This window comes from Streptomyces sp. TAA040, assembly GCF_000424845.1.
On sequence record NZ_AUKR01000026.1, the window covers coordinates 1 to 51,154 of the forward strand.

53 protein-coding genes, 1 rRNA gene and 1 pseudogene are annotated in these 51,154 nt (G+C 71.8%); 32 read left to right on the forward strand and 23 right to left on the reverse strand.

Annotated features, from left to right (window positions below):
- Positions 1-567: 567 nt before the first annotated feature.
- The 4 genes from proC to H300_RS0119060 all read right to left on the reverse strand — a co-directional run bounded on the left by proC (position 568) and on the right by H300_RS0119060 (position 3,930).
- The gene (proC, locus tag H300_RS0119045; protein WP_028428690.1) at positions 568-1,377 is read right to left on the reverse strand and encodes a pyrroline-5-carboxylate reductase; all 810 of its coding nucleotides are present in this window, start codon (positions 1,375-1,377) and stop codon (positions 568-570) included.
- Between the two features lie 122 nt (positions 1,378-1,499).
- Positions 1,500-2,249: an ABC transporter permease gene (locus H300_RS0119050; protein WP_028428691.1), complete on the reverse strand. Its 750-nt coding sequence runs from the start codon at positions 2,247-2,249 to the stop codon at positions 1,500-1,502.
- On the reverse strand, positions 2,246-3,046 hold the full coding sequence (locus H300_RS27880) for an ABC transporter ATP-binding protein (RefSeq protein WP_051270211.1): 801 nt from the start codon (positions 3,044-3,046) through the stop codon (positions 2,246-2,248). The genes H300_RS0119050 and H300_RS27880 overlap by 4 nt, the downstream gene beginning before the upstream one ends.
- A 359-nt stretch (positions 3,047-3,405) precedes the next feature.
- Entirely contained in the window at positions 3,406-3,930 is a 525-nt protein-coding gene (locus tag H300_RS0119060) for a hypothetical protein (protein ID WP_037981042.1), read from the reverse strand.
- Between the two features lie 127 nt (positions 3,931-4,057).
- Here H300_RS0119060 and H300_RS27885 point away from each other — a divergent pair, with 127 nt between their 5' ends.
- From H300_RS27885 to ygfZ, 6 genes are all read left to right on the forward strand, one after another.
- Positions 4,058-4,465: a response regulator gene (locus tag H300_RS27885; protein WP_051270212.1), complete on the forward strand. Its 408-nt coding sequence runs from the start codon at positions 4,058-4,060 to the stop codon at positions 4,463-4,465.
- A gap of 458 nt (positions 4,466-4,923) precedes the next feature.
- Positions 4,924-5,955 (forward strand): iron ABC transporter permease, encoded by a 1,032-nt coding sequence (locus tag H300_RS0119070; protein WP_028428693.1) that lies wholly within the window; start codon positions 4,924-4,926, stop codon positions 5,953-5,955.
- Positions 5,955-6,728 (forward strand): ABC transporter ATP-binding protein, encoded by a 774-nt coding sequence (locus H300_RS0119075; protein ID WP_028428694.1) that lies wholly within the window; start codon positions 5,955-5,957, stop codon positions 6,726-6,728. The genes H300_RS0119070 and H300_RS0119075 overlap by 1 nt, the downstream gene beginning before the upstream one ends.
- A 274-nt stretch (positions 6,729-7,002) precedes the next feature.
- Positions 7,003-7,989, forward strand: coding sequence for an ABC transporter substrate-binding protein (locus tag H300_RS27890; protein WP_037981055.1), 987 nt, complete (start codon positions 7,003-7,005; stop codon positions 7,987-7,989).
- 104 nt (positions 7,990-8,093) lie between these two features.
- Positions 8,094-8,531, forward strand: a complete 438-nt coding sequence (locus H300_RS0119085) for a Fur family transcriptional regulator (protein WP_028428695.1) — start codon at positions 8,094-8,096, stop codon at positions 8,529-8,531.
- Between the two features lie 10 nt (positions 8,532-8,541).
- Complete coding sequence (gene ygfZ / locus H300_RS0119090; RefSeq protein ID WP_028428696.1) at positions 8,542-9,513, forward strand: CAF17-like 4Fe-4S cluster assembly/insertion protein YgfZ; 972 nt, start codon at positions 8,542-8,544, stop codon at positions 9,511-9,513.
- Positions 9,514-9,606: 93 nt separating this feature from the next.
- Here the strand turns inward: ygfZ and H300_RS29470 are convergent, their stop codons facing one another.
- The 3 genes from H300_RS29470 to dtd form a co-directional block, all read right to left on the reverse strand.
- On the reverse strand, positions 9,607-9,789 hold the full coding sequence (locus tag H300_RS29470) for a hypothetical protein (protein ID WP_028428697.1): 183 nt from the start codon (positions 9,787-9,789) through the stop codon (positions 9,607-9,609).
- 498 nt (positions 9,790-10,287) lie between these two features.
- Positions 10,288-11,112 (reverse strand): ABC transporter permease, encoded by an 825-nt coding sequence (locus H300_RS29475; protein WP_028428698.1) that lies wholly within the window; start codon positions 11,110-11,112, stop codon positions 10,288-10,290.
- 253 nt (positions 11,113-11,365) lie between these two features.
- On the reverse strand, positions 11,366-11,791 hold the full coding sequence (dtd, locus tag H300_RS0119105; RefSeq protein ID WP_028428699.1) for a D-aminoacyl-tRNA deacylase: 426 nt from the start codon (positions 11,789-11,791) through the stop codon (positions 11,366-11,368).
- Positions 11,792-12,065: 274 nt separating this feature from the next.
- On the opposite strand from dtd, the gene H300_RS0119110 reads away from it, so the two are divergent.
- From H300_RS0119110 to H300_RS0119135, 6 genes are all read left to right on the forward strand, one after another.
- Positions 12,066-12,779, forward strand: coding sequence for an RsiG family protein (locus tag H300_RS0119110; RefSeq protein ID WP_078516137.1), 714 nt, complete (start codon positions 12,066-12,068; stop codon positions 12,777-12,779).
- A gap of 82 nt (positions 12,780-12,861) precedes the next feature.
- Complete coding sequence (locus H300_RS0119115; protein ID WP_028428701.1) at positions 12,862-13,812, forward strand: asparaginase; 951 nt, start codon at positions 12,862-12,864, stop codon at positions 13,810-13,812.
- 136 nt (positions 13,813-13,948) lie between these two features.
- The gene (locus H300_RS0119120) at positions 13,949-15,199 is read left to right on the forward strand and encodes a GNAT family N-acetyltransferase (RefSeq protein WP_028428702.1); all 1,251 of its coding nucleotides are present in this window, start codon (positions 13,949-13,951) and stop codon (positions 15,197-15,199) included.
- Between the two features lie 79 nt (positions 15,200-15,278).
- Positions 15,279-15,809, forward strand: coding sequence for an isochorismatase family protein (locus H300_RS27900; protein WP_486583946.1), 531 nt, complete (start codon positions 15,279-15,281; stop codon positions 15,807-15,809).
- A gap of 175 nt (positions 15,810-15,984) precedes the next feature.
- Entirely contained in the window at positions 15,985-16,665 is a 681-nt protein-coding gene (locus tag H300_RS0119130) for an HAD family hydrolase (protein WP_037981044.1), read from the forward strand.
- A 147-nt stretch (positions 16,666-16,812) separates the two neighbouring features.
- The gene (locus tag H300_RS0119135; RefSeq protein ID WP_028428704.1) at positions 16,813-17,211 is read left to right on the forward strand and encodes an ankyrin repeat domain-containing protein; all 399 of its coding nucleotides are present in this window, start codon (positions 16,813-16,815) and stop codon (positions 17,209-17,211) included.
- A 109-nt stretch (positions 17,212-17,320) separates the two neighbouring features.
- On the opposite strand, the pseudogene H300_RS30540 reads toward H300_RS0119135, so the two are convergent.
- Positions 17,321-17,449: pseudogene (locus H300_RS30540) on the reverse strand (TipAS antibiotic-recognition domain-containing protein); the annotation flags it as partial.
- 97 nt (positions 17,450-17,546) lie between these two features.
- On the opposite strand from H300_RS30540, the gene H300_RS27905 reads away from it, so the two are divergent.
- Complete coding sequence (locus tag H300_RS27905; RefSeq protein WP_158678397.1) at positions 17,547-19,601, forward strand: tetratricopeptide repeat protein; 2,055 nt, start codon at positions 17,547-17,549, stop codon at positions 19,599-19,601.
- Positions 19,602-19,745: 144 nt separating this feature from the next.
- Here the strand turns inward: H300_RS27905 and H300_RS0119150 are convergent, their stop codons facing one another.
- Entirely contained in the window at positions 19,746-20,666 is a 921-nt protein-coding gene (locus H300_RS0119150; protein WP_028428705.1) for a hypothetical protein, read from the reverse strand.
- Positions 20,667-20,823: 157 nt separating this feature from the next.
- Here H300_RS0119150 and H300_RS31600 point away from each other — a divergent pair, with 157 nt between their 5' ends.
- Positions 20,824-20,988: a hypothetical protein gene (locus H300_RS31600; protein ID WP_158678398.1), complete on the forward strand. Its 165-nt coding sequence runs from the start codon at positions 20,824-20,826 to the stop codon at positions 20,986-20,988.
- Between the two features lie 227 nt (positions 20,989-21,215).
- Here the strand turns inward: H300_RS31600 and H300_RS0119160 are convergent, their stop codons facing one another.
- Positions 21,216-21,869, reverse strand: a complete 654-nt coding sequence (locus tag H300_RS0119160) for a hypothetical protein (RefSeq protein WP_028428706.1) — start codon at positions 21,867-21,869, stop codon at positions 21,216-21,218.
- Entirely contained in the window at positions 21,862-22,440 is a 579-nt protein-coding gene (locus H300_RS30545) for a transposase (RefSeq protein WP_078516139.1), read from the reverse strand. Before H300_RS30545 ends, H300_RS0119160 begins: the two co-directional genes overlap by 8 nt.
- Positions 22,441-22,752: 312 nt before the next feature.
- On the opposite strand from H300_RS30545, the gene H300_RS0119170 reads away from it, so the two are divergent.
- Positions 22,753-23,304 carry a hypothetical protein gene (locus H300_RS0119170; protein ID WP_028428707.1) on the forward strand — a complete coding sequence of 184 codons (552 nt, stop codon included), beginning with the start codon at positions 22,753-22,755 and terminating at the stop codon, positions 23,302-23,304.
- Between the two features lie 81 nt (positions 23,305-23,385).
- Here the strand turns inward: H300_RS0119170 and H300_RS27915 are convergent, their stop codons facing one another.
- Positions 23,386-24,051 (reverse strand): IS5 family transposase, encoded by a 666-nt coding sequence (locus tag H300_RS27915; protein WP_486583947.1) that lies wholly within the window; start codon positions 24,049-24,051, stop codon positions 23,386-23,388.
- Positions 24,052-24,639: 588 nt separating this feature from the next.
- On the opposite strand from H300_RS27915, the gene H300_RS27920 reads away from it, so the two are divergent.
- From H300_RS27920 to H300_RS0119190, 3 genes are all read left to right on the forward strand, one after another.
- Positions 24,640-25,035, forward strand: a complete 396-nt coding sequence (locus H300_RS27920) for a helix-turn-helix domain-containing protein (RefSeq protein WP_037981060.1) — start codon at positions 24,640-24,642, stop codon at positions 25,033-25,035.
- Between the two features lie 20 nt (positions 25,036-25,055).
- Entirely contained in the window at positions 25,056-25,682 is a 627-nt protein-coding gene (locus H300_RS29480) for a hypothetical protein (protein ID WP_051270215.1), read from the forward strand.
- Positions 25,683-25,843: 161 nt separating this feature from the next.
- Positions 25,844-26,188: a DUF2516 family protein gene (locus tag H300_RS0119190; RefSeq protein ID WP_028428708.1), complete on the forward strand. Its 345-nt coding sequence runs from the start codon at positions 25,844-25,846 to the stop codon at positions 26,186-26,188.
- Between the two features lie 105 nt (positions 26,189-26,293).
- Here the strand turns inward: H300_RS0119190 and H300_RS0119195 are convergent, their stop codons facing one another.
- The 3 genes from H300_RS0119195 to H300_RS0119205 form a co-directional block, all read right to left on the reverse strand.
- Positions 26,294-27,496, reverse strand: coding sequence for a fused response regulator/phosphatase (locus H300_RS0119195; protein WP_028428709.1), 1,203 nt, complete (start codon positions 27,494-27,496; stop codon positions 26,294-26,296).
- A 314-nt stretch (positions 27,497-27,810) separates the two neighbouring features.
- Positions 27,811-28,671: a C40 family peptidase gene (locus tag H300_RS27930; RefSeq protein ID WP_486583948.1), complete on the reverse strand. Its 861-nt coding sequence runs from the start codon at positions 28,669-28,671 to the stop codon at positions 27,811-27,813.
- 157 nt (positions 28,672-28,828) lie between these two features.
- Positions 28,829-29,059 carry a hypothetical protein gene (locus H300_RS0119205; protein WP_158678399.1) on the reverse strand — a complete coding sequence of 77 codons (231 nt, stop codon included), beginning with the start codon at positions 29,057-29,059 and terminating at the stop codon, positions 28,829-28,831.
- Positions 29,060-29,713: 654 nt separating this feature from the next.
- Here H300_RS0119205 and pstS point away from each other — a divergent pair.
- The 4 genes from pstS to pstB all read left to right on the forward strand — a co-directional run bounded on the left by pstS (position 29,714) and on the right by pstB (position 33,929).
- The gene (gene pstS, locus H300_RS0119210) at positions 29,714-30,841 is read left to right on the forward strand and encodes a phosphate ABC transporter substrate-binding protein PstS (protein WP_028428711.1); all 1,128 of its coding nucleotides are present in this window, start codon (positions 29,714-29,716) and stop codon (positions 30,839-30,841) included.
- A gap of 204 nt (positions 30,842-31,045) precedes the next feature.
- Positions 31,046-32,044: a phosphate ABC transporter permease subunit PstC gene (pstC, locus tag H300_RS0119215; protein WP_028428712.1), complete on the forward strand. Its 999-nt coding sequence runs from the start codon at positions 31,046-31,048 to the stop codon at positions 32,042-32,044.
- Positions 32,041-33,120, forward strand: a complete 1,080-nt coding sequence (gene pstA, locus H300_RS0119220; RefSeq protein WP_028428713.1) for a phosphate ABC transporter permease PstA — start codon at positions 32,041-32,043, stop codon at positions 33,118-33,120. Before pstC ends, pstA begins: the two co-directional genes overlap by 4 nt.
- 32 nt (positions 33,121-33,152) lie before the next feature.
- On the forward strand, positions 33,153-33,929 hold the full coding sequence (gene pstB / locus H300_RS0119225) for a phosphate ABC transporter ATP-binding protein PstB (RefSeq protein ID WP_028428714.1): 777 nt from the start codon (positions 33,153-33,155) through the stop codon (positions 33,927-33,929).
- A gap of 215 nt (positions 33,930-34,144) precedes the next feature.
- Here the strand turns inward: pstB and H300_RS0119230 are convergent, their stop codons facing one another.
- Together H300_RS0119230 and H300_RS0119235 are read right to left on the reverse strand one after the other, a co-directional pair.
- Positions 34,145-35,143, reverse strand: coding sequence for an inorganic phosphate transporter (locus H300_RS0119230; RefSeq protein WP_028428715.1), 999 nt, complete (start codon positions 35,141-35,143; stop codon positions 34,145-34,147).
- Positions 35,144-35,148: 5 nt separating this feature from the next.
- Positions 35,149-35,769, reverse strand: a complete 621-nt coding sequence (locus H300_RS0119235) for a DUF47 family protein (RefSeq protein ID WP_028428716.1) — start codon at positions 35,767-35,769, stop codon at positions 35,149-35,151.
- A gap of 243 nt (positions 35,770-36,012) precedes the next feature.
- Here H300_RS0119235 and H300_RS27935 point away from each other — a divergent pair, with 243 nt between their 5' ends.
- The gene (locus H300_RS27935; RefSeq protein ID WP_051270217.1) at positions 36,013-36,429 is read left to right on the forward strand and encodes a metal-sensing transcriptional repressor; all 417 of its coding nucleotides are present in this window, start codon (positions 36,013-36,015) and stop codon (positions 36,427-36,429) included.
- Between the two features lie 44 nt (positions 36,430-36,473).
- Here the strand turns inward: H300_RS27935 and H300_RS31930 are convergent, their stop codons facing one another.
- The gene (locus H300_RS31930) at positions 36,474-36,632 is read right to left on the reverse strand and encodes a hypothetical protein (protein WP_199779213.1); all 159 of its coding nucleotides are present in this window, start codon (positions 36,630-36,632) and stop codon (positions 36,474-36,476) included.
- Positions 36,633-36,734: 102 nt separating this feature from the next.
- Positions 36,735-37,559: an SCO4651 family lipoprotein gene (locus H300_RS0119250; protein WP_028428717.1), complete on the reverse strand. Its 825-nt coding sequence runs from the start codon at positions 37,557-37,559 to the stop codon at positions 36,735-36,737.
- An 86-nt stretch (positions 37,560-37,645) separates the two neighbouring features.
- Here H300_RS0119250 and H300_RS31605 point away from each other — a divergent pair, with 86 nt between their 5' ends.
- Positions 37,646-37,864 (forward strand): hypothetical protein, encoded by a 219-nt coding sequence (locus tag H300_RS31605; RefSeq protein WP_158678400.1) that lies wholly within the window; start codon positions 37,646-37,648, stop codon positions 37,862-37,864.
- A gap of 168 nt (positions 37,865-38,032) precedes the next feature.
- Here H300_RS31605 and H300_RS0119260 read toward each other — a convergent pair whose 3' ends face one another.
- Positions 38,033-38,722: a phosphatase PAP2 family protein gene (locus H300_RS0119260; RefSeq protein WP_028428718.1), complete on the reverse strand. Its 690-nt coding sequence runs from the start codon at positions 38,720-38,722 to the stop codon at positions 38,033-38,035.
- A 426-nt stretch (positions 38,723-39,148) separates the two neighbouring features.
- Positions 39,149-40,120, reverse strand: a complete 972-nt coding sequence (locus tag H300_RS0119265) for a bifunctional lytic transglycosylase/C40 family peptidase (RefSeq protein WP_028428719.1) — start codon at positions 40,118-40,120, stop codon at positions 39,149-39,151.
- A gap of 89 nt (positions 40,121-40,209) precedes the next feature.
- On the opposite strand from H300_RS0119265, the gene H300_RS0119270 reads away from it, so the two are divergent.
- Genes H300_RS0119270 through H300_RS0119280 form a run of 3 tightly spaced genes read left to right on the forward strand, consistent with a single transcriptional unit; the run spans position 40,210 to position 41,490 of the window.
- Positions 40,210-40,518 (forward strand): hypothetical protein, encoded by a 309-nt coding sequence (locus H300_RS0119270; protein ID WP_028428720.1) that lies wholly within the window; start codon positions 40,210-40,212, stop codon positions 40,516-40,518.
- A 24-nt stretch (positions 40,519-40,542) separates the two neighbouring features.
- Entirely contained in the window at positions 40,543-41,190 is a 648-nt protein-coding gene (locus tag H300_RS0119275; RefSeq protein WP_028428721.1) for a class I SAM-dependent methyltransferase, read from the forward strand.
- Positions 41,191-41,232: 42 nt separating this feature from the next.
- On the forward strand, positions 41,233-41,490 hold the full coding sequence (locus H300_RS0119280; protein ID WP_028428722.1) for a DUF397 domain-containing protein: 258 nt from the start codon (positions 41,233-41,235) through the stop codon (positions 41,488-41,490).
- 157 nt (positions 41,491-41,647) lie between these two features.
- Here H300_RS0119280 and H300_RS0119285 read toward each other — a convergent pair whose 3' ends face one another.
- Positions 41,648-42,028 carry a hypothetical protein gene (locus tag H300_RS0119285; protein ID WP_037981048.1) on the reverse strand — a complete coding sequence of 127 codons (381 nt, stop codon included), beginning with the start codon at positions 42,026-42,028 and terminating at the stop codon, positions 41,648-41,650.
- Positions 42,029-43,740: 1,712 nt separating this feature from the next.
- Here H300_RS0119285 and H300_RS0119295 point away from each other — a divergent pair.
- The 5 genes from H300_RS0119295 to H300_RS0119315 all read left to right on the forward strand — a co-directional run bounded on the left by H300_RS0119295 (position 43,741) and on the right by H300_RS0119315 (position 50,736).
- The gene (locus H300_RS0119295; protein WP_028428724.1) at positions 43,741-44,562 is read left to right on the forward strand and encodes a DUF8175 domain-containg protein; all 822 of its coding nucleotides are present in this window, start codon (positions 43,741-43,743) and stop codon (positions 44,560-44,562) included.
- The gene (locus tag H300_RS0119300; protein ID WP_037981049.1) at positions 44,552-45,841 is read left to right on the forward strand and encodes a hypothetical protein; all 1,290 of its coding nucleotides are present in this window, start codon (positions 44,552-44,554) and stop codon (positions 45,839-45,841) included. Before H300_RS0119295 ends, H300_RS0119300 begins: the two co-directional genes overlap by 11 nt.
- Complete coding sequence (locus H300_RS0119305; RefSeq protein ID WP_028428726.1) at positions 45,841-47,382, forward strand: SCO6880 family protein; 1,542 nt, start codon at positions 45,841-45,843, stop codon at positions 47,380-47,382. The genes H300_RS0119300 and H300_RS0119305 overlap by 1 nt, the downstream gene beginning before the upstream one ends.
- 18 nt (positions 47,383-47,400) lie before the next feature.
- The gene (locus H300_RS0119310; protein ID WP_028428727.1) at positions 47,401-48,918 is read left to right on the forward strand and encodes an ATP-binding protein; all 1,518 of its coding nucleotides are present in this window, start codon (positions 47,401-47,403) and stop codon (positions 48,916-48,918) included.
- Between the two features lie 66 nt (positions 48,919-48,984).
- A complete protein-coding gene (locus H300_RS0119315; RefSeq protein WP_051270219.1) occupies positions 48,985-50,736 on the forward strand; it encodes a hypothetical protein in 1,752 nt (583 codons plus the stop codon).
- Positions 50,737-50,911: 175 nt separating this feature from the next.
- Here the strand turns inward: H300_RS0119315 and rrf are convergent.
- Positions 50,912-51,028 (reverse strand): 5S ribosomal RNA (gene rrf / locus H300_RS0119320).
- Between the last annotated feature and the right edge of the window lie 126 nt (positions 51,029-51,154).

Consider the following 51,154-nt stretch of genomic DNA (forward strand, 5'->3'; position numbering starts at 1 on the left):
CACCCACCCCCGGACGGGGTATCAACATATCTGGCGTTGACTTTTGGCACGCTGTTGAGTTCTCAAAGAACGGACGCTTCCTTCGAAACCCTCCCAGGCTCCTCCGGGCGCTTCCCTTCGGTGTGTCCCCGACTCTATCAGAGTGTTTCCCCCGACCGTTCCCGGCCGAATTTTCCACATCCAACCCTCTGTCGGAGCAGAGGCCGCCCTCGTCACACCACACATTCACCGGCGATTTCGAACCTGTGATCGTGTGGCGCGCCTTCCGGCGTGTCCACCACTTTACCGCCGATTCCCGCCGACTCAAAATCGAGCCATTCGCATATCTTCCGGGCACGCCGAAAAGACCCCGAACGGGAGACAAGCTTCAGAAATGGACGCCACCGCAAGTGGCAGAAGTGGCCGCCGACGCAGCCTCACGGCCACGCGGCAACCCGAAGAACACTACACGACGTCCAGGTGCCCATCAAACCGGCCCCGGTCGACGCCCGGGGCGGGCCGCCCCGGGCCCGGCCGACCCGAGAGTTCGGGGAGGAGCGGGCGCCCGGGCCGGGTGACCCGCTCCCCTCAGCCCTTGCCGGAGGCCAGTTCCCGGCTGCGGTCGCGGGCGGCCTCCAGTGCTGCCAGCAGGGCGGCCCGCACCCCGTGGTTCTCCAGCTCGCGGATGGCGTTGATGGTGGTCCCGGCCGGGGAGGTGACGTTCTCCCGCAGCCGGACGGGGTGCTCCCCGCTGTCCCGGAGCATCACCGCGGCCCCGTACGCCGCCTGCACGATCAGGTCGTGCGCCTTGTCCCGCGGCAGCCCGAGCAGGATACCGGCGTCGGTCATCGCCTCCACCAGGAAGTAGAAGTACGCCGGCCCCGAGCCGGAGAGCGCGGTCGCCGCGTCCTGCTGCGACTCGGGAACCCGCAGGGTCTTGCCCACCCCGTTGAAGATCTCCTCGGCGTGGGCCAGGTGCGGCTCGCCCGCATGCGTGCCCGCCGAGATGACCGACATGGCCTCGTCCACGAGCGCCGGAGTGTTCGTCATGACCCGGATGACCGGGGTTCCCACGGGCAGGCGCTCCTCGAAGAAGGTCGTCGGGACGCCCGCGGCGCCGCTGATGACCAACCGGTCCGCCGCGGTGTGCGGAGTCAGTTCATCGAGCAGGGCACCCATGTCCTGCGGCTTGACGGTGAGGATCAGGGTGTCCGCGCGCTCGGCCGCCTCGGCGTTGCCGACCGCCTCGACACCATGTCGCTCCCGCAGTTCGACGGCACGCTCCGGCCTGCGCGCGGTGACCAGCAGGTCCTCCCGCGACCAGCCACCGCGGATCATGCCGCTCAGGAGTGCCTCGCCGATCTTTCCCGTGCCGAGCACGGCGACTTGTCGCTTCATGGGTCCATGCTGGCAGGCCGCAGCCTGCCCCTTCCGCATGGTCCGCGTCCTGGTACACCCCGGCGCCGTGGTTCCGCACCGGCGGCACTCCGGCGCCGATGCGGGGGCGACGGCCCATCCGGTCAGGGCGTCCGGCGGCGCAGCGTGACCGAACCGAGCACGAGGACGAACGCGGCGACGAGGCCGACGACCGCGGCGTCCCTGACGAAAGTGCCGGTGACGGCTTCGTGCGCCAGCACCTCGTTCATGCCGTCGACCGCGTAGGACATGGGCAGCACGTTCGAGACCGCCTCCAGCACCGGTTGCATGCTGTCCCGGGGGGCGAAGAGTCCGCAGAGCAGCAACTGCGGGAAGATCACCGCGGGCATGAACTGCACCGCCTGGAACTCGGACGAGGCGAAGGCGGAGACGAAGAGGCCGAGAGCCGTCCCGAGCAGCGCGTCGAGCAGGGCGACCAGCAGCAGGAGCCAGGGCGAGCCCGCGAACTCCAGGTCGAGGAACCAGATCGCCACACCGGTGGCGAGGGACGCCTGGAGGACGGCGAGCAGCCCGAAGGCGAGCGCGTAGCCGAGAACGAGGTCGCCCTTGCCGAGTGGCATCGCGAGCAGCCGTTCCAGCGTGCCCGAGGTGCGTTCGCGCAAGGTCGCGATCGAGGTCACCAGGAACATCGTGATCAGCGGGAAGATGCCGAGCAACGAGGCCCCGATGCTGTCGAAGGCCCGCCGGTCGGCGTCGAAGACGTAGTAGAGCAGGGTCAGGAGCAGGACCGGCAGCAGGACGAGCAGGGCGAGGGTGCGCCGGTCGTGGCTGAGCTGGCGCAGGACGCGCCTGGCGGTCGCGGCGGTGCGCGCGGGTGAGAGCGCAGTGCTCATCGGTGGTCCTCCTGCTCGGTGGTGCGGCTGCCGCCGCGGTTCGCGGGGCTCTCGCCGCGGGCACGGTCGGCGTCGACGAGGCGGAGGAACGCGTCCTCGACCGTGTCCGCACCGGTGTCCGCACGCAGGTGCTCCGGAGTGCCGTCGGCGAGCAGCCGTCCGGAGCGCATCAGCAGCAGGCGTTCGCAGCGGTCGGCCTCGTCCATCACGTGCGAGGAGATGAGCAGGGTCGTGCCGTGCCGGGTGGCGAGGCGGTGGAAGAGGTCCCAGAGGTCGCGGCGGAGCACGGGGTCGAGGCCGACCGTGGGTTCGTCCAGGACCAGGAGTTCGGGGTCGCCCAGCAGCGCGACGGCGAGGGAGACCCGGGAGCGCTGGCCACCGGAGAGGTTGCCGGTGAGGTGGTCGGCGTCGCCGCCCAGATCCACGTCGGCGAGCGCCTGCTCCACCCGGGCCGCGCGGCGGCCCCGGGAGAGGCCGAGGACGGCGGCGAAGTAGTCGAGGTTCTGGCGGGCGGTGAGGTCGGCGTAGACGGACGGTGCCTGGGTGACGTAGCCGACGCGGGCGCGCAGCGGCGGGGAGCCGGCGGGCAGGCCCAGGACCCGGAGCGTTCCGGTGACGTGGGCCTGGGTACCGACGAGCGCCCGCATCAGCGTGGACTTGCCGCAGCCGGACGGGCCGAGCAGCCCGGTCACCGCGGCCCGGGGTACACGGAAGTCGAGCCCGTCGAGCACGGTGCGGCCCCCGCGGACGACGGTCAGTCCCCTGGCGAGGACCGCCTCCTCAATGGAATTCATCATGTGATGAATAATGCTCCCGCCGCCCTCACCCGTCAAGCAGCGCGCGCCGGGGCACGGGGCGCGGCAGGGCGGCGCGGGCGTCCCGAGGCGCCGACGAAAACGCCGGAGGCCGCGCACTTGGTGCGCGGCCTCCGGCGGGTGCGGACGGTACGGGAGGGGGTCACCGCCACATGCCGAGGAGGAGTCGGGGTTCCCCCGTAAAGGCCCCGGAGGCCGACACTGCCAGCGGCCGGGGCGGCAGCGGGCTGTACGGCAGGTCCGCGCGCCCCGCGGGACGGCGGACACGGGCGGGCAGGGCGGGGGCGGCGAGCAGCAGCAGGCGGCCGACAGCAACAGGCAGGGCTGCGGCGGCGGGCCGGTCAGCGCTTGCGCTTGGACTTCGGCGTGCGCTTGGCGGCCGGGTTGCCGGTACGGGTGGTCCTCCGGCGCTCGTGGATCCCGACGGCCCGCTCGTACTCGGCCCGATGGAGCTTCTCCCCCGGGGCCTCGACGAAGCTGCGGAAGCCGTAGGCGAGCAGCGCGCCCACAAAGCCGATCATCAGGATGCTGCGCATCGACTTCTCGGCACCGGCGTCCCGCGGGTGCTCGGGCCTGCGCACCCAGCCGCTCCAACTACGGCTGAACGCGAGCGAACTGCAGATGGCGAAGGCGACCACGAGCAGCAGGTTGACGAGTCGCCCGGCATCGGAGACGGCCACGCCCTGGTAGGCGAACCGCAGCACCAGCGCTCCGGCCGCGGCGGCCGAGAAGGCACCCAGGGTCAGACCGATCCGGCGCAGCCGATAGCCGCCGGAGTGATCGACCCACGTGGTGCCGTAGAAGCGGATCGGCTCGGGGCGGGGGGCCCGCGCGTCCTGCGGGTTCACGTCGGTGGGTCCGTCCATGCCGCCGATTATCGCCCCCGGGCCCGGTGGCGCGGCACCCGCCCGTCCCCGTCCGTCGTTCCCCTACCGTCCGGCACCGGGTGGTGGCTCTCAGGGTTCTTTGAGATTCCTCGGGTAGATCTGGGCCGTGACGTGTTTCCCTCCCGGCCTCCTGATCGCCGACGCCGACGCCGATGTCCGCGAAGTGCTCGCCGAGACCTTCCAGCTCGCTGGCTACCGGGTCACGGCCGCGGCCAGCGCCGTCACGGCGCTGAACGCCGCCGCCCGGCAGCCTCCCGACCTGGCCGTTCTCGACGTCGGCCTGCCCGATCTGAACGGCTACGAGGTCGCCCGGCAACTGCGGCAGGCCGACGGACGGGTGCGTGTGCTCTTCCTCAGCGCTCCCGACACGGCACCGGCCAGGGTGGCGGCCCTCACCGCGGGCGGTGACGACTGCGTCGGCAAGCCGTTCAGTCTGGAGGAGGTGGTGCTGCGGGCCTCGGCGATACTGCGGCGTCCGCTCCGGTCCGGCGGCCACGGGCCCCGGCGCGGCTGACGGCGGGTGCCCCGGCCGGGACGGCCGCCGCGCCGTCGCCCGGGAATCGCCTCCGGAGCGCGCCCCCTCACCCGTTCGGCCGTCCCGGGCAGTACGCTGCACGATGTCCCGCGGGGGAAGTCCGGTGAGATTCCGGCGCTGACCCGCAACGGTAGGCGCGCCCTTCGGGGCCGCGCGAGCCCGATCACCCGCGGCGGCACAGCTCCTGTCAACTCGCCGTGGACTGCGAGGGGAAGCCGCACGGTGCAGCGCTCGCGGTGGTTACCGCGGGACGGCGGTCCGGGCAGCTCCTGCCCCGTGCGCCCGCGGCCCGAGGCGAAGGCGGCCCGCCCGTGCCCCTCCCGGTCAAGCGCATATCCGGCACGTCGTCCGGCACCCCCTCCACCCCCGGGACGTCCGTCGAGGCGCCCTCCGCCGCCGGGCCCCGCACGGGCCGCACCGCGCGTCCACCGGGACGGGTGCCGCTGCTGCCGCTGCTGCTCCTCCTCACCGTCGCCCTGCTGCTCTCGCTGCCGGCCGCCGTGGTGCTCGGCCCGTCCGGCGTGCCCTGGTGGCAGGCGCTGGACCATCTGCGGGCGGGACTGACCGGGGGAGCGCTGCCCGCCGCGGAGCTGTCGGCGTACACGATCGTCTGGGAGATCCGCTTCCCCCGGGCGCTGCTCGCCGCGGTCGTCGGCACCGGGCTCGCGGTGGTGGGTGTCGCGGTGCAGGCCATGGTGCGCAACGCGTTGGCCGACCCGTTCGTCCTCGGCATCTCCTCGGGGGCGGCGATCGGTGCGAACGCCGTCCTGATCTTCGGGGCGCTGGGGGCGCTGGGGGTCTGGGCGGTCTCCGGTGCCGCCTTCGCCTCGGCCCTGGCGGCGATGGCTCTCGTCTACGCCGTGGCGCGCAGCGCGCACGGCCTCACCCCGCTGCGGCTCGTGCTGACCGGCACCGCGCTGCACTACGGGTTCTCCGCGGTCACGACGCTGATGGTCTTCATGGCGGAACGCGGCGAGGCGGCCAGGTCGGCGATGATGTGGCTGCTCGGCAGCCTGAGCGGGGCGACCTGGTCGGCGCTTCCGATCGCCGCCGCCGCGGTGTTCGCCGGTGCCGGGTACCTGCTGGTCTCCGCCCGCCGGCTGAACGCGCTGTCCATGGGAGACGAGACGGCGGCGGCGCTGGGGGTCGACGCGGATCGATTCCGCCGCGAGCTGTTCGTGCTCGCCGCCGGGGTGACCGGCGCGGTGGTGGCGGTCAGCGGGGCGATCGGGTTCATCGGGCTGATGGTGCCGCACGCCGCGCGGATGCTGGTCGGCGCCGACCACCGGCGGGTGCTGCCGGCGGCCTCGCTGCTCGGCGCGGTACTGCTGGTCTGGGTGGACGTGCTCTCCCGGACGGTGCTGGCGCCCGTGGAGCTGCCCGTGGGCGTGCTCACCGCCGTGATCGGCGTGCCGTCCTTCCTCCTGCTGATGCGGCGCCGCGGCCACGCCTTCGGGGGTGCCGCCTGATGGACGTGGACGTCGCGCAGCTGACGGTGGAGATCGCCGGTACGCGGTTGGTGCGGGAGGTCAGCCTGCACGCCGGGAGCGGCCGGATGGTCGGCCTGGTCGGGCCGAACGGCAGCGGGAAGTCGAGTGTGCTGCGCTGCGTCTACCGCGCCCACCGGCCCGCCTCGGGCACCGTCGCGCTGGACGGGGCCGACCTGCACGCGATGACGGCGCGCGAGGGCGCCCGGCTGCTGGCGGCGCTGCCGCAGGAGTCGGTGACCGAGTTCGACTTCCTGGTGTCCGAGGTGGTGGCCATGGGACGCACTCCGCACCAGCGGGCCGCCGCCCGGGCCCGTGAGGAGGACCGGGCGCTCTGCCGCGCCGCGCTGGAGCGGGTCGGCGCGGCGCAGTTGGCGGACCGCGGCTTCCGCAGCCTGTCCGGCGGGGAGAAGCAGCGGGTGCTGATCGCCCGGGCGCTCGCCCAGCAGCCGCAGGTCCTCGTCCTCGACGAACCGACCAACCACCTCGACATCGCCCAGCAGCTGGAAGTGCTGTCGCTGGTGCGGGACAGCGGGACGACCGTGCTCACCGCCCTGCACGACCTCAACCTGGCGGCCCGGCACTGCGACGAGCTGTACGTGATCGACGGCGGGGCGATCGTCGCCTCCGGGCCGCCGCACGACGTCCTCACGCCCCGCCTGCTCGCCGAGGTCTTCGGCGTCCGCGCCCACCGGGTACGGCACCCCGGGTCGGGAGCGCTCCAACTCCTCTTCGACCGGCTCCCCGCCGGGTGAGACCCGTCCGGCACCGGTCCTGCCGCCCCGCACGCACCGCCCGAGCGGCCGCACCGGGCGCTCCCGCCGCCCGGTGCGGCCCGTACGCCCCCACGCATCGCCCGACCAACCGCCCCGTCCGCCTCTCTACTCCGTCCGAAGGAGCCCCGCCGTGCCCCCGTCCCTCCCTCCCCGCCCGTCCGAGCGGTCGCCCGCGTACCTCTCCGGCCGCCCCGCCACCGGTCGGCGCCGGTCGGTCCGCAGCACGAGGGCCGCGGCGGCCGCCGCGGCCCTCGTGCTCCTGGCCGCCTGCGGCGCCTCCGTCGAGGAGGCCGCCCCGGAGCGGGACGCCTCGGACCACTACCCGGTGACGCTCACCAACTGCGGGGAGGAGAAGACCTTCGAGCGGGCGCCGGAGCGGGTGGTGACGAACGACGTCGGCATCACCGAGATCATGTTCGCGCTGGGCCTGGCGGACCGGATGGCCGGCTACGTGATGCCGGACGACAAGGGCGACACCGACGGTGTGCCGTGGGCGGACGGCTACCGGCAGACCGAGTGGCTCTCCGAGCGGCGGATCAGCAAGGAGATCGCCGTCGAGGTCGAGGCCGACCTGGTCTTCGCCGGCTGGAACTACGGCTTCAGCGAGGCCGACGGCTTCACCCCTGCCACCCTGGAGAAACTGGGCATCGACAGCTACCTGCTGACCGAGTCCTGCCGCAGCGGGCGGGGCGGCGAACGCGGGGTGATGTCGCCGCTGGACGCCCTCTACACCGACCTCCGCGCCCTGGGCACCCTCTTCGACGTCGAGGAACGGGCCGCGGAGCTGATCGACGGCTTCGAGAAGCAGGTCGCCGCGACCGTCGCGAAGGCGCCGAAGGGCGCCGACCGCCCGCGGGTGTTCCTCTACGACGACGGCCGGGACAAGCCACTCACCGCGGGGCGCTTCGCCGGTCCGCACGACATCATCACCAAGGCCGGCGGCGAGCACGTGATGGCGGACCTCGACGACTCGTGGACCACCGTGGGCTGGGAGACGGTCGTCGACCGGGACCCGGAGGTCATCGTCATCAACGACTACGGCGACACCGGTGCCGCGCAGAAGCGCGACTTCCTGCTGAGCCACGAGCCGTTGCGGAACGTCTCCGCGGTGCGCAACGAGCGGATCTTCGTACTCGACTACGTGGACCTGGTGGAGAGCCCGCGGAACCCGGCGGCCGTCGAGTCACTCGGCGCCTACCTGCGCGAGGAGGCCGTACCGGACCTGCGGGACGGAGACTGACGACCGCCGCGTCCCCGGGGCGGGCGGGGCCGGGCGCCGGGCGCGCCGGTACCGCCCCGCGGCCGTCCGGCCCGCCGCGCCCGCGCTGCTCCTACACTGGGGGCGTGGTGAGCACCGACTGGCAGAAAGACCTACGCGAACGCGGGTACCGGCTGACCCCGCAGCGGCAGCTCGTGCTGGAGGCCGTGGACAAACTGGAGCACTCCACGCCCGAGGAGATCCTCGCCGAGGTGCGGCGGACGGCCGGCGGCGTGAACATCTCCACCGTCTACCGGACGCTGGAGCTGCTGGAGGAGCTGGGCCTGGTCAGCCACGCCCATCTCGGGCACGGGGCTCCCACGTACCACCTCGCGGACCGGCACCACCACATGCACCTGGTGTGCCGGGACTGCACCGAAGTGATCGAGGCGGACGTGTCGGAGGCCGAGGGCTTCGCGGAACAACTGCGGGCCTCCCACGGTTTCGACACCGACGTGCGGCACTTCGCCATCTTCGGCCGGTGCCGGAAGTGCTCAGCAGAACAGACCGACGACGTGCCGTAGGGATTGCCGAATGACGTACCACAGCCCGCTGCTGTCGCTGCCCGGCGCAGTGGCCGCCGAGGGGCCCGACGAGGGGGTCGCCGCGCACTACGGCGACCTGTTCCGGGAGCAGCGCGCCCTGGCCGCCGGCGGCGGCCTGGTCGACCTCTCGCACCGCGACGTGCTCACCGTCGGCGGAGCCGACCGGCTGAGCTGGCTGCACCTGCTGCTCACCCAGCACGTCAGCGCACTCGAACCGGGGCAGGCCACCGAGGCGCTCGTGCTGAGCGCCAACGGTCACATCGAGCACGTCCTGTACCTGGTCGACGACGGCGCGACGGTGTGGATCCACACCGAACCCGGACGCGGCAAGGAGCTGCTGGCCTACCTGGAGAGCATGAAGTTCTTCTACCAGGTCGAGGCGGCGGACCGGACGGAGGAGTACGCCGTCGTCCACCTGCCGGCCGGCTCCATCGCCCCGACGCCGGCCGATGCCGCGGTGCGCGAGACCCCGCACGGCCGGGACCTCTTCCTGCCCCGCGAGCGGTTGCGCGACTTCGCCGGGCAGCACGGCGGCCCGGTGGGGACGCTGGCGTACGAGGCACTGCGCATCGAAGGCCACCGGCCGCGCCTGGGCATGGAGACCGACCACCGGACGATCCCGCACGAACTGGGGTGGATCGGTACCGCGGTGCACCTCGAGAAGGGCTGCTACCGCGGGCAGGAGACGGTCGCCCGGGTGCACAACCTGGGCAAGCCCCCGCGCCGCCTGGTCTTCCTGCACCTGGACGGCAGCGAGGTGAAGATCCCGGTGCACGGAGACCCGGTGCGGTCGGCCGCGGACGGGCCGGAGGGCCGGCAACTGGGGTTCGTGACCAGTTCGGCGCGCCACCACGAGCTGGGGCCCATCGCGCTCGCGCTGGTGAAGCGGAACGTTCCGCTGGATGCACCGCTGCTCGCCGGGGACACCGCCGCCTCCCAGGAACCGGTGGTCGCCCCCTGACCCGGGCGCCGCAGCGCATCCACGAGCCCCGCGGGCCCGTCCCGGATCTCCCCCGGGGCGGGCCCGCGGGACTCCCCGCCGACGGGGAGCGGCTCAGAGGGTCTCGTTGAGGGAGTCGGCGAGGCGGCTGCGGGCGGCCCGGGCCGCGGGCAGGGCCGCCGCCGCGACCGCTCCCAGCACCGCTGCCGCGGCGAGGGCCGACAGCACGCCCGCGGACGGGAGTTGCGCGATCCCGGCACCGATGCCGGTGGACCGGCCCTGGGCGTCGACCAGCAACCTGCCGAGCGGGGCGCCGGCCAGGATTGCCGAGCGGGGCGCCGGCCAGGATGCCCAGCGCGGCGGCGGCCAGCGCCGTGAAGCCCGCCGCGGAGACGATCACCGCACTGATCTGCCGGGGGCTGAGACCGATCGCTGTGAGCGCCAGCAGGTCCCGGCCGCGGTCCCGGACGCTGGTGCCGATCATAATGAGCAGTTCGGTGAGCCGGATCAGGGCCAGCACCGCGATCAGTCCGGCGATCATGCCGCGGGCGGGGGAGAGGCCGTCGGCCGGGTTGGGCACCTCGCGGATCTCCAGCCCGTCGACGGACGCGGCCGGCTCGTCGCCCACGGTGCGCGGGTCCGCGCCGGGCCGGAGGACAAGGTGGTGGAAGCCGGGCTCCAACTCCGGCGCGCGTTCGCGGAGGGTGCCCAGGTCGGTGGAGACGACCCGGCCGCCGCCCTCCGGCTCGATGCTGCGGCCCACGAGGTGCAGGATCTGCGGACGCCCCTCGACCGTCATCCGGGCCCAGTCGCCGACCTGGACGCCGAGCAGGTCCAGGAGCCCCTGGCCGGCCACGGCCTCGTCCGGCCCCGAAGGGCGCGGCCCTCCACCACGGCGAAGGGGTAGCGGTCCCCGGCGGTTCCCAGCCCCCGCAGGGCGCTGGTGCCGGTCTGCCCCGGCACCAGCGCGCTGACCTCGATGCCGGGGTACGCCGCGGTGACGTCCGGGTGGGCCTCCAGCGCTTCGACCCGCCGCCGCTCCCCGGACCCGTCGTCCGCGGCGCCGGCCTGCTCACTCCGGGCGGTGAGCCCGGCCTGCAGGCCCAGCCGCTCGGGGGCCTCCTGGGACTCCTCCAGGGTGGTCCAGGCGCCGAGTGCGACAGTGATCATCAGCAGTGGCAGGGCCAGCCGGGCCACCTGCACCAGCGCGCGGGCCCGGCGCGGGAAGGCGGCGCGCCAGCCGAGCACGAGGGCCGGCGGGACGTGCCAGCCCAGGGCCCGGCGGCCGAGGACGGTCAGCCGGCTGGCGACCGGCAGCGCCGCGCGCGCGGCCGGTACCGGGGAGACCTTGCCGGCCCGCCGGGCGGCGAGTCCGGTGGCGGTCGCGATCAGCAGCAGTGCGGCGCCCGGGACGCCCAGCAGCAGCGCGGCGTGGCCGGGCAGCTCCCGCCACGCGCCGGCGGCCTCGCCGATGCGTCCGGGGATGCGGGACCCGAGCAGCGCGGTGGCCGCGCTGCCGGCCGCGACGCCCAGCACGGCGAAGGCGAGGTGCTGGAAGAGGAAGACGCGGACGACCTGATGGCCGATTCCGTGAAGTGACCCCGCCTCCTCCCCGACCACCCGCGCCGGAGCGACCGGCGCCGAGGAACTCCCGTGCGACGGCTGTCACCCCCCGACAGCCGTCGCAACGGGGGCCCGTCGGCTGCCGGTTCGCGGCGGCGGTCCGGCAGCCGACGGGGCGTTGCCACCCACGGGCCCGCCCCGCGCTTCCGCCCGACCCCGACCCCGACCCCGGCCGGCCGACCGGGCGGGGTCCCCGCTCGGGCATCCCGGCCCGGCCCCGTCGCGCATCAGGTCGGGCACACCGCCGCCGTCAGACCTCCAGCAGCACGGTGAACGGACCGTCGTTGACGAGCGAGACCTTCATGTCGGCGCCGAACCTCCCCTCGGCGACCTCCGCGCCCAGGGCCCGCAGCCGACTGCTCACCTCGTCCACCAGCGGCTCGGCGACCGGCCCGGACGCCGCCGCCTGCCAGGTCGGGCGGCGCCCCTTGCGGGCGTCGCCGTAGAGGGTGAACTGGCTGATCACCAGCACCGGAGCCGCCACGTCGGAGCAGGACTTCTCGCCCTCCAGGATCCGCAGCGACCACACCTTCCGGGCCAGCCGCCCGGCGTGCTCGGCGGTGTCCTCGTGCGTCACCCCGACGAAGACGCACAGGCCCTGCCCGGTGATCTCGCCGACCGTCCGCCCGTCCACGTCCACCCGGGCGCCGTTCACCCTCTGAACTACTGCTCGCATGGGTTCATGATGCGCCGGATGGGTGCCATCACGCTGCATCGGCTGGGCACACGGTGGCAGGATGCGGGAACGTTGTGCGTTGGAGACGGCGAAAGCGCCGACTGGTCTCGCTGCCCGCAACCCGCCGCACGCGACGACATGCCCGGCCCGGTCGGCGGCGGGCGGCAGCGGGCGCGCGCCCCACGGGCGCGCAGCCCGGCGCGGGGAGGCTCCACGGCCACGGAGCACAGCAGGAAGCGACACAGTGCCACCACAGGTACGAGGGGACGAATACATGAGCGCAACCGGTTCGGGACACCATCCCACCGACCGGGCGGCACCCGGAGGCGCCGCCGGCACTCCCGGGGGCGGCCGCCTCGCCGGGGACCACACGCCGGGCGGGCTCGCGGCGCCGGGAGCCCGCTCGTCGGTCCCCGGCAGCTCCTCCCCGCCGCCGCGCCCGCACGGCGGACTGCCGCTGGGCGTCTCGCGCCGGGACGCGGACGCCCCCTCCCGGCAGTCCGGCGGCTCCGCGTCCGAGCTGCCGCACCTCGGGCTCCCGGCCCTGCGCGCGCTGCGCCGCTCCGCCCAGCAGGAGGAGGCCGACCTCAGCTACCTGCGGCGGCTGCTCCAGGGGCGGATCGACATCCTGCGCGCCGAACTCGCCCGCCGGGCGGACCCGGCGTCCTCGCTGGTGGACCGGCTGCCGGAGATCCTCGCCGACGCCCCCACCCGGCACCGCGCCTCCGCCCGGCACGTGACCCTGGGCACGCCGCGGAGCGCCGAGTACCGGCGGCTCGCGGAGACAATGCTCGCCGACGTCGAACTGGCCGACCTCGGCGCCCGCAGCGAGCAGCAGCTCCAGGAGGGTATGGGCCGCCTGGTGCGCCACGAGCGGCAGATCTCGGGCCGCCGGCAGAACCTTCAGCGCACCGCCGACGACTGCAGCGCCGAGATCGCCCGCAGGTATCGTGAGGGCGAAGCGCACGTCGACGACCTGCTGGCCTGAGCGGCGTCCGGCAGGGCCGGGCCCCCTCGAAGGGCGATCCCCGCGGCGGCCGGTCGTCCCTTCCAAGGAGGCAGAGCGGCCGATGCCGTCAACCACCCCGCCCGTGCTCGCCGAGGTCCGCCGATCCGGATTCGTCGAGGGGCACCACCGCGGTTCGCTCGTCGTCCTCGCCGCCGACGGCACCGTCGACCGCACACTCGGCGACGTCGACAGCCCCGTCTACCCGCGTTCCTCGAACAAGCCGATGCAGGCCGCCGCCCTGCTGCACGCGGGTCTGGACCTCGGCGGGGAGCGCCTGGCGCTCGCCGCGGCCAGCCACTCCGGCGAGCCCTTCCATCTGGAGTTGGTCGGCACCCTGCTCGCCGAGCACGGACTCACCGAGGACGACCTGCGGTGCCCGCCCGACCTGCCGCTCGACCCCGCCGAGGCGGAGCACTACCTCGCCGCGGGCCGGACCCGGAGGCCGACGACGATGAACTGCTCCGGGAAGCACGCCGCCATGCTGGCCGCCTGCCGGCTCAACGGCTGGCCCACCGCGAGCTACCTCGACCCCGGGCACCCGCTCCAGAAGCTCGTTGTCGAGGTCGTGGAGCGGACGTCCGGCGAACGCGTCGCACACCTCGGCACGGACGGCTGCGGAGCCCCGCTCGCGGCCCTCTCCCTCACCGGTCTGGCCCGTGCCTTCCGCCACTTCGCCGGCGCCGGGGAGGGCACCCCCGAGCGCCGGGTGGCGGACGCGATGCGCAGCCACCCCGAGTACGTGGCCGGCACCCGCCGGTCCGACACCTGGCTGATGCGCGCACTCCCGGGGACGCTGTCCAAGGTGGGCGCCGAGGCGGTGCAGGCAGTCGCGCTCTCGGACGGGCGGGCGCTGGCCTTCAAGGTGGACGACGGTGCGCTGCGGGCGGTGGGCCCGGTACTGGCCCGCACCCTGGAGCAGTTGGGCGTCGAGTCCCCCGTCCTGTCCCGGCTCGCGGACGCCCCGCTGCTCGGCGGCGGCCGTCCGGTCGGGGAGATCCGGGCGGTCTGCTGAACCGCGCGGCCGGCACCCGCCGGGGGATTACGCCGACGGGCCGCGACGAGTCCACCGGGGACCACGCCGACCCGTCCGCCGGCGGGCCGGGCAAATGCGGATGCGGCGGCACTCCGGCCGGAACTAACCTGCCGGAATGCCGCTCACCATTCGCCACCTCACCGACCCCGCCGAGCTGGACGACTGGCACCGCGCCGTCGCCACGGGCTTCCTCCGCTCCTCCGCACTGACCCCCGAGGAGCTCGCGCTCCGCAGCGAGGGCGTCGATCCCTCCCGGTTGCAGGGCGGCTACGAGGACGGTCGGTGCGTGGCCACCTACCGGACCGTCGACCAGCAACTCACCCTTCCCGGCGGCGCCGTGGTCCCGGCGACGGCCGTCACCCAGGTGACCACCACCGCGACCCACCGGCGGCGCGGCCTGCTCAGCACAATGATGCGGAGCGGGCTGACGGTGGCCAAGGAGCGCGGCGACGCCTGCGCGACGCTGATCGCCGCCGAGTACCGCATCTACGGCCGCTTCGGCTTCGGTCCGGCCACGTGGACGAGCGACTTCGAGGTGGAGGTCCCGCGCGCCGGTCTGGACTCGCGGCGGACCGCGGACACCGAGGGCGGCCGTCTGGAACTCGTCGACGCGGCGGAGCTGCGCAAGGTGGGTCCCGCCTGCCACGAGCGGTTCCGGACGCTGCCGGGCAGCGCGGGGGCTATCGACCGCACCACGCGCTGGTGGGAGAAGGGCACCGGTCTGCGCCGCCACCCGGACGACGGGTTCGTCCCCGCCTTCCACGTCGTGTACCGGGACGCGGGCGGCGAGGCGCAGGGCTTCGCCTCCTACACCGTCGACGAGCACTGGGACCGCAAGCTCCCGAAGGAGACCGCCAAGGTCACCGGGCTGACCGCGGTGACGCCGGCGGCGGAGCGGTCGTTGTGGCGCCACCTGCTCTCGCTCGACTGGGTGAGCACGCTGCATGCCGAGGCCCGGGCGCCCGACGACGTACTGCCGCTGCTGCTGCCCGACCCCCGCGCGGCGCGCACCACCACCCACGGGGACTTCCTGTGGCTGCGGCCGCTGGACGTGCCGCGGCTGTTGCAGTCCCGGAGCTACCCCGCCTCCGGCCGGCTGGTCCTCGACCTGCACGACGCGGCGGGCCTGGCCGGGGGCCGGTTCGCGCTGGACGCAGGCCCCGAGGGGGCCCACTGCGCGCCGAGCCGCGGGGAACCGGACCTGAGCATGGACATCGGGGAGCTGGGGGCGCTCTGCCTCGGGGACGAGTCGGCGACCCGGCTCGTCGCGCTGGGCCGCGTCGCCGAGGAGCACCCGGGCGCGGCCGCCCGCATGGACCTCCTCTTCCGCACCCCCCGGCGCCCCTGGTGTCCGGACAGCTTCTGACGACCCCCTGCCTCACCGGCGGGAGCCCGGGCTCTGAGGCCCCGCCGCCCGCGCCGCCGCGGTACGCACAGTCGTGGACGTGCAGAACGGCGTCGTCGAGGAGGCGTACGAACGCGCCCCGGTCGTCGCGAACATCGTTGGCCTGGCCGAGCGGGCGCGGCGCGAGCAGGCGCCCGTCGTGTGGGTCCGGCACTCCGACGAGGAGCTGGTGCACGGGAGCGACGCGTGGCGGATCGTGCCCGAGCTGCCCCCGGCCCCCGGCCCCCGGCCCCCGGCCCCCGAGGAGCCGCTCGTGGAGAAGACGTACGGCGACTCCTTCGAGGACACCCGGCTGGAGGAGGTGCTGGCCGGCCTCGGAGTCGGAAGGCTCCTCGTCGTCGGCGCGCAGACCGACGCGTGCGCCCGGTCCACCCTGCACGGCACGTTCGCCCGCGGGTACGACGCCACCCTGGTCGGTGACGCCCACGCCACCGAGGACCTCACCGCCTGGGGAGCGCCGGCGCCCGCCCAGGTCGTCGCGCACACCAACCTGCACTGGAGCCGCCAGTCGGCGCCGGGCCGTAAGGCCGGCACGGTCGCCGCCGAGGAAGCGGACTTCGGCACCGCCTGAGCGGCCCGCGGACCGCCCTCGCGAGCGGGAGCCGGGCCCCGGGCCTGCCCGCCCTCCTCCGACGGAGGAAGCGGTGTACAGGTGGCGGCGCTCTGTACGCGCGCGTCCCGGGAGATGATGCTGGACTCGCCCCACCTCGGACCCGCTCCGAGCAGCCACGGCAGAAACGAGAATCATGCGGAACCTCCTCGTCCCGGCGGAATGCGTGCTCTTCGACTTCGACGGCCCGGTGTGCCGGCTGTTCGCGGGCAGGCCCGCACGCGGCGTCGCCGCGGCGCTGTGCGCCGCGGCCGACCGGCACGGCGCGGACCTGACACCGTCCGCTCCCGCCGGCCCGCACGCCGTCCTGCGCGCCGCGCTCTCCCACCCCGACGGGGACGAGGTGGTGCGGTCGGTGGCCGAGGCGCTGAGCGCCGAGGAGTGGGAGGCGGCCGAGACCGCGTGGCCGACCGCCTACGCCGACCGGCTGATCCGCACCCTGCACGCCACCGGCCACCGGCTCGCCGTCACCACGGACAACGCACCCGAGGCCGTCGAACGGTACCTGGCGAGCCGGGGACTGGGCCGACTCCTCGCCGGGCACGTGCACGGCCGCAGGCCGGACGCCACCCGGCTCAAGCCCGACTCCGACTGCCTGCTGCGCGCACTGGAGTCGACCGGCACGCATCCGGACCGTGCGCTGATGATCGGCGACGCGGCGCGCGACCTGCACGCGGCGAAGTCGGCCGAGGTGCCGTTCCTCGGCTACGCCCGCACACCGGCGAAGGAGATCGCGCTGCGTGAGGCGGGAGCCGAGCACGTCACCGGCTCCCTGCTGGACGTCCTGGAGATCGTCAACGTCCCCCGCTTCCGTTGAGCGGGCGCCCCGGGTGGCCCCGCCGCCACGCCGACGCCGCTGCGGCTGCTTGAACACCGTCCCGGTGGGCACCTGCGTAGGGTGTGACGGTCCGCACGGCGCCCGCGGACGGACCGTACGAGTTACCGAGCAGCAGGAGGTCTCACCATGCCAGAGGAGCCCGCGCACGACCCCGAGGTGCTCCAGCTCGCAGCGAAGATCTTCCATCTCTCCCGGCACGGCGACACCGACACCATCGCCGCCTACGTGGACGCCGGCGTACCGCCGAACCTCACCAACGACAGCGGTGACTCGCTCGTGATGCTGGCCGCCTACCACGGGCACGCGGCGGCGGTCCGCGCGCTGCTGGAACGCGGCGCCGATCCGGACAAGCCCAACGACCGCGGCCAGACCCCGCTGGCGGGCGCGGTGTTCAAGGGCGAGGACGAGGTGGTCCGGGCGCTCGTCGAAGGCGGTGCCGACCCGACGGCCGGAGCGCCGAGTGCCATCGAGACGGCCCGGATGTTCGAAAAGCAGGAACTGCTCGCCCTGTTCGGCGCCGGGTAGCGCGGACCGCCCACGAGGGCGGGCAGGAACGGACCGCGTACGGCGGCAGGCCGGAGCGGCCACCTGCCCCCTGGTGGCCGCCACCCACGCCCCTGCCGCCCGGCGCCGCTCAGAGTTCGTCCGCGGCGTACGCCTCCATCGCCCGCCGGACGAACTCGGCGGTACCGGCGCCATGGGCGTCGTAGACCGCCGCGAACCGGGGATCGGCGGTGTACATCTGCCCCAGCCCGGCGTACTCCTCCGCGGAGAGACGCCTGCCCTGACGGACCGCTTCCGACGCTGGTGCGACCGGGACGCGGGCCCTGCCCGGTTACGTGCTCCGCGAGCATGACCGGGTGCTGGGCGAAGCGGTCAGGGACGTCGCGGCCGGCCGCAGTCGAATCGTGATCCTGGTGGGTACCTCTTCGACGGGGAAGACGCGGGCCTGCTGGGAAGCCGTGCAGCCGCTCGCGGAGAAGGAATGGCGGCTGTGGCATCCGTTCGATCCAACCCGCGCGGAGGCCGCGCTGGAGGACCTGCACCGGGTTCAGCCCCGCACGGTGGTGTGGCTGAACGAGGCCCAGCACTATTTGGGCGACCGGGCGGCCGGTGAGCGGATCGCGGCGGCCGTGCACCACCTGCTCGTCACCCCGGAGCGCGGGCCGGTCCTTGTACTGGGCACGCTCTGGCCCGAATACCTGCACCAGTACACAGCCCTGCCCGCCCCGAAGGAGGACGATCCACACAGCCGGGTGCGGGAACTGCTCTCCGGACACACCCTGCCCGTCCCCGACGCCTTCGACGCTCGGGCTCTGGCCGCCGCATCCGCCGTCGCCAAGGGCGGTGACCAACTGCTGGCCGACGCCCTCACCCGGGCCAGCACCGACGGACGCATCACCCAAGACCTGGCCGGCGCCCCCGAACTCCTCAACCGCTACCAGCACGCAAGCCCAGCCGCCGGAGCGCTGCTGGAGGCCGCGATGGACGCACGCCGCCTCGGCGTAGGCCTCCACCTTCCGCAGGCCTTCCTCATCGACGCCGCCACCGACTACCTCACCGACACCGACTATGACCAGCTCACCGACGACTGGGCGGAACAGGCGTTCGCCACCCTCGCTCAACCCGTCCACGGCAAACAGGCACCCCTGCGCCGCACAACAGCCCGAACCACACGACGCCCGCCCATCCCCACCCCTCGTGCCGACACCCCTGCCTCACCGCCTGCGGGGCTGGTGTTCCGGCTCGCCGACTACCTCGAACAGCACGGCCGCACAACCCGGAATCGACTGTGCCCGCCCGCCTCCTTCTGGCACGCCGCCCACACCCGCCTCACCCACCCCGATGACCTGTACAACCTTTCCAAAGCAGCCGGGCAGCGCCACCGTCTGCAATGGGCTCAGCTCCTCAGCCACCGTGCCGCCGACCATGGCAGTACCGACGCCCTGCGCCTCCTGGCCGACCTGCGAAAGAAGGACGGGGACTGGAGAGAAGCGAAGCGCCTCCTCCGGCAGGCCGCCGACGGCGGCAACGTCGAGGCCCTGCAGGACTTGGCTGTGATGCTGCACGACGCTGGGGATAGGGAAGGGGCGCAAACCCTCCTTCAGCAGGCCGCCGACGGCGGAAACGTCGATGCCCTGTCCCGCCTGGCGCTGATGCGAGAGCGCGCCGGGGACCGGGAGGGTGCCGAGAATCTGGCGCAGGAAGCCGCCGGGCACGGCAGCACCGGTGCCCTGGTGCTCTTGGCTTTGGGACGGAAAGAGGCTGGTAGGGCGGAATACCTTCTCCGGCAGGCTGCCGACCACGGCAGCGCCATCGCCCTGTTCCACCTGACGATCGTGCGGGAGGCGGCTGGGGATCCGGACGACGCCGAGACCCTGGCCCAGAAAGCCGCTGCCCACGGCAGGGCCGACGGCCTGTACCGCCTGGCCGTGAGCCGGGACAAGGCCGGGGACGAGGAAGGAGCGGAGCACTTCGTTCGGCAGGCCGTCGACCATGGGAGCAGCGATGCCCTGTACCGCTTGGCCGTGAGGCAGGACGAGGCCGGGGACAAGAAAGGAGCGGAGCGCCTCTTTAAGCAAGCCGCCGACCATGGCAACGCTGCCGCCCTGTTTCAACTGGCCTTAATCCGGGAGGCGGCAGGGGATCCGGAAAGCGCCGAGACCCTCGCCCTGGAAGCCGCCGACCATCACGACCCCGAAGCCCCCTATCGCCTGATCATGATGCGAGAGGAGGCCGGGGACGGGGAAGGGGCGAAGCGCCTGCTCCGGCAGACCGTCGACCACGGCATCACCGACGAAATACTGGAAACACTGTGGCCGTACGGGCTGGACCCGGACGGCACGCCGACACCTCCATGGGAACCGTCGGCATACGCCCCGCTCGACCGGCACGTATCGCCCGGCAGGCCGTAGCGGCCGCCGTATAGGGCGGCCGCACGGCGCCCGGCATTCCGCTCCAGGCTAGCCACAGGACCGAGATCAGTGGGCCTCAGCCGAGTCGCGGCATGCGAAGTCGGCTTCCTCGGAGAGGATGCGGCGGATCAACCTCGAGGACCGTCAGCGCGCCAGTCTGAGCCGTGCCGTCTCTGCGGCATGGGACGCGGCTTCGATCAGCCCAAGTTCGCCGGCGAGTGTTCCCAAAAAGGCATCGACCGCCTCGATCGCGCGGCCCTCCATGGTGTCGGGCTCTGCGAAGTACGCGGCGAACTCTCCGTCGCCGATGGTCGCCATGGCGGGCCGACGGTCCTGGTAGTCGGCCCACATCGGTCTGTAGACGGCGCGCACTCGGTCGAACTCGGTTTCGTCGATCTCCTCGTGCCGGAGGCGGCGGATGGTTTGCTGGCGGGCCTTCCACATGGCGATGTGCTGCTGGGCGGAGATCGGCCCGAACGGGCCGGGAAGGGCTCGTTCGATCCTCGGCATGCCCGGCTGGACTGGCCAGGGAGAGTACAACTCCGTGAGGACCGAGGTCAGTCTGTCGATATCGATCCGACCGGTCCGCTCGCCCTCCTCGAGGACGAGCTGGGCGGTGCGCCGTTGCTTGAGGGTGGCTGAGGGGTGGGCAAGTTGCTCGACGATGGCGCGGACGTTCTGGCTTCGGCGGACGGCGGTCGTCTGGCCGGCGGCGCGCGCATGGGTACGCCAGGCTCGGCGCGCCTGCGGGGTAAGCACGATCGTGTCGTCGATCAGCCACAGGTACAGCACGACGCGGATCAAGGAGCATTGCGGGATACGCCCCAGCGGGGAGCGCTCTCGAGCCTCGAGAAGTCTGGTGAACAACTCTCGTTGCTCGGGCGGGAAGATCCGCGGATCGCTGCCGTAGGCGCTGGTCTTGCGCGGCTCGGGGTTGGCGAGCATGCCGTCCTCGACCCAGGAGGTCACCATCCGGGGGCTGGCTTTGACGCCCAGCGCGAGCGCGTCGGCTACCAGATCGGTCGAAGTTCCCTCGACCCACGTGGTGGCCCGATTCCCGTTCATGGTGCCGAACTTACATCGAGATTCGAGCCTCGGAAGCTGCATTCAGCGCACGTCAGCCATAAGGCTTGGGGTCAGCAGAAACTGCGCCCCGCACCGTATCCCTGCCAGGAACACGCGGTGCGGGGGCAGCCGACTCATCCCCTGAACGGAGACCGTCATGTCCCACCGTACGCACCGCCCCGCCCCGAAGCGGCGACGCGCCCGCCACCGCCGCGTCGAGGGCCTTGGACAAGCAGCGCTCTACGCCGCATCCGCCACGTTGGCCGGCGGGCTGGTCCGCGAGCTCCTCCACCTGGTCAACATGTCCGTCTCCTCCTGCTGACCTGAGCATCAGGGAGATGCCGCGTCCGGGCCTGCCGGGCGCGGCGTCTCCGCGGCACCCGGCTACAGGTAGAGATCTGCAGCTTCGCGGCGAAGAGACCGCCGTTCAGCGGGGTGCCGGGGAGCAGCGCGCGGATAAGGCGGCCGTCGGCCGCGGGCGAGACGGCGAGCGGAGTGCGTAGCCCAGCCTCTCATTGCCCCATTGACCCGAGTCTCGACCAGACCTCCTCATCGCAAGCGTCGGTCGATTGCTGAGCGGATCTTGGGCACGGCCTTCTCATCGAAGCCCTCGCGACGAAGCACGAAGCGATGGAGTTTCGGCATGGTCCCCTCGTTGTACCCGGTGACGAGGTAGCCATCGAAGTCCCGGTTAGGGTCCTCTTCCACATCCACAAGGCCGAACCGGTTCAGCATCCGGTGTGCCTCGTATGCGTCCCTGCTGAGGCCAAACTGTCGGAGCCGCATGTCGCTGGCGACAAACACAGGCTGGGCACCGAACCGGAAGTGGAGCCACGCCAGCATCAGCAGGAAGTTGATCTCGGTGTCCTCTAGCAGGTGGATCCATCCGTTGTGGAACAGTCCTGCTGGCAGCGACGGGGTCCGCTCCTCCGCTGGCACCATGTAGCGGTCGGGATTGCTGCCGCCTCCGTTTGGGGCGCCGTGCTCGTGGAGGAGCTGGAACCCTTCGTACTTGCCCCGGCTCTTGTTTCCGTTGGGCAAGTGAACAAGTTGGAAGGCGTCTCCGGACAGGCGGTCCATGGCGCTATGTAGCTGCCGCACCTTCTTATCGCGAACGGTGACGTAGTTCCTGTCGCCCTTCCGGCTCGGCTCTGACGGAGTGGCGAACAGGTCGACCCAACTCACGGTATCGATGTCATTCACGGGCAGGGGGTTGCTCGGGTAGGTGCCGCGTTTTCGTGCTGGGCCACGAACAGGGCAGTGAGGTAGACCCTGAGGGCGATCCCGCAGGGGGAAGGCAGGCGCGTCGATGGCGGCCGGTCCTGCGGCGCTGGAAGGCGCCTGTCTGAGGGATCTCCGGGGAGCTCGGCCGGCTCGGCGCGGAACATCGGATGGCGAGACGTTTGAAGTGGTGGAGGAGGGCGAAGGTCTGCTCCACGACGTAGCGGAGCTTGCCCATCCCTTTGATGTTCGGGCAGCCCTTGCGCGAGATGACAGGCAGGATCCGTCGCTTGCGTAGCGCGTTCCGGTTCGGGTTGGAGTCGTAGCCCTTGTCGCCGAGTAGGGCGCCGGGCCGGCCCGGGCGGCCTGCGACGGGCGGGATCCCGTCGACCAGGGCGAGGGTCTGGGCAACGTCGTTCACGTTGACGGCGGTGGTGATGACCTTGATGGGGGTACCGCATCCGTCGCAGATCAGGTGGTGTTTGATGCCCGTCTTGCGCCGGTCGACCGGCGACGGGCCGGTGTCGGCTGCCCGGATGTAGGAGCCGTCCACGCACGCACGTGACCAGTCGAGTTCACCGGCCGCGGCCCTGGCAACCGCTCAGGCCACGGAGGCAACAACGGCTCGATCAGCGCCCACAAGTCGTCGTCCACGGTCCACGGCCGAGTACTCACACCCACACGAACGGCAGAAGCACCCGACCGGTCACGCCTGACCAGGACGTCTCAACAAGATCTTGTTACGAGCTCTAAGAAGCTGTTGTCTTTCCGGTCGTGAGGACTGCGTTTCCGCTGGTCGGGCATAGGGTCGGCGATCCCGTGGGAGTTGTGGCCTGTCGTGCTGTCGTTGCCCGGGAGGTCGTGGATGCCGTCGGTGGTTGGGCTGTTGGAACAGCGTGAGTTGGGTGCTCGCCGTCGTGTTGACGAGCTGCGGGAGGAAGCCGACCGTGTCCAGGCCGAGTTGGCCGTGGCCGAGCGGGAATGGAAGGAGTGGGCCATCGCCTGCTCGCGGGTCGGCGAGGTGCTGGCCCCGGTGAACGAGAGCGAGCAGGACCCCGCCCGGGCCGAGGGGACCGCGCCGACTGCCGAGGAGCAGTCCGGAAAGACGCCGCAGCTGCCGGAGGCAGCGAAGACGAAGTCGCAGGTCCCGATGTGGCGTGAGGGGCTGGCCCGGTCGGTGCTGTCGGCCGACTACCAGCGCATCCTCACGGCGCTCGCGGACCGGGTCCGGCTCCGTCAAGGGCCGCTGACCTGCCAGGAGATGACCGCGGCGTTCGGCATGGACGTGGTGCCGGCACGAGTGGAGGCACTGCGGTCGAAGGCGAAGCGCCTGGTTGCGCGGGGCTGGCTGGCCGAGCCCGCGCCGGGCCGGTTCACGCTCGCGCAGGATGTGGCCGGGCCAGGCGGCGCGTCATGAGCAGGGTCATCGACCAGTAGACCATCGCTTCGGCGCTGGTGGTGCGGCGCTCAAAGTCGCGGGCCAGGCGGCGGGTGCGCATCAGGTGGGCGAAGAGGCGCTCGACGAGCCACCGCTTGGGCAGGACCACGAACCCCTTCTGGTCGTCGCTGCGTTTGACGATGGCCAGGACCAGGGCGAGCGCGGTGAGGCAGTGGGCGACGAGGGGCCGGTGTAGCCTCCGTCGGCCCAGACCAGCTCCAACTGGTGGTGCGCGTCGGTGACGTGCCGCAGCAGGACCTGGGCGGCGGTGCGGTCGCCGACATCCGCGGCGGTGACCATCACGCCCAGCAGCAGGCCGAGGGTGTCGACCACGACGTGCCGCTTTCGCCCGTTGATCAGCTTGCCGCCGTCGAAGCCGCGGCTGTCCACGCCGACGACGGCGTCCGCCTTGACGGACTGCGAGTCGATCACCCCGGCCGTCGGCTCCGTATCGCGCCCGTCCCTCTCGCGGATCCCTGCGCGCAACCGGTCGTGGAATTCCTTGACCAGGCCGTGGCCGCGCCAGCGGCGGAAGAACACGTAGACCCGGTCCCAGGGCGGGAAGTCGGCAGGCATCGCCCGCCACTTGATGCCATTGTCGACCAGGTAGCGGATCGCATCAAGTATCGCCCGGTGGCAGTACGCCTCCGGCTGCCCTCCCCGGCCACGCATCCAGCCAGGCACCGGCAGCAGCGGCCGTACCGCCGCCCACTCCGCGTCCGTCATGTCCGTCGGATAACGCGGCTGCCGCATCCCGTTGTCGGCAGCGTTTCCGAACCGGTGAGCCAGACAGTCACACTCCCGGGTGACCAAGGTGGACTGCCCGGACATCGGCACGGAAGACTGCGGCACCAGGGCCTCCTGATGTTGCTCGGTGATTCGACACCAACGAGCTGTTCAGGAGGCCCTACTCGTACGCGCCGAACATCTCGCGACCACCCAATCGGGACTCCCGTTCGACGGACACCGCTCAAGATCGGAACGACAACAGCTACTAAGGATCGGAGAAGCCATACGAGCGGCTTTGCCGCTTGCCTGCGGGACGCGGGGTTGCGCGCCCCTTGCGCAGGCTTACGGCAGGGTGTGGCACGCGCCGAGTTGACCGACACAGGGCAATCCTTGGTCACAGGTGTCTTGCTCGGATGACAACCATCCTACTCAGCCGCAGTCGCTGGTCGGCTACGGGCGGCTGGTAACAGATACCCCTGCGAAGTGACAGTTATCGCTGCGAGTCACACACCTCCACCACCACAGAAGAACACTTTTGCAAGCACATGCTTGCAAAAGTTAGCGCCGCGAGGCATGGTGGGGGTCATGGCTTCACTGCACCCCGGCGACATCGGCGAGTTCCTTCGGGAACAGCGGCGCAACGCCCAGCTCTCACTGCGCCAGCTCGCGGACGCGGCCGGGGTGTCGAATCCGTACCTGAGCCAGATCGAGCGCGGGCTGCGCAAGCCCAGCGCGGACATCCTGCAGCAGCTGGCCAAGGCGCTGCGGATATCCGCCGAGACGCTCTACGTGCGGGCCGGGATGCTCGACGAGCGGGAGCGGGAGGACACCGAGGTCCCCGCCGCCATCCTGGCCGACCCGTCGATCAACGAGCAGCAGAAGCAGGCGCTGCTCCAGATCTACGCGTCGTTCCGCACCCAGAACGGCAACGGTGCCACCGAGGACGACGACGTCAAGACCACCCCCAGGACCACCCCATAGAGCAGCCCGGGAGGCACTCCATGCCCGACACCACCGACTTCCGCAAGACGATCACCAGCCCGACGCCGCTCTACTTCGCCGCCGGTGTGATCGAGAAGGTCCGCACCGAGGCCCCCGAGCAGCTCGCGAAGCTGGCGAAGGTCAGGGAGGCCGACCCGAAGGTCGTGCAGTCGCAGGTCCAGGACCGGTTCCAGGGCGCGCTCGCCACGTTGGACTCCGACATCAAGAAGTTGCGCGAGCAGGCCCAGCACTACGCGCTCCAGGGCGTGGGCTACGCCGCCGAGGCCGCCGTGAAGGCCAAGGAGGGCTACGACACGCTGGCCGAGCAGGGCAAGGTCGCCGTGGAGACCTGGCGGAGCAAGGCGAACGCCAACGAGGTCACCTACGAGGCGACGATCGAGCGCGAACCCGCCGCCTCCGAGCGGCCCGCCGCCGGCTCGACCTCCTCGGCCGGCACCGGCACCTCGAAGGCCGGCAGCTCCTCGACCGGGGTGAAGAATCAGTCCGGCATCAACCAGTCCGGCACCCGGTCGCAGGCCGCCCGGGCGAAGTCGGAGCCGAAGAGCGGTTCGGCCGGGAAGACCACCGAGGCGAAGAAGAGCCCCGGCGCGGCCAGCAGCAAGAGCACCCCGAAGTCCGGTTCCTGAACCCCGCGGTGGCGCCGCCCCCTGCACTCCGGGGCGGCGGCCGTGGTGGCCACGGGTGCGAGGGCCCGCACCGAGGGGGTCCGGGCGTCTTCTGCCTGCCCGGACTCCCGGACCGGTAGCGTGGGTGTCCGTAACAAGTCTTCTTCAGGGTGGTGGCCGGCGTGCTTCTGAGTGGTTTCAACAGTCTGATGGGCTTTGTGTTCCTCGGACTGATGGTGTTCGCGATCTTCTGCTTCGTGGACGCGATGCTGCGCCGGGAGGACGCGTTCCGCGCCGCCGACAAGAAGACCAAGAAGTTCTGGCTGATCCTCCTGGGGGTCACGGTGGCGGTGCATCTGCTGCCGCTCCAGCTCTTCTTCCTGATGATCGCGGGTGTGATCGCGAACATCGTCTACATGGTCGACGTGCGGCCCGCGGTGATCCAGGTCTCCGGCGGGGGCAAGGGCGGACCGTTCCGCGGCAGCAGCAGCGACGGCCCGTACGGCCCGCCCAACGGCGGGCGCTGAGGCAGCCTCCGGGCGCCCGGCGACCGGCGAGGAACGGACGACGGGCGAGGGAGACGGCGGGCGACAGACGACGGCCGCCGGGCCACGGGTCGCGGCCCCGGGCGGTCAGTGGCGGGCGAGCAGCAGGACGGCGACGTCGTCCGCCAGTTCGCCGCCGTTGAGCTCGGTGACGTCGCCCAGCAGGCCGTCCAGCAGAGCCTCGCCGTCGGCGCCCGCGGCGATCTGCGCTGCGGTCAGCCGGCGCATGCCGTCCTGCCCCAGGCGCTCCCGTCCTTCCCCGGTGCGGCCCTCGATCAGCCCGTCGGTGTACATCAGCAGGCTCCACCGGCCGCCGAGCTCGACCTGGGTACGGGGCCACCGGGCGCGCGGCAGCAGGCCGAGCGCCGGTCCGGCGCTGTCCTCGGGCAGCAACCGCGGGCCGGCCGGGCCCACCAGCAGCGGCGCCGGGTGGCCTGCCAGGCAGACCCCGGCGCGCCGGCCGTCGGACGCGATGTCGACCATGCACATCGTCGCGAAGATCTCCTCGCTGCCCCGCTCGTGCTCCAGCACCTGCTGGAGGGTGGCGAGCAGGTGGTCGCCACAGAGCCCGGCGAGGATCAGGGCCCGCCAGGCGATGCGCAGTTCCACGCCCAGCGCCGCCTCGTCCGGACCGTGGCCGCAGACGTCGCCGATCATGGCGTGCACGGTGCCGTCGGCGGTGCGGACGGTGTCGTAGAAGTCCCCGCCCAGCAGGGCGCGGGAGCGGCCGGGGCGGTAGCGGGCGGCGAACCGCAGGTCGCTGCCGCTCAGCAGTGGCGTGGGGAGCAGCCCGCGTTCCAGTCTGGCGTTCTCCTGTGCCCGCAGGCGCGACTCGGTGAGCTGGCGCTGGGCGGCGTCGGACCGCTTGCGTTCGACCGCGTACCGGATGGCGCGGCCGAGCAGCCGGTCGTCGAGCTCGTCCCGGAACAGGTAGTCCTGGGCGCCGATGCGGACGGCCTCGGCGGCCCGTTCGGCATCCGCCTCGCCGGTGAGCACCAGCACCGCGTGGTTCGGGGCGAGGCGCAGCACCTCGTGCAGCAGGTCCAGCTCGCCCATCGCCAGGTCGAGCAGGATGCAGTGCACCTCGTCGGTGAGGAGGCGCTCGGCCTCCGTGATGTTGCGCGCGGTGCGGATACGGACGCGTGCGCCGTAGGCGTTCAGCATCTCGGGGAGCGGTGGCGCCCCCGCGGGGTCGGTCTCGATGACGAGCAGGGTGTCCGCCTGCCGCGGCAGCGTCACCGCAGGCACGGCTGCCGCCGCCTTCGTCTCGTCACCTGACGGCACGGACATCAAGGTTTCCTCTTCCCTCCCCCCGAGGGCATTGCGGCACGCCTTCCGGCATGCCGCAGGTGACCCTAGCCGCAGGGTGCGCCGAAGCGGAATCCTTCTCGGAGCGTGAGCAACGGCATATGCCGAGGCTCACAACCGGAAGAGGCGGATCCGCGTCTTCCGGTCAATGGGCCGAAGCCCCCGGGCGCCCGGGACGGACCGGCCCCGCGCGGCTTCCGGGCCCCGCGCCGATACCGGCGTGCGGCGGGCGTACAACGCCGCCGCTGTGCCCTTTCGCGCCCGTACGCCCGCCCGCACGCTCGCCCTCACGTACCTCAGGGGCGGGCCCCGGAGGACTCGCCCTCGCCGGCCGGTTCGGCGTCGGGGCGGACCACGCCGAAGACGGGGAGCGCGCCCACACCCTTGATGCGCACCTGCCGACCGGTGCGCGGCGCGTGCACCATGGTGCCCTCGCCGACGTACATCCCGACGTGGCTGGCGCCGTTCTTGTCGATGATGAGGTCGCCGGGGCGCATCTGCTCCATGTCGATCCTTGCCAGCCCCTCCCACTGCTCCTGCGAGGTGCGCGGGATCGTGGTGCCGGCGGCCTCCCAGGCCCGCAGCGTCAGGCCCGAGCAGTCGAAGGTCTCCGGACCGGTGGCGCCCCACTCGTAGTCCCTGCCGATCTGCGCGGTGGCGAAGGCGAGGGCCTTCTTGCCCTGCTCCGAGGCCTTGCCGTCGATCTCCTTCAGCAGTCCGCTCTTCAGCCACCGCAACTGCCGCTGGTACGAGGTCTGGACCTCCAGCGCGCGCAGCTGCGCGCGCTCGGCGGCGGCCAGCTCGGATTCGAGCTTCTCGGCACGCTCCAGCCGGCCCTCGACCCGCTTCTTGGCCGCGGCCTGCCTCGTGCGCCGCGCCTCCAGTTTCTTCCACTCCTTCTCGGCCCGCGCGGACTGCTCGTCCAGCTCCGTGCGGGCCTCCCCGAGCTCCCGGATGATGCCGACGGTGGCGTACTGCCCCTTGTTCAGCAGGCTGAGCGAGTCCAGGAACGCGTCGGAGTCACCGTCCAGGAAGATCCGGGAACCGGGCGGCATGCCGCCGCTGCAGTCCTGCGCACGGGCCATCCGCCCCGGCACGGCCCGGTTCCCGGTCAGGTCGTTCCGGTTGCGGGCGATGGCCCGGTTGAGGCGGGTCACGACCCGCTGCTGCTTCGTCACCTTCCCGGCGGCGGCGTTGTACGCGTCGGTCGTGGAGCCGACCTCGTCGTGGAGGTCCTCGATCCGGGCTCGTAGCTCCTCCAGCCGCTTCGCCTCCGCGGCCCCCTCGCCCGCACCACTCTCGTCCGGCCCGTCCTCACCGGCCCCGCCCTCGTCCGGGGGCCGGGGCCGGCTGCCCCGGCCCCGTCCCGGGCACGTCGGACGCGTCGGCCGACGGCGAGGGCTGCGGCGCGCCCGGCACCTGCGAGGCCGCGCGCAGCCGCGGCGCTTCCGGCGACCGCGCCGCGGGTGCTGCCGCGAACGCCTGCTGGGTCGGCGCAGCCAGCAGACCGAGCGCGCAGACGAGGACCGCCCCCTTGCGCATCACCGCGAACTCCTCCCCGGACCGGAGGCATTGGCCAACACCCCCGACGGATCGTGCCACGGTGCGCGGCACTGCAACAGGGACACCGGGTGAACACGTACCCGCTCGTGACGACGGGCGGGCGCGCGTCGGTCGGGCGCAGTACCGGTGGCGCGGCCACCGGTCGGCCCGGCGCGCCCGGCCGCCCCGGGCCCCGCACGGCCCTCGGCACCGCCCCGGCGACAGGACGCCGGCCCAGTGCCGTGACAGGCTGACCCCGCGCACCGACCGCGCCCGGGGCTCCGCATCACCCGCCCCGGCACCGACCCTCAGCCGACCCGGAGCACCGCACCCGCACCGACCCGCAGCCGAACCCCGTGGACCACCGGCCGAACGACGGGCGGACACGGCACGCCACCCTTCGCTCACCCAGCGCAGCAATACGCCCCGACCTCCACCCCTGGAAACTGCGCCGACGGCCGAGGTTCACCTTGCGTTCACTCTCACCCGTCGGGCGCTTCACCTGATCTGCCTAGTTTCAGGAGTACAACGTGCGAGTCCCCCACCTCGGGCAGGACCGCACCACACAGCCGGCACCGCACCACCGGCCGGGAGAACGAAGAGACATCCACCGCTTGCCGCTCCTCGCCGGCGGGCTCAGGAAGGAACTGAACCGAAGTGAAGCTTCAGCGCACGAACCGGCTTCGCACCCTGTCCGTCGGCGCTCTCGCGGTCACCAGTGCTCTGGTCCTGTCCGCCTGCGGCTCTGACGACAACACGGGTGTGGGCGGCACGGAGCCGAACGACGTGGCCGACAGCGTCGAGTGCCAGGGCTCCGGCAACCTGCTCGCCTCCGGCTCCAGCGCCCAGAAGAACGCGGTGGACGCCTGGGTGCAGGACTACCAGGCCGCCTGTCCGGAGACGAAGGTCAACTACAACCCGACCGGTTCGGGCGCGGGCATCCAGGAGTTCCTGAAGGGCAAGACGGCCTTCGCCGGTTCCGACTCCGCCCTCAAGGAGGACGAGGTCGCCGAGTCCAAGAAGGTCTGCAAGGACGGCGGCAAGGCCGTGAACCTGCCCATGGTGGGCGGCCCGGTGGCCGTCGGCTACAACCTGTCCGGTGTGGACGACCTGGTCCTGGACGCGCCCACCCTCGCGAAGATCTTCGACTCGAAGATCGACAGCTGGGACGACGAGACCATCGCGGAGCTGAACCCGGACGCGGACCTCCCCGCCACCAAGATTCAGGCCTTCCACCGTTCGGACGAGTCCGGCACCACGGACAACTTCACCGAGTACCTCTCGGTCGCCGCTCCCGACGACTACCCCTACGAGCCCGCCAAGGCGTGGGCCGCCCAGGGCGGCCAGTCGGCGAACGGCTCGGCCGGTGTCGCCACCAACGTGCAGCAGACCGACGGCGCGATCGGCTACTTCGAGCTGTCCTACGCCTCCGGCAACGACCTCCGCACGGTGCAGCTGGACACCGGCGCGGGCGAACCCGTGGAGGCGACCGTCGAGAACTCCTCCACCGGCATCGCCGCCGGCAAGGTCGTCGGCGCCGAGGGCGACCTGGCCATGGAGCTGGACTACTCCACCTCGGCGGCCGGCGCCTACCCGATCATCCTGGTCACCTACGAGATCGCCTGCGACAAGGGCAACGACCCCGAGACGCTGGAGGCCATGAAGTCCTTCCTCACGTACGCCGCCGGTGAGGACGGCCAGAACTCGCTCGCCGGGATCGACTACGCCCCGATCCCCCAGGACATCATCGAGCAGGTCCGCGAGGCCGTGGACAACCTGGCCTGAGCCACCGTGCGGGCGGCCCGCCACCCGGGCCGCCCGCACGCACGTCCGGCCCCCGCCGGGCCCGGCGGCCCACGTTCCGGGCAACCGCCCCGCGAGCTCCCCGCCCCGAACCCCCCACTCCCCGCACTCCCCCGAACGACCATCCGGTGCACCGCCGCCAGGGCACGGCCCACCAGCCGGGCCCGCACCCAGACCGGAGAGACCATGGACATACCCGCCACCGCCGCCCCACCACCGTCACCCGTCTCACCGGACGAGCCGACGCTGCGGGGCGCGCAGTCGACCCGCAGGGGCGACCGGATCTTCCTGGGGCTCTCCCGGGGGTCCGGCATCGCGCTGCTCGCGATCATGGCCGCGATCGCGGCTTTCCTCACCTGGCGTGCGATCGCCGCGCTCGCGCAGAACGAGGGCAACTTCCTCACCACCTTCGAGTGGAACGCCACCGCCGACCCGCCCGTCTTCGGCATCGCGGTGCTGGCGTACGGGACCGTGGTCAGCTCCGTCATCGCGATGGCCCTCGCCGTCCCGGTGGCCGTCGGTATCGCGCTGTTCATCTCGCACTACGCGCCGCGCCGGCTGGCGACCCCGCTGGCCTACCTGGTCGACCTGCTCGCCGCGGTGCCCAGCATCGTCTACGGCCTGTGGGGCGCCCTGTTCCTGGTGCCGCACCTGGGCGGGCTGTACACCTGGCTGGACCAGTTCTTCGGCTGGACGGCGCTCTTCGGTTACGAGGGCGGCGCCCCCCGCTCGCTGTTCACCGTGGGCATACTGCTGGCGATCATGATCCTGCCGATCATCACCAACGTCTCCCGCGAGGTCTTCAAGCAGTCCCCGAAGATGCACGAGGAGGCCGCCCTGGCGCTGGGCGCCACCCGCTGGGAGGTCGTCCGGATCTCGGTGCTGCCCTTCGGCCGCTCCGGTGTGATCAGTGCCTCCATGCTCGGTCTGGGCCGCGCCCTCGGCGAGACGATGGCCGTGGCGACCGTCCTGTCCCCCAGCTTCCTGATCAACGCCAGCCTGCTGGACCCGGGCGGCGGCACCTTCGCCCAGAACATCGCCGCCGGATTCAACGAGGCCGGCGAGACCGGCCGGGACGCGCTCATCGCGTCCGGTCTGGTGCTCTTCCTGATCACCCTGATGGTGAACGGAGCCGCCCGGCTGATCATCGCTCGCCGCAAGGAGTACTCGGGGGCCAACGCATGAGCAACGCAGTCCTGGACAAGACGTCCACCGAAACTCCGGAGATCCGTCCCGCACCGCTGCGGCAGCCGCGGCTGCCGCGCTGGGCCCCGTTCGGTCTCGCCGTGCTCTCGGCCGCGCTCGGCATCGCCGTCGGGCTGGTCGCCGGGCTGGAGAGCCGCGTCCAGTGGGGTCTGATCGCCGCGCTGGCCTACGTCGTGCTCAACTACGTGCTGGCCACCGTCGTCGAGGGAACCCGGCAGGCGAAGGACCGCTTCGCCACCAGCCTCGTCTGGGTAAGCTTCCTGGTCGCCGTGGTGCCGCTGGTCTCGCTCATCTGGGAGACGGTCGCCCGCGGGTCCAACTTGCTCGACCTGTACTTCCTGACGCACTCGATGAGCGGCCTGCGCGACCTCCAGCCCGGCGGCGGCATCTACCACGCGCTGATCGGCACCCTGGAGCAGGTCGGCCTGGCGACCCTCATCGCCACTCCGCTCGGCCTCTTCACCGCCGTCTACCTCGTCGAGTACGGCCGCGGCCGGCTCGCCAAGGCGGTCACCTTCTTCGTCGACGTGATGACCGGCATCCCGTCCATCGTGGCCGGCCTGTTCGTCCTCAGCTTCTGGATCATCCTGCTCGACTTCGGCTACTCCGGTTTCGCCGGCGCGATGGCGCTCGCCATCCTGATGATGCCGATCGTCGTGCGCTCCACCGAGGAGATGCTCAAGCTCGTGCCCAACGAGCTGCGCGAGGCCTCGCTGGCCCTCGGCGTGCCGAAGTGGCGCACCATCCTCAAGGTGGTCCTGCCCACCGCGATCGGCGGCATCACCACCGGTGTGATGCTGGCGATCGCCCGTATCGCGGGTGAGACCGCGCCGGTGATGCTGCTGGTGTTCGGCGCCGCCTCGATCAACAACAACCCCTTCGAGGACCCGCAGTCCTCGCTGCCGTACTTCATCTGGCAGCAGTTCAAGGCGGGCAACCAGTTCGCTTACGACCGCGCCTGGGCCGCCGCCCTGGTGCTGATCGCGTTCGTGATGATCCTCAACCTGGCCGCCCGCGGCGTCGCCCGCTGGAAGGCTCCGAACACCGGCCGCTGACGGCCACGCAGAGACAGAAAGCAGTGATCTCCATGGCCAAGCGCATCGACATCAGCGGCCTCAACGCCTACTACGGGTCCCACAAGGCCATCGAGGACATCTCGATGACCGTCGAGCCCCGCTCGGTGACGGCCTTCATCGGCCCCTCCGGGTGCGGCAAGTCCACCTTCCTGCGCACCCTCAACCGGATGCACGAGGTCACCCCCGGCGGACGGGTCGAGGGCAAGGTCATGCTGGACGACGAGTCGCTCTACGGGCCCGGCGTCGATCCGGTGGCCGTGCGCCGCACGATCGGCATGGTCTTCCAGCGGCCCAACCCGTTCCCGACCATGTCGATCTACGACAACGTCGCCGCCGGGCTGAAGCTCAACGGCAACTTCCGCAAATCCGAGCTGGACGGCGTCGTCGAGAAGTCCCTCAGGGGCGCCAACCTCTGGAACGAGGTCAAGGACCGGCTGAACAAGCCCGGCTCCGGCCTCTCCGGCGGCCAGCAGCAGCGGCTCTGCATCGCCCGGGCGATCGCGGTGGAGCCCCAGGTGCTTCTGATGGACGAGCCCTGCTCCGCACTGGACCCGATCTCGACGCTGGCCATCGAGGACCTCATCGGGGAGCTGAAGGAGCGCTTCACGATCGTCATCGTCACCCACAACATGCAGCAGGCGGCCCGCGTCTCGGAGCGCACCGCCTTCTTCAACCTGGCCGCGATCGGCCAGCCCGGCAAGCTGATCGAGATAGACGAGACCGAGCGCATCTTCTCGAACCCCTCGGTGCAGGCGACCGAGGACTACATCTCGGGCCGCTTCGGCTGACCGGAGCCGCCCCCCGAACCTCTGCGGTGCTGCATGGCGGTGCCACCGCGGAGCGCAAAGGCCCGTTCCCGAGGGGGGCGGGCCTTTGCACGCGCCGGGGCGGGCGCTCCGGTCCGGTCCGAAGCTGGGCCGTCCCGGGGGAGGCAGCCCGGGGCGGCCGGGAGAGCGGCGCACGGCCCCGGAGCGGGCGACGGCGAGCGCCCCCGCGGCGGACGTCAGCCGAAGAACAGGTCGACGACCAGGAAGCTGAGCCCGGCCACTGCGGCGGCAGCCGGCATGGTGATGAACCAGCCCGCGATGATGTTCTTCGCGACCCCCCAGCGAACGGCCTTCACCCGTCGGGTGGCGCCCACGCCCATGATGGCGGACGTGATCACATGCGTCGTGGAGATCGGCGCGTGGAACATGAACGCCGTGGTGTACATGACGGAGGCCGCGGTCGTCTCGGCGGCGAAGCCCTGCGGCGGGTCGAGCTCGATGATGCGCCGGCCGAGCGTGCGCATGATCCGCCAGCCGCCCGCGTAGGTGCCGAGCGAGAGCATCAGCGCACAGGCGAGCTTCACCCAGACCGGGATCGCGTCACCCTCGTCCTGAACCCCCCCGATGACCAGGGCCATCACCACGATGCCCATCGTCTTCTGGGCGTCCTGGAGGCCGTGGCCCAGCGCCATGCCGGCCGCCGAGACGGTCTGCGCGATCCGGAAGCCGCGCTGGGCGCGGTGCGGATTGGCCCGCCGGAAGATCCACATGATCCCGGCCATCACCAGGTAGCCGACGAGCAGGCCGACCAGCGGCGACAGGAACATCGGGATGACGACCTTCTGGAGCACGCCGCCCCAGTACACGGTGCTCGACCCGGCGAGCGCCGCACCGACCATGCCGCCGAACAGCGCGTGCGAAGAGGACGAAGGCAACCCGAAATACCAAGTGATCATGTTCCAGGTGATCGCCCCTACCAGAGCGGCGAACAGGATCATCATGCCCTGCTTGCCGGTGGGTGTGGCGATCAGACCCTCACTGACGGTCTTCGCGATGCCACTGCCCATGAAGGCGCCCGCGAGGTTCATCACCGCGGCCATCACCAGCGCCACCCGGGGGGTGAGCGCCCGGGTCGAGATGGAGGTCGCGATGGCGTTCGCGGAGTCGTGGAAGCCGTTGGTGTACGTGAAGAAGAGCGCGACGCCGATGACGACGACGAGTGCGAGGGTGTCCACGTGGTTCAGGACTCCTTGACCGCGATGGTCTCCACGGTGTTCGCGACGTGCTCGAACGCGTCGGCGGCCTCTTCGAGGACGTCCACGATCTGCTTGAGCTTCAGCACCTCGATGGCGTCGTACGTGCCGTTGAAGAGGTGCGCGAGCAGCTTGCGGTGGATCTGGTCCGCCTGGTTCTCCAGCCGGTTGACCTCGATCCAGTACTCGGTGAGGTTGTCCATGCCGCGCAGGTTGGGCATCGCCTCTGCGGTCAGCTCGGCCGCTCTGGAGAGCACCTCGATCAGCTGCTCGACGCCCTTCGGCAACGTCTCGACCTGGTAGAGGACGACGAGGTCGACGGCCTCCTCCATGAAGTCCATGATGTCGTCGAGCGAGGAGGCCAGCCGGTAGATGTCCTCCCGGTCGAACGGGGTGATGAAGGAGGAGTTCAGCTGATGGAAGATCGCGTGCGTCGCGTCGTCCCCGGCGTGTTCCGCGGCGCGCATCCGTTCGGCGATCTCGGAACGTGCCGAGGCGTCCGCCCCGAGCAGTTCCATCAGGAGCTTCGAGCCGGTCACGATGTTGTCCGCGGACGCGGCAAACATGTCGTAGAAGCTCGTCTCCCTGGGGGTCAGACGAAAGCGCACGGGGACTTCCTCGGGGTGCATGGACGTCAGTCTGCTGATGCCAGTACAGCATCCGGTCACAGTGAACCGGCGTTCAACAGTGTCACTCATCGGAACATGTGCCGTGCACCGGGGCGGGGAGTGTTCTTCACCGGCCTGTCGACATTGGGTAACCTATACCCTCCAGGGGTATGAAGTCCGGAGAGGCCGCACGGCGGGCGACGCCCGCGACCCGCGACCCGCGACCCGCACGAAGGAGACCGCATGGCCACCGCCGAGCCCGGGCCCGCCGGTCCGGCAGCCGCCGTCCCGGACCACGCCGGCGGGGGGCCGCCGACCGCGGAAGCAGCCGCGCACGACACCCCCGCGGCCTCCCCGGCCGGGCCCCGCCCGCCCGGGCCGCACGGCTACGCCAAGGAGAAGGACGCCCACCTCAAGCGGCTGCGCCGGATCGAGGGCCAGGTGCGCGGACTGCACCGGATGGTCGAAGAGGACGTCTACTGCATCGACGTGCTCACCCAGGTCTCCGCCTCCACCAAGGCCCTCCAGGCCTTCGCGCTGCAACTGCTGGAGGAGCACCTGCGCCACTGCGTGGCCGCGGCCGCCGTGGAGGGCGGCGAGGAGACGGACGCGAAGGTCGCCGAGGCCACCGCGGCCATCGCCCGGCTGCTGCGGACCTGAGCCCTCGCTTCCCCGGGTGGCGGGGGCCCGGGTGGCGCGGGCCTTCAGGGAGAGGCCGCGGAGTCGGCGCCCCGCAGCACCTCGTCGATCCGTGCCACGCTCAGCCGTTCGTCCGGCTCGGCCGCCGCCGCGATGATCAGCTCGCCGTAGAGTTCGATCTCGGCGAGGGCTTCCCGGTCCTGCACCGCGGATTCCGCCGGCATCCTCGCCACCTCCTTGCACACTCCCACGCCATGCCGCGCGTTCCGTCGCCCTGGATTCACAGGGTAGGGAGGTTCGGCGCCGGCGCGCATGGTCTATCCGGACTATTGGCCCGGCTCGGCGACGGTCCCGGAGTAGATGTCGCCCGCCTCGGGCAGTGACACGTCCGACGCGACCCCGAACCCGTGGAGCGCGGTGGTGGAGTCAACCCGCACACCCTCCCCCGCACTGTTGTCGAACACGAACGCGTGCCGAACCTTCCGGAGGCGCCCCTGCCCGTCGATGTACGCGTCAAACGGAACGCGCGTCTCGGAGAAGCCCTCCGCCGCCGCCGACAACTGCGCGCGGGTGCGACCGCCGGACCGGTCAGCGGCCGCGACCAGGTCCGTCGTCCCCCGGTACCGGCGCACTCGTTCGCCGGAGAGGACGGTGCTGCCGAGGAACGTCACGGAGACCGCGCCGCTCAGCAACTCGGCAGCGGTGGCCGGATCGGTGACCCCGTTCGTCACCAGGTTCCCGTCGGGCAGTGCCGCGGTGTCCACCCGTACCCACTTGTCCGCGGGCACCCCCGCGCCGCGGTTCTTCATGTAGAGCGCACCCGGTGCGAAGACCTCCGTCACCGTCGGGCGGCCGCTCCCGGGCAGGATGACGCTGAACCGGCCGACGCCCTCGCGGTGGTCGTAGACGCCTTCGCCCCTGATGGTGACCCGGGTGCCGCCGCTCTCCATCCGCATCTCGGAGCGCACCCGCGAGGTCCCGGCGCTCCGGAGCGCGTCGGCGGCGTCGCGGACCTCGCCCCGGTGGTCACCGGGCGCGTGGTCCCGGGGCGCGTGGTCGGCGGGCGGGGCCGCGGCTCCGGAGCAGGCGACCGCGGCGCCGGCGAGAGCCGCGGCCAGCAGCGCCGCAACGGCACTCTTCTGCCCGTCCATCGCACATGACCCCCGCAGAGCATTGTCGGCACCGCCCCGTCTAACGAGCTCCGGCTCCCGCCGTCACGCCCCGGTACGGTGGCGGCGTGCACACTCCGCAGGAGCTACCACCGCATCCGCAGGACGTCCGGCCGCCGGGCATGCCCCCGGACACGCCACCGGTGGGCGACCACCGTCTCGGCAGTGTGGAGCGCGGGGCGTTCGTGCACGCCTGCTGCTCGTGCGGCTGGCGGGGCCCGTCCCGTCGTTCGCGCGACCGCGCCCGCACCGACGCCGAGGGCCACCCGGCGATCGCGGAGAGGTGAGGCACGCGGGCCGCCCGGGAGCGGGCCGCGTCCACGGAACCCCCAGGGTGCGGACCGGGGCCGCGGACCAGCCGACGAGGTCCGGGAGAGCTCGGAGGCCGCCGGTGCAGAGGCCGCGAGGGCTGCGGCCGCCGGTGTGGCTCGGGCGGCGCGCTCCGGGGAGGCGGCTCAGGCCGCGAGATCCCGGGCGCGCTCGGTGGTCGCGTCGACGGTGGCGCGCTTCTCGGCCGGTTCGGCGGCCTGCTCGGCCGCGCCCGGCGTCTGCACGAGCCACCCGACGCGGGGTGACACCGCGATGGCCCGGGTGAGCGGGGTGAGCAGGGCCAGCGCGACCGGGGCGAGCAGCAGTGCGACGGCGGTGCCCAGAGCGAAGCCGCCGATCACGTCGGTGGGGTAGTGGACGGCAGCGTAGATCCGGCCGAAGCCCTGGAAGAGCGCAAGCAGGATCGCGAGCGCGCCGAGACGACGGCTGACCAGGAAGATCCCGACGGCGATCGCCATGACGAGGGTGGAGTGGTCGCTCACGAAGGAGAACCCGGTCTTGTCCGGGACCAGCACATCGAGATCCTGATGGTCGACGAACGGCCTGGGTCTCTCGACCAGTTCGCGGATCGGGTAGTTCACCAGGTACGCGACCGACGCCGCCAGGGGCGCCCAGAGCAGACCGGCCACCGCAGCCGGGGCGTCCGGTCGGCGACGCGACGTCCACCAGGCCCAGAGCCCGAGGGTCATGATGCCGAGGATGACCCCGTACTCACTGAAGAAGCCCAGCACCGAGTCCACCCAGGCGGGTGTGCTGTCGGCCAACCCGTTCACCCGGTAGAGGAGATCGAGGTCGGGGTTGTCCCATCCAGCCATGGCGATGCGGCCCCTTCATGTCATACGCGCTGCCGACCCCCGTGGTAGCGAAAATCCCGTCCCTGCAGAAGAACGCAGACGGAGGCCCGCAGGGTTCCACCATCCACCGAACGATCACTCCGACGTTATCGAAGAGTGACCATCTGCGCAGCTCAAGCCCCTTGCGTCACTCTGCGTACAAGCCACTTCACTCGCCCACCAGGGTACCCGGGTTTGCGTCGGCTGCCGAACCGCATCTTACGAGCCGTCAGTCCGCCGGTCCCCGCCGGCCCCGGCACGGCCACCGGGACACGGCGCACCACCCGGCTTCGGAACGGGCCCGGAGCCCCGCCCGTCCTCGGGGAGGAGCACGCGGGAGCGCGCCCGCCTGTTCACACGCGGGCGCCGTACGGGCGCGAGACACTGTACGAGGAGCGGGGGAGCACCTCAGGCGGCGGTCGGACGGGTTGCGCCGAAGTAGTTGGCACTGTCGATCGGGTCGAACCGGATCACCGCACCCGTATACGGCGCGTCGATCATGTAACCGCCGCCGACGTAGATCCCCACGTGGTCGATGGACCGCGGATCGCTCAAGTCGGGCGAGAAGAACACCAGGTCCCCCGGGAGCAGCTCGTCACGCGGCGGGTGCGGGCCGCTGTTCCACTGGTCGTTGGCCACCCGGGGCAGCTCGACGCCCACCTCGGCGTAGGCCGCCTTGGTGAGACCCGAGCAGTCGAACCGTCCCCGGTCGGCCGCGGTGCCGTCCCCGCCCCACAGGTAGGGCGTGCCCAACTTCTCCTGGGCGTAGTGGATCGCCCCGGCCGCCTGCCCGGTCGGCGACACCCGGCCCTTCGGGGCGGCGAAGCTCTGCTCCGCCTTCCGGATGGTCTTCACGTAGTTCTGCGTCTCCGCGTAGGGCGGTATCCCGCCGTACCGGATGACCGCGTACGAGCCGGCGTTGTACGAGGCGAGCATGTTGTCCGTCGGATTCCCCGGGATGTCGTCGACGTACCCGGCCAACTTGCAGTCGTAGGAGGCCGCCGACGGGATGGCGTCCTCCGGGTCCCAGACGTCCGCCGTGCCGTCACCGTTGGCGTCCATCCCGTGCGCGGCCCAGGTACCGGGGATGAACTGCGCGATGCCCTGCGCCTCGGCCGGGGACTGCGCCCGCGGGTTCCAGCCGCTCTCCTGGTTCAACTGGGCTGCCAGCAGCGCCGGGTTGATCGCCGGGCAGAGGTTCCCCCACTTCTGCACCAGCGGCGCGTACTGCGCCGGCACGGAGTTGGGTGCCAGGGCCACCGAGTTCGCGCCGGTGGCACCGAGGCTGGCCGCGGCCGTGTAGGTACCCACGACAAGGAGCCCGAGGAAGCACATCACCGCCCCGAGCCCCAGACCCGTCACCAGCCAAGCCTTACGCACCCCTCAACCATCCCATCTCATGGCAGAATTCGGGGAGGGCTTGCGCAAACGCAGCCACCCGACACACCCACCTGGGGCGGTGAGTTCATATGGTTCTTGCAGGCGGTGAAGGTGACATCACCACCATTATCGGCGGCATCGCGCCTGACTGGGGTCCGTTCGGCTCTCTGGGCACCGAGGCCCGCGTCATGGTCGAAGTGGTGATGGCGGTCGCGATCCTGATCTGCCTCGGCCTCGCCATCTGGGGCGCGGCGAAGCAGCGGATCGGCGCCACGGCACTCCGCGACACGTTCAGCGCCGAGCAGGGCAAGGGGCTGATCGTCGCCGGACTCACCGGCGTCTTCATCATCGGATCCCTCGGGACCCTCTTCACGATCGTCTACGGTATGGCCATCTAGCGGCCTCACCCACCCGGAGCATCCGTGGACATCGTCAATCCTCAGCTCGACGCCTACCTGCTGGACCACTGCACTCCGGCGGACGCGGTGCTGCGGGACCTCACCGAGGAGACGCACCGGGCGCTGCCCGAGCACACCTCCATGCAGATCACGCAGGACGAGGGCAGCTTCCTGACCATGCTGGTCCAGCTCACCGGCGCCCGGCTGGCCGTCGAAGTGGGCACCTTCACCGGTTACTCCTCGCTGTGCATCGCCCGGGGGCTGGCCGAGGGCGGCAGGCTGATCGCCTGCGACGTCAGCGAGGAGTGGACGGACGTGGCCCGCAGGTACTGGACGCGTGCCGGCGTGTCCGACCGGATCGACCTGCGGATCGCACCCGCCGCCGACACCCTGCGGTCGCTGCCCCCGGAGGAGACGGTGGACTTCGCCTTCATCGACGCGGACAAGACCGGCTACCCGGTCTACTACGAGGAGCTGGTCACCCGGCTGCGGCCCGGCGGGCTCCTCGCCCTGGACAACGTCCTCCAGGCCGGACGCGTGGTGGACCCCTCGGCCGACGACGCGTCGGTGACGGCCGTCCGCGCCGTCAACGACGCCATCGCCGCCGACCCGCGGGTCACCTCGGTGATGCTGCCGCTCCGCGACGGCGTCACCCTCGTCCGCAAGCGCTGAGACCGCTCCCGTCCCCCTGCGCCCGGACCGTAGAGTGCTGTCATGACCGACTGGGACGCGCTGGAGTGGATCCGCACCGCGGAGGACCCCGACCAGGAATGCATCGAGGTGGCCGCCTCCGAGGGCGACCTGATCCACCTCCGCCAGACCGACGACCCGGACAAGGTCGTCACCACCACCCGGGCGAAGTGGGACGCCTTCGTCCTCGGCGTCCGCAACAACGAGTTCGACCACTTCGTCACCGACCTGCTCCCCGGGCAGGAGCCCGCGGGCGGAGAGGATGGCGACGACGGGACGTGACCCGCGAGCGTGCCGGACGGCACGTGACGGGGGAGCCGCGAGCAGGGGCAGCACGACGGGGGCTGCCGGTAGGCGACCCGAGGGCGACTCCGCGAACGGCGCACGGGGACGGCTCCACGGACGGGGCCGGGGCGGGGAGGGGCCGGGGGGCGGACGCTCAGCCGTCCTGGTCGGTGATCTCCTCCGCCCAGACCTCGGACAGCGGCTGCGGACCCACGTAGCGCCGGCACCTGCACATGCCCGGTTCGTAGGCGCGCGGCCTTCGGTCGGCGTCCCAGCCCGTGGGCACCTCCACCAGCGCGTGGCAGGTACCCTGCCGGTCGTGCAGCGCCAAGTGGTGGGTGCAGCCACACATCGCCGCAGGGGGGTCGGGCGGACGGTTCAGCTCCGCCAGCTTCCGCTCCCGGTGCTCCTGCGCCCGCAGCAGCACCAACCGGCGCTCGTGCCGGGTACGCAGGGCGCCCCGGGCGTTCTCCACCAGCCAGGCCCCTCCTCCGCACAGCACGAAGATCAGGAAGACCGCGATCCAGAAGCCCATCGTCCGGCACCTCCCCGGTGCGCATCGGATGCGTTCCTTCGAGGATACGGTGGTCCGCCTCCGAACTGACCGGCCCCGTCCGTACCGGATCGCCCGCGCCCGCGCCGCCCGCTCGGCCCGCGGTCGCGCCGTCCGGGGAGTCCGCCGCCGTACCCTCCGGCACACCTGCCGCGGAGCCCCTCCTCCGGACAGCCCCGAGCCTCGTCCCGCACCCAGGTGGCAAAGACCCACGGCCGATGGAGGCGGGCCGGTCAGGCCCCCTCCGTGGCGGATGCCGGCCGCTGGTCGGGACGGAGAAGCCGAACGGGACGGGGAGCACCATCCGCGTACCGCAGTCACCGCTCTCCCGCTCGCGGTACTGCCCGTCGAGCGGGCCCGCGTGCACGGCCCAGCGCCCGCGCTCGGGGTCCACGACAGCCACCGCGCAGATCCCGCACCGGGCGTGGAGCCGGCCGTCGACCGGGGAGGGGGTGGCAAGGAGAAAGATATCCACACCCTGTGGAGAAAGCAGCGCCGTTTCCGTTGCCAGGAAGCCAGCCGAGCAGACCGTGAGATCCGGAGCGATCCAGCTCTCGCCTTCCCCGTGGCTCTCGCCATCGCCGCGCCTCTGGCCACCGCGGTCCCGCACGGTGACTCGGGCCTGACCACTGCGGTCGAGCCGCACCGACACCCGGGGCAGGGCGACCCGACCCGCCGGGAGCACGCCGGAGAGCGCATCCTCCCGTCCACGGACGATCCGGACGTACCGTCCCGGCCGCGGAGCGACCAGCCCCATGATCTCCACGCGCACCCCGGTGGCCCGACGCAGTACCTCCCCGGCGCGTCGCAGCCCCGCGGGGCCGATCCGCACCGTCCGCCCCCTCACCCGTTGCCCCGACCAACCTGCAACCACACCGACTTCCCCGGACCGGGGCCTTCACGGCAGACGCCGTGCCGCGCGGCCAGGGCGCCGATCAGGAACATGCCCCGAACCGCTCTCGGCATCCGACTCCCCCCGCGCCAGCCCCGGAAGGCCCGGCGCCACGTCGTGCACCTGCACCCGGAACCCGCCCTGCCGAGCCAGTCGTCCTGCACCATGACGTGCCGACCGCGCCCGGCGTACACACAGGCACAGACAGCGTTGGTGGCGGCCTCGGAGACCAGCAAGACGGCGAGCTCCGCCGAGCCGGCGCCACCCCCGACGGACGCCCGGGCCGCTTCGCAGCAGGCGCAGACCCAGACGGGATCAGGGGGAAGGCTGAAGGAGAAGCCGGTGGCGCAATCGGGCGCACCGGGAGGGGCAAGGCACATGCGGGCTCCGGGTCGTCGAGGAACGCTCCCTGGTCCGCGGTGGCCATGCCGACCTCGCGCAACTGCACTGCGAGCCGGTGCACTTCCGTCTGATGGAACAGGTGGTGCTCCGGGGGATCACGTCCGGTCGCCTCACCGACCTCACCCCCTGACCCATCGACGCCCCGGACGTGCGCCGGTGCGTTGCCGCCCGGAGCGGGGGTTCCGCTCCGCCTCGGCGCGCGGCGCACACGAACAGGTGGACGATCGGTCGAACATGACCGCCGACGCCCCCTGGGGCGCCGCCGCTGCGTGCCCGTCGTCTCACTTTGCTTTCATATCGTCACACTCCGCCCGCGGAACGGTCGGCGCCGTTACCTTCAAATGAGGGGACAATGGGCAGAAGGCGGTTGGCGGCTACGGGTTGAGGGGGCACGCGCGACATGAGCTTCGGTGGCGACGGCTACGGCGACGAGCGCGATTACGCGGACTCGGGACGCCGGGGCACCCGCACCCGGCTACCGGAGGGCGAGAGCGGCGCGAGGGCGCCCGTGGTCCGGCCGGGCAAGAGCCTGGTGACCGTGGTCGGCGTGGTCGTCCTGCTGATCGCAGCCATCGCCTTCGCGAACCGCGGCGGCGGGGACAGCGGCAGCCCGGACGACTCGAACAACAACCAGGCCCAGCCCACGGCACCTTCAGGCGTCGACCCGGTCGAGGGCGACGGCAGCATCCCCTCCGGCTTCGACCGGACGGAACAGGGCGCCGAGAGCGCCGCCGCCAACTACGCCGTCGCCCTGGGCGGCGACGGCATGTTCACCAAGGACTCCCGAGACGAGATCGTGGCAACCATCCACACCGCCGAGTCGGTACCAGAGTTGCAGGACGACCTGGATGACGCCTATTCCCCCTCCTTTTTGGAGAGAGTGGGACTCGACGACCGAGGAGAGGCGCCTGACGGCTTGGCCTTCGTGTCCCGGACGACCCCCGTCGGCAGCAAGATCATCGACTACGACGACGCAACTGCGACCGTAGAGGTCTGGTGTGTCGGGCTGATCGGGCTCTCGGGTGAGGAGTCGACCCGGCCGGTGCAGGAATCGTGGTTCACGATCACTCAAGAGCTCGCCTGGACCGACAGCGACTGGAAAATCTCTTCCTCTTCGCAGCAGGAGGGTCCGACACCGGTCCCCGGCGACAATCGGGCAGCCACAGCGGAAGAGATGACGGAGGCAGCAGAGAGCTACGGAGGTTTCACGTATGCGAGGTAACCGCCGCGCTCCACTAGTCGTCACTGTAGCTGCATCTGCACCGCTGCTGGCGGTACTCGCTCCCGGACGTGCCAGTGCCGCACCGACGCCTCTCCCCTCTCCGGAGACCAGCGACAACCCCTGTTCCCTCGTGCCGGGAATCGCCCGTGATGTCTGCGAGGGGGAGGATCCCGGCGGTGGTGCGGGGGGCGGCGGGAGCACGGAGGCGCTGGAGACGCTCGACCCGCTGTCCTCGCTCGCCAACGGCTGCGCCGAGGCGGCGGGTTGGATTATCGGCAAGCTGTCGGAGGCGGTCACGGAGACGGCCGAGGTGGACTTCACCAATGCCGCGTTCCTGCGCCAGTACGCCGTGGTGTTCGCCGCCTCGACCATCCTCACCCTCGTTCTGTGGCTGCTGGCGGTCGCCAAGCGTGCCATCCGCGGCGCTCCGCTGATGACGGCGCTGACCGAGGCGATCGGCTTCCTGTGGCTCGTCGTACTGGCCTCCGCCTTCACTCCGCTCATCCTCTACACCCTGGTCTCGGCCACCGACGCGGTGACGGAGGTCATCGCCGCCGGCACGGGTGGGCAGACGGACAAGTTCTTCGGCGCCTTCGCCGAGGCCCTGGAGGGTGGCGAGGACATCGGCGGCGGACCGATCATGCTGATCGTCGTCTCGCTGGTGTCGGTACTGGCCGCCGGAGTGCTCTGGCTCGAACTGGTGATCAGGGCCGCACTGCTGTACGTGGGCGCGCTGCTCGGTGTCGTGGTGTACTCCGGACTGGTCGACAAGAGCATGTGGTCCCACGTACGCAGTTGGGCCGGCATCATGATCGCCGTCATCCTCGTGAAACCGGTCATCGTGATCGTCCTGGGGCTCGCCGGTGCGCTGGCGAGCGACGACGGGCCGAACGCGTTCTCCGCCATCGTGTCCGGGTTGTCCATCATCATCCTGGCCATCTTCGCGTCGGCGATGATCTACCGCTTCGTGCCCGGCTTCGGGGACGAGATCGTCCGCAGCCGCAACGCCACGTCCGACCCGGCGTCGGGCAAGGCCGTCGCGGCGATCGCCACTCCCGCCTCGATGCTGCGACAGGGCATCAACACGCACAGCAGCCGCGGCAGCGAGGGCTCGGGAGGCGGCCAGGGGGGCGGCGGCCAGGGGCAGGCCCGGCAGCCGAACACGGTGGCGGGCGGGGTCGCCGCGCACGGTTCGCGGAGCGGCGGCGCCACGCCGTCCGCACCACCACCGCGGCAGGCGCCGCGCAGCCCGGGCAACCGCGGCGGAGGTGAGCAGTGATGACCTCGTCGCCCCACCTGCTCGCCCCGCGCCGCACCTACACGATCGGCCGGGCCCGCGCCAACGCCATCGTCGGCAAGAACCGGGAGACGGGCGAGATCGCCCTGATCGTGGTCGGGGCCTTCCTCGGGATGATGAGCGGCCTGCTCGTTCCAGTGCTGTCGCTGCGCATCGTGCTGCTCGTCGGGTTCCCCATGCTCGGCCTGGCCGCCGTCTACCTTCCGTACCGGGGCCGTTCGTACTACCGCTGGTTCGAGATCAGCCGTTCCTACCGTCGGCTGCGCCGCAAGGGCGCCGCCACCTATCGATCGTCAGCGCAGGAGGCCGGAGTGGGTCTGGACGGCAACGAGGTCGACGTCGGCCCGCCGCCCGGAGTGGGGCGGATCAACTGGGTGTCCGCACCCTTCGGCCCGGACGAGATCGCCGTGCTGCTGCACGCCGACCGGCGCACCGTCACCGCAGCCGTCGAAATTGAGGGCCCGGGCGTCGGACTGCGGGACAGCGAGGACCAGGAGGCGCTGGTCGACCGGTTCGGCACCCTGCTCAAGCACGTGGCGAACGGGGACGGCTACGTCACCCGCATCCAGATGCTGGCGCGCACGCTGCCCGCCGACCCGGACGCGCACGCCAAGGATGTGGCCCAGCGCGGGGACGACCGGGCGGCCTCCTGGTTGCAGGAGTCCTACGAGCAGCTCCAGTCGATGGTCTCCACGTCCAGCGAGCAGCACCGCGCGTACCTGGTGGCCTGCATGCAGTTCGGCCGGGAGCTCGCGGCGGAGGCCAACACCATCGTCAAGGCCAACCGGTCCCGCAAGCTGTCCCGGGACGACGGACTGGCGGTCGTGATGACCCGGGAGCTGACGGACATCTGCGCCCGCCTGGCGGAGGCGGACATCCGGGTCCGGCAACCGCTGGGCCAGGCCCGGCTCTCCTCGCTGATCCACTCCATGTACGACCCGGACCACCCCATCGACCACATCCAGGCCATGTCGATGCGCAACGCCTGGCCGGCCGAACTGGACGCCACCGAGGCGACCTACCTCCAGGCCAAGACCCGCGAGTCCTCCACCCGGGAGCCCTGGTGCCACGCCACGGCCTGGGTCAAGGAGTGGCCGATGACGCCGGTGGGGGTGAACTTCCTCGCGCCCCTGCTCGTGCACACACCCGACGTGATCCGCACGGTCGCCGTCTGCATGGACCTCGAACCCACCGAGATGGCCATCGAGCGGATGCTGACGGAGAAGACCAACGACGAGGCGGAGGCCAGCCGCCAGGCCAAGATGAACCGGACGCTCGACCCGCGGGACATCGCCACCTCCGGCCGCGTCGACCAGCGGGGCCAGGACCTCGCAAGCGGCGCCGCGGGGGTGAACCTCGTCGGATACCTCACCGTCTCGTCGAGGCACCCCGAGGCGCTGGCCCGGGACAAGCGCACCATCCGTGCGTCCGCGGGCAAGAGCTACCTCAAGCTGGAGTGGTGCGACCGCGAGCACCACCGCGCCTTCGTGAACACCCTCCCCTTCGCCACTGGAATCCGCTGATGAGGAGGCGAAACCCCCATGGCCTCGTTTGACCCGATCACCGCGATCACCGACGCCTTCACCAGCTTCCTCTTCGGGAAGGCCGAGACCACCAGAGCGCCGGTGCGCACGTCCACCGGCCAGGCGCAGGCCGTCTACCTGCCCACCGCGGCACCGGGTCTCGGCGACTCCGGCGTGATCATCGGCCGCGAGGTCTACAGCGGCAAGGGGTACATCTACGACCCGTTCCAGCTCTACGGACAGCAACTCCCCGCCCCGCACTGGCTGGTGCTCGGGGAGTCCGGCAACGGCAAGTCAGCGCTTGAGAAGACGTACGTGATGCGCCAACTGCGCTTCCGGGACCGCCAGGTGGTGGTGCTGGACGCGCAGGGCGAGGACGGCGTCGGCGAATGGAACCTGATCGCCGAGGAGATGGGCATCACGCCGATCCGCCTCGATCCGACCGCCGCGCTCGACCAGGGGATCCGGCTGAACCCGTTGGACCCCTCGATCACCACGACAGGCCAGCTCGCCCTTCTCCGGACCATCATCGAGGTGGCCATGGGGCACGGTCTGGACGAGCGGGCCGGCTTCGCGCTCAAGGTGGCCCACTCCTTCGTCAACGCCACGGTCGCCGACCGCCAACCGGTGCTCACCGACATCGTCGAGCAGCTCCGGCACCCCAAGCCCGAGGCCGCACAGGCGATGAACGTCGCGCTGGAGGACGTCCGCCACTGGGGTCTGGACGTCGCGCTCGTGCTGGACCGCCTCGTCGACGGCGACCTCCGCGGCATGTTCGACGGACCGACCACCGTCGGCATCGACCTGGACGCGCCGCTGATCGTCTTCGATCTCTCGCACATCGACCGCAACTCGATCGCCATGCCGATCCTGATGGCGATCGTGGGCGTATGGCTGGAGCACACCTGGATCAGGCCGGACCGCAAGAAGCGGATCTTCCTCGTCGAGGAGGCCTGGCACATCATCAACAGCCCGTTCGTGGCCCAACTCTTCCAGCGGCTCCTGAAGTTCGGCCGACGGCTCGGCCTGTCGTTCGTGGCAGTGGTCCACCACCTCTCCGACGTGGTGGACGGAGCAGCCGCCAGAGAGGCGGCCGCAATCCTCAAGATGGCGTCCACCCGGACGGTCTACGCCCAGAAGGCGGACGAGGCGCGCGCCACCGGCCAGGTCCTCGGGCTCCCCCGCTGGGCGGTGGAGATCATCCCCACGCTCGCGCCGGGCATCGCCGTCTGGGACGTCAACGGCAACGTCCAGGTCGTCAAGCACCTGATCACCGAGGCCGAACGGCCCCTCGTCTTCACCGACCGGGCCATGACCGAGTCCTCGCCCGTGGAACAGGCCCTGGAGGCCGGGGGCATGGACGCCGGCCTGCTCGCCGGCGACGGCGTGCTGGGAAGAACCGAGACGCTCCCCTCGGGAGTGGGCGGACTCCCCGGAGGGGCACTCGGCGAACTCGACGACGCACTCGAATCGGAGACCGAGAGCCGGGCGATGTCCTTCGACAGACTCACCACGGCGGACGAGACGGTGGCCTGACCCGTGCCGCGTGACGCAGCCCCTCCGCCTGCCGCGGCCCCTGCGCCCCGAGCCGGGGGCGGCGGTGTGCCGGACGGCCTGCTGGTGGGGCTGCTCGCCCTGCTGCTGAGCGTGACCGTCCTCGGCTGGACCGCGACCGGTATCAGCGGGCTGCTCGCTCACGGAGCCTGGCCCAGCGGCCTGTCCTTCACCCACACGCCGCTGGCGGTACGAGGACTCGTCAGCGAACCGGGGGATCCGTCCGCCGCCTGGCCCAACGCCGATCCCGCCACGCTGTCGGGTCCGGGGCTGCTGTGGGGTGTGCTGATCGGGCAGCTCATGATCCTTGCGACGGCGGTGCTCCTCACCGCGATCGGAGTGGCGCGCAGGCGCGCGCTGCGCCGGGCCGCGCCCACCCGGGCCGACAGGCACGCGACGACCACACCGGAGGCACGGAGCGCCCACCGTCCCGGTGACACCCCGTACCGGGGCGACGGCCCTGCACCGGGTCAGGGAGACGCGCCCGTAGACGGCTCCGGGCAGCCGTACCCCACCGACCGCCGGGACTCGTCGGAGGAGCCCGTACAGACCCGATCCGCCGCCGCGGCGGAATTCGCCGCCAGTGCGCAGCCGCCGGGGGACGCACGGCCGACGGCGGTCCGGCCCGAGCAGGCCCGCGGTCGGCCGCCCGGGCACGAGCCGTACGGGTGGGAGGAGGCCGGGCAGGAGACGCCCGGGCACGAGCAGGCCCGTCAGGAGGCTCCCGGAGGGGAGAAGCCTCCGGCCGCGAGTCCGACGGCACCCGGCCGGGCGGACGGCGCGGCCGGGCCCCCGCCACCAGTGGGCGCCCCCGCGCCCCGGTGCCCCGAACCGGTCCAAGCCCGGCTCGCCTCGGAGTACGAGGCCGCCCTGCCCTTGGCGGGGCTGCATCTGCGGCACACCCGGGAGCCGGCCCACGCGCTGCGCGCCGCCGACGGCGCAGCCCTGGTCGTCACAGCGGACCCGGCCCTGTGGCGGGGCTCGGCCGGCGCCCGGTCGAAACTCGGACCGGTGCACCTCTATGACCCCGGACACCTCGTCGAAGCGCCGCAGCGGTTGCGCTGGTCCCCGCAGCGCGGCTGCGAGGACCCGGCTACCGCCCGCGTCCGGGCCGCAGCCCTGCTGGCACCGGTGCGGAGCCCTTCACGGACCGAGGACGCAGTCCAGCACGCGGCCGAGACGATGCTTCGCTGCTGCCTGCACGCGGCAGCCGTGAACGGGCAGTCGTTCCGGCAGGTGCACAAGTGGGCGACGAGCGGTGCACCGAACGAGGCGGTGCGCATCCTGCGGCGGAACAAGTCGGCGGCGGCGGGAGCCGCGGGCGAACTCGAAGCGATGCTGATCTCGTACCCGGAGCGCAAGGACCGTGCGGCGCAACTCGTCGGACGGGCCCTGGCCTGCCACTCCGAAGTGCACATCCGCAACGCCTGCCAGGCGGGCCGATCGGAACCCGCCGAGTGGGAATCCTTTGTGCGCGGAACGGGAACCCTCTATCTCATGGGCGAGACCAGTGAGGACCTCCGTCGGCAGCCGGGAACGTCCCCGCTGTCGACCGCCCTCCTCGCAGACGTGGTCGAGCACGGCCGGCGCATGGCCGAACGGTCACCCGCCGGTCGGCTCGACCCACCACTCACCCTCGTCCTCGACAACCCGGCCACCACCGCGCCGCTGCCCCAGCTGCCCTGGCTGCTCGGCTCGGGGCCGGACCGCGGCCTCCACACCCACGCTTATGTGCGCAGCCACGACCAGGCTCTCGCGTGGTGGCCCGATCTCTCGCGCTTCACCACCTCGTTGCGCTGAGCCGGGCAACAGCCGACAGTCCGTCCCCCTGGGGCCCGTACTCCGCTGCTCTACGGGGTTCCGGAGCGGGGTGGGGGGGGCGGCGGAAGGGGCGGAGGTAGTGGAAAAAAGGGGGGCCGGGGAAACGAGAAAGAGCCCTGCCGGATGACCCGGCAGGGCTCTTCACTCAAGAATTGTTCGGCGGCGTCCTACTCTCCCACACACTCCCGCATGCAGTACCATCGGCGCTGAAAGGCTTAGCTTCCGGGTTCGGAATGTGACCGGGCGTTTCCCTCACGCTATAACCACCGAAACACAATGAAACACACACCACCCGCACACACACCCCACCCACCCGAAAACGGGGAATGACATGTGTGTGGGGTCTGGTTGCTGTCTCAGAACCAACACAGTGGACGCGAGCACCTACGGACAAGCC

What these genes read in the sequence shown, in the direction of transcription:
- pstC (WP_028428712.1), top strand. Translation starts at nt 31,046, where the DNA reads ATGGACATACCCGCCACCGCCGCCCCACCACCGTCACCCGTCTCACCG.
- pstB (WP_028428714.1), top strand. Translation starts at nt 33,153, where the DNA reads ATGGCCAAGCGCATCGACATCAGCGGCCTCAACGCCTACTACGGGTCC.
- H300_RS0119295 (WP_028428724.1), top strand. Translation starts at nt 43,741, where the DNA reads ATGAGCTTCGGTGGCGACGGCTACGGCGACGAGCGCGATTACGCGGAC.
- H300_RS31600 (WP_158678398.1), top strand. Translation starts at nt 20,824, where the DNA reads ATGTCCCACCGTACGCACCGCCCCGCCCCGAAGCGGCGACGCGCCCGC.
- H300_RS0119305 (WP_028428726.1), top strand. Translation starts at nt 45,841, where the DNA reads ATGACCTCGTCGCCCCACCTGCTCGCCCCGCGCCGCACCTACACGATC.
- H300_RS27920 (WP_037981060.1), top strand. Translation starts at nt 24,640, where the DNA reads ATGGCTTCACTGCACCCCGGCGACATCGGCGAGTTCCTTCGGGAACAG.
- proC (WP_028428690.1), bottom strand. Translation starts at nt 1,377, where the DNA reads ATGAAGCGACAAGTCGCCGTGCTCGGCACGGGAAAGATCGGCGAGGCA.
- H300_RS0119195 (WP_028428709.1), bottom strand. Translation starts at nt 27,496, where the DNA reads ATGTCCGTGCCGTCAGGTGACGAGACGAAGGCGGCGGCAGCCGTGCCT.
- H300_RS0119280 (WP_028428722.1), top strand. Translation starts at nt 41,233, where the DNA reads ATGACCGACTGGGACGCGCTGGAGTGGATCCGCACCGCGGAGGACCCC.
- H300_RS29480 (WP_051270215.1), top strand. Translation starts at nt 25,056, where the DNA reads ATGCCCGACACCACCGACTTCCGCAAGACGATCACCAGCCCGACGCCG.
- H300_RS0119135 (WP_028428704.1), top strand. Translation starts at nt 16,813, where the DNA reads ATGCCAGAGGAGCCCGCGCACGACCCCGAGGTGCTCCAGCTCGCAGCG.
- H300_RS0119120 (WP_028428702.1), top strand. Translation starts at nt 13,949, where the DNA reads ATGCCGCTCACCATTCGCCACCTCACCGACCCCGCCGAGCTGGACGAC.
- ygfZ (WP_028428696.1), top strand. Translation starts at nt 8,542, where the DNA reads ATGACGTACCACAGCCCGCTGCTGTCGCTGCCCGGCGCAGTGGCCGCC.
- pstA (WP_028428713.1), top strand. Translation starts at nt 32,041, where the DNA reads ATGAGCAACGCAGTCCTGGACAAGACGTCCACCGAAACTCCGGAGATC.
- dtd (WP_028428699.1), bottom strand. Translation starts at nt 11,791, where the DNA reads ATGCGAGCAGTAGTTCAGAGGGTGAACGGCGCCCGGGTGGACGTGGAC.
- H300_RS27935 (WP_051270217.1), top strand. Translation starts at nt 36,013, where the DNA reads ATGGCCACCGCCGAGCCCGGGCCCGCCGGTCCGGCAGCCGCCGTCCCG.
- H300_RS0119285 (WP_037981048.1), bottom strand. Translation starts at nt 42,028, where the DNA reads ATGGGCTTCTGGATCGCGGTCTTCCTGATCTTCGTGCTGTGCGGAGGA.
- H300_RS0119110 (WP_078516137.1), top strand. Translation starts at nt 12,066, where the DNA reads ATGAGCGCAACCGGTTCGGGACACCATCCCACCGACCGGGCGGCACCC.
- H300_RS0119115 (WP_028428701.1), top strand. Translation starts at nt 12,862, where the DNA reads ATGCCGTCAACCACCCCGCCCGTGCTCGCCGAGGTCCGCCGATCCGGA.
- H300_RS0119250 (WP_028428717.1), bottom strand. Translation starts at nt 37,559, where the DNA reads ATGGACGGGCAGAAGAGTGCCGTTGCGGCGCTGCTGGCCGCGGCTCTC.
- H300_RS0119130 (WP_037981044.1), top strand. Translation starts at nt 15,985, where the DNA reads ATGCGGAACCTCCTCGTCCCGGCGGAATGCGTGCTCTTCGACTTCGAC.
- H300_RS0119050 (WP_028428691.1), bottom strand. Translation starts at nt 2,249, where the DNA reads ATGAGCACTGCGCTCTCACCCGCGCGCACCGCCGCGACCGCCAGGCGC.
- H300_RS0119300 (WP_037981049.1), top strand. Translation starts at nt 44,552, where the DNA reads ATGCGAGGTAACCGCCGCGCTCCACTAGTCGTCACTGTAGCTGCATCT.
- H300_RS27915 (WP_486583947.1), bottom strand. Translation starts at nt 24,051, where the DNA reads ATGACGGACGCGGAGTGGGCGGCGGTACGGCCGCTGCTGCCGGTGCCT.
- H300_RS0119270 (WP_028428720.1), top strand. Translation starts at nt 40,210, where the DNA reads ATGGTTCTTGCAGGCGGTGAAGGTGACATCACCACCATTATCGGCGGC.
- H300_RS0119060 (WP_037981042.1), bottom strand. Translation starts at nt 3,930, where the DNA reads ATGGACGGACCCACCGACGTGAACCCGCAGGACGCGCGGGCCCCCCGC.
- H300_RS0119150 (WP_028428705.1), bottom strand. Translation starts at nt 20,666, where the DNA reads ATGAACGGGAATCGGGCCACCACGTGGGTCGAGGGAACTTCGACCGAT.
- H300_RS0119170 (WP_028428707.1), top strand. Translation starts at nt 22,753, where the DNA reads ATGCCGTCGGTGGTTGGGCTGTTGGAACAGCGTGAGTTGGGTGCTCGC.
- H300_RS0119260 (WP_028428718.1), bottom strand. Translation starts at nt 38,722, where the DNA reads ATGGCTGGATGGGACAACCCCGACCTCGATCTCCTCTACCGGGTGAAC.
- H300_RS0119310 (WP_028428727.1), top strand. Translation starts at nt 47,401, where the DNA reads ATGGCCTCGTTTGACCCGATCACCGCGATCACCGACGCCTTCACCAGC.
- H300_RS27880 (WP_051270211.1), bottom strand. Translation starts at nt 3,046, where the DNA reads ATGATGAATTCCATTGAGGAGGCGGTCCTCGCCAGGGGACTGACCGTC.
- H300_RS31930 (WP_199779213.1), bottom strand. Translation starts at nt 36,632, where the DNA reads ATGCCGGCGGAATCCGCGGTGCAGGACCGGGAAGCCCTCGCCGAGATC.
- H300_RS0119075 (WP_028428694.1), top strand. Translation starts at nt 5,955, where the DNA reads ATGGACGTGGACGTCGCGCAGCTGACGGTGGAGATCGCCGGTACGCGG.